Below are 57,671 nucleotides of genomic sequence, written 5' to 3' on the forward strand. Positions count from 1 at the left end.
CGGCTTCTGGACCGCGGTCGAGGACGCCGATCCCGCGGCGCTGGCCGCCATGCTCGAGCTGTCCGCCGACCAGAGTGCGGCCATGGACGCGGTGCTGCCCGCCATCGCCGGCTGGCGAAGGGCCCGCGAAACCTGGTCTGTCTCGGAAAGCCTCCGGTACGCGATCGGCTGGGTCCCACCCCAGCGCGAGGCCCTCGGTGTGCCCGCCGGTCGCTGGCTCGTCCTCACCCCCGCGGCCGGGGACGCTTCGCTGCTCGACCAGCTGCGGGCCAACGGCCTCGACGTGCTGCCCCGCGCGGTGGAAACCGGCCTGCCCGGTGCCGAACTCACCCGACGGCTCGGTGAAGTCCTTGCCGGCAACGAGGTAGCCGGGATCCTGTCCCTGCTCGCCCTCCCGGATCCGGCCGAGAGCGACCGGCCGGACCCGATGGCACTCACCACCTCCACCCTGACCCTGATCCAGGCGCTCGCCGCGGCCGGTGCCACGGCACCGCTGTGGTGCCTGACCCAGGGCGCGGTCAGCGTCGACGTCCGCGACGCGGGCGCCGGGGCCGCGCAGGTGGCCCAGGCGGCGGTTTGGGGCCTCGGCCGGGCGGTCGCACTCGAACGCCTGGACCGCTGGGGCGGCTTGATCGATCTTCCCGCCGAACCGGACGGCCGGGCGGTCCGGCATCTGCTCGGTGTGCTGACCGGGGCGTCCGGTGAGGACCAAGTGGCGATTCGACGGTCCGGCGTCCACGTCCGGCGCCTGCGGCGGGCCACCGGTCCGGCCGAGAACGGGAGTGAACGGCGCTTGCGGCCGCGGGGGACGATCCTGGTCACCGGCGGCGCGGAGGGCCTCGGACGGTACGTCTCGTTGTGGCTGGCGCAGGCAGGCGCCGCGCGGTTGGTGGTCACGACCAGCGCGAACGAACCCGGCGAAAGTGTCGGGTCACTTCGCGACGAGCTGGCGAAGCTGGACACCGGTACCGTCGTCGAGTCGTGCGCGGACACCGACCGGGACGCGCTCGCCGAGCTCGTCCACGCGCCGGGCCCGCCGTTGACCGCGGTCGTCCACGCCGCCGACATGTCCTTGACCAGCCCGATCGACGAGACCACCGACGCCGAGGTCGCCGAGGTGTTCCTGGCCAAGGTCGACACCGCGGTCCGGCTGAGCGAACTGACGGCGGAATTCCCGCTCGACGCGTTCGTCGTGTTCTCCTCGATCGCCGGCATCTGGGGCGGTGGCGGTCAAGCGGCCGCCGGCGCCGCGAACGCGGTCCTCGACGCGCTGGTGCGGCGTCTCCGGGCGGACGGCGTTCCGGCGCAGGCGATCGCCTGGGGTGCGCTGACCGCGGCAGGCGGAGGGATGGACGAGGAGACACTGGCCCAGCTCCGGCGGCGCGGCGTCATCCCGATGACACCCGACACGGCGATGGCCGCACTGGACCGGGCGATCCAGGCGGCGACGGAATCGGTGGTCGTCGCCGACATGGACTGGCGCGCCTTCATCGTGCCGTTCACGTCGGCCCGCACCAGCCCGCTCTTCGACGACCTGCCGGAGGCCGCGGCGGCGATCGAGGCGGCGCAGCCCTCCGACGACTCGACGGAAAGCGCGTCGTCGCTGGTGACTTCGCTGCGCGCGGCGGGGGAGGCCGAACAGGATCGGATCCTGCTCCAGTTGGTGCGGAGCCAGGCGTCCACGGTCCTCGGGCACAGTGGTGCCGACGGGGTCGGTCCGGCACAGGCGTTCCAGGAAGCGGGTTTCGACTCGCTGGCGGCCGTCAACTTCCGCAACAGCCTGATCGCCGCCACCGGGCTGAGGTTGCCCGCCACCCTGATCTTCGACTGCCCGACGCCACGGGCGGTGGTCGAATACCTGCGCTCGGAACTGCTCGGAGCCGAGGACGAAGTGGATTCCCGGGAGGAGGACGTACGGCGGATCCTTGCCTCCGTGCCGTTCGAGCGGTTCAAGGAGGCCGGCGTCCTCGATGCGTTGCTCGGCCTTGCCGACACAGCGACGAACGGGGCCGAGGACGTCGAATCGACGGAGGCGGCCGACGACGAGCTGATCGAGGCCATGGACGTCGACAGCTTGATCGAGCGGGCACTCGGCTCCGGCGGCTGATCGCCGAGCGTCGGGTTTCGGTACCGCCGCGAACCCGACTGCGGCGGGCTACTGGACTGACGGTGGGGTGAAGGCTCCCTTCGCCGCGTCTGATGCGACGAAGGGAGCCCTCGCCCCCGGCACCTTTGCCTTACCTCTCACTAACCCGAAGCCAAGTACATGAAGGCCCCCTTCCTTGCGCCTAGCGCAAGGAAGGGGGCCTTCATGTACTTCACGACCGGCCGCCGAGGTCACCGTCGTCCCACGGTCACCAGGGACCACATCCTGAAAGTAGCGAAAGCCTCCTTCCCTACCGTCAGAGTAGGGAAGGAGGCTTTCGCTACCAGGAGAACCGCCCGGAAGTGTCCTTTGTGGACACTCAAGGCGCGGCCTTCACGGGGTCTGCTCGATGGAGGCGAGGCACGCCTGCCGTGTGTCGGGGCCGGCGACCACGCGCCAGCCCTTGGGCACCTCGGCGAAGCCGGGCCAGAGCGAGGACTGGCCCTCGTCGTTACGGAGCACGAAATAGTCGCCGGACTCCACCTCGAACGGGTTGGCCATGAGGATCTCCTTCGCAGTCAAGTGGCGTGCCGGCTCCGGGGCGTCAGAACCGGCGGACCTCGATGGGCAGCCGGTTGACGCCGATCATCGCCCACGGGTTGCGCAGGTTGACCGGGACGTCGTCGCGTACGCGGATGTCCTTGTACCGCTCCATCAGGATGCGCATGGCGATCTTCACCTCGAGCCGTGCCAGCGGCGCGCCGAGGCAGAAGTGGATGCCCTTGCCGAACGTCAGGTGGGGATTGGGGTCCCGGTTGATGTCGAACCGGTCCGGGTCGGCGAAGACGCGGTCGTCGCGGTTCGCGGTGGTCAGCCACACCAGCACGAACGCGTCGGCCGGGATCTTCTGGCCGCCGATCTCGGTGTCCTTCGTGACCTGCCGCCCGAGCCGGGGGAACGGCGGCCGGTAGCGCATCGACTCCTCGATCGCGGCCGGGATCAGCGCCGGGTCGGCCCGCAACTGGTCCCACGCCTCGGGGTTCTCGTGCAGCGCGAGAATCGTGTTGCCGATGGTGGAGGTCGCGGTGACGTGGCCTGCCAGCAGCAGCAGGCCGAGGAAACCGACGGTCTCCTCGTCGTCCAGCCGCGAACCGTCGACTTCGACGGCCAGAAGCTTGCTGGTCAGGTCGTCGCCCGGGTTCTTGCGACGGTCTCGGACGAACTCCAGCAGGTGCAGGTTCAGCTCACGCAGCAGCGGCGCGACGTTGTTGACCGCGCTTTCCCCCAGTTCGTCCAGCGACGCCTCCGGGTCGACGTTGTGCACCTCGAAGAAGGTGTCGGACAGCCGCCGGACGAATGCCCGGTCGGTGACCGGGATGCCGAGCATCTCGGCGATGACGATGAACGGCAACGGGTAGCCCAGCTCTTCGATGAGGTCCCACTGGTCGCCACGGGCGTCCGCGTCGTCGAGCAACTGCGTGGTCACCTCGGCGATCCGCGGCTCCAGATCGGCGATCATCTTCGGGGTGAACGCCTGGCTGACCATGCCGCGCAGCCGCCGGTGCGCCGGATCGTCCGCCCGGACGAAATTGCCCTTCTTGAACAGGTCGAAGTCCTCCTGTTTGGGCGCCAGCGGAGCGACATCGGAGGAGAACGTCACCGGGTCGGTCAGCACCTGATAGGTGTCGTGATACCCGAGCACGTGCCATGCCTGGATCTTCTCGTCGAAATGCACGTCTCCACGCCCGCGCAGCTCGTCGAGATAGGCGAGAAAGTTGGCCAGTGTCCGTTCGGACTGTTTTACGCTCATGAACTCACTTCTCTCGTACGGCCCGATTCCGCGCTACCCGTCAGTCACGGTAGTTCCGAGCCGAACCGGACGGACATCCCTCACATTGCTAGTTGTCACCGCGCGGGAATGCGCGACCCAAGCGCGGGGAACGACGGCGAATTCCCGGAATCGCTGTCAGCTTGAGGGATAGTGGCGCCGTCGCCGGACTTCGTACGGTGAGGCCAATCGACAAAAGGAGCCAGGCGAATATGGGTGGCAGCCAGGTAGAGAGCTACGACACGCACTACACCGGGGTACCGCTCTGGGACATCGGCCGTCCGCAGCTGGCCATGCGCGAGCTCGCCGAGGCAGGTGCCTTCCGCGGCCGGGCACTCGACATCGGCTGCGGCACCGGCGAGGTCGCGCTCATGGCAGCGGCGCTCGGTCTCCCGGCGGTAGGCATCGACTCGGCGCCGACAGCGATCGAGACCGCGCGGCGCAAAGCACGCGAACGCGGCCTGGAAGTGCGTTTCCAGGTCGGGAACGCGCTCGAGATCGGCGACCTCGACGAGCAGTTCGACACCGTGCTCGACAGCGCGCTCTTCCACGCGTTCAGCGGTCCGGAGCGGATCCGGTACGCCGCCGGCCTGGCCACGGTCATGCCGCCGGGCGCACGTTTGTTCCTGCTCTGCCTCAGCGACCGCCACCAAGCCGGTAGCGGACCGCGACGGGAGGCGCAGGGCGGGATCCGCGCTCTGCGGGTGAATCAGGACGACATCCGAGCCACCTTCGCCGACGGCTGGCGGGTCGACTCGATCGAATCCACGACTTTGGAGAACACCAGGGACGCGGCCGGGGCGCCCGCCTGGCTGGCCACGATCACCCGCACCTGAACACTTTTCCGAGGCGAATACTCCCCGAAAGCCGTCCCCTTGACTTCGAGTTCCCGAAATGGGGCGACGGCGAATTCCAGGAATCGCTGTCAGCTTGAGGGATAGTGACAACGGAGGCGGAATTCGTATCGTGAGGCCAATCGACAAAAGGAGCAAGGCAGAAATGAGTCCGCAACCCGGGCCGACCTTTCCGGATTGGCCGCAATTCGATGACACCGAACGACGCGCTCTCGATCGTGCGCTGTCCCAGGGCCAGTGGTGGCGTATGGGTGGCAGCGAGGTGGAGAGCTTCGAGCGGGAGTTCGCCGGATACCACGGTGCCGGTCACGCCCTCGCCGTCACCAACGGCACGCACGCGCTGGAACTCGCCCTGCAGGTGATGGGGGCGGGGCCGGGTACCGAGGTGATCGTGCCCGCGTTCACGTTCATCTCCTCGTCACAGGCCGCTCAGCGGATCGGGGCGGTCGCCGTGCCGGTGGACGTCGACCCGGACACCTACAACATCGACGTGACCGCCGCCGCCGACGCGATCACGCCGCGGACCAAGGTGATCATGCCGGTGCACATGGCGGGTCTCATGGCCGACATGGACGCACTGGACAAGCTCGCCTCGGACGCCGGCGTCCGGATCCTGCAGGACGCGGCCCACGCGCACGGTGCCCGATGGCAGGGCAAGGGTGTCGGCGAGCTGGACTCGGTCGCGACCTTCAGCTTCCAGAACGGCAAGCTGATGACCGCGGGCGAAGGCGGCGCGGTGCTGTTCCCGGACACGGACGAGTACGAGAAGGCGTTCCTGCACCACTCCTGCGGCAGGCCACGCACCGACCGCGGCTATCACCACCAGGTGGCGGGCACGAACATGCGGATGAACGAGTTCTCGGCCGCCGTCCTGCGTGCCCAGCTGGGCAGGCTCGACGGTCAGATCGATCTGCGGGAACAGCGGTGGCGGTTCCTGTCGGCGCTCCTGGCCCGGATCCCCGGTGTCCGGCCGCAGGGTGGCGATTCGCGGGCCGACCGGAATCCGCACTACATGGCGATGTTCCGGCTTCCCGGCTGGTCGGAGGAGCGGCGCAATCTGCTGGTCGACCGTCTGGTCGACGCGGGGATCCCGGCCTTCGCTGGCTTCCGCGCCATCTACCGCACCGCGGCGTTCTGGGAGATCGGCGCCCCCGAGGAGTCCGTCGACGCCCTCGCCAAGCGGTGCCCCAACGCCGACGCGATCAGCCAGGACTGCGTTTGGCTGCACCACCGCACCCTCCTCGCGTCGGAGCAGGCGCTCGGCGACACCGCCGAAATCGTGGCAGGCCTGGTGGCCGCCGGATGAGGATCCGCACCGTACTGGTCGGGTTCGGGTGGTCCGGCCGGGAGATCTGGCTTCCTCGTCTGATGGCGAGCAGCGACTACGAAGTGGTGGCCGCGGTCGACCCCGATCCGGTCAAGCGGGAGGCGTTCACCGCGGCGACCGACCGTCCGTCCTTCGGCGGAGTCGACGCGCTGCGAGCCGAAGACGCCGACCTCGCGTTGGTCGCCTCGCCCAACCACCTGCACGCGGCCATCGCGCGACGGCTTCTCGACCGGGGTCTCGCCACCTTCGTGGAGAAGCCGGTCTGCCTCACGAGCGCGGAGGCGGACACACTGGCCGAAGCCGAGCGGGCGGGTGGCGGCCGGTTGCTGGCGGGAAGTGGCTGCCGGTACCGCGCCGACGTGCGGGAGCTGACCGCTCTGGCAGGCGAGCTCGGCCACCTGCGCCACATCGACCTGGTGTGGGAAAGGGCTCGTGGTGTGCCCCGGTCACAGGGCTGGTTCACCAGCCGGGCGGAAGCGGGCGGCGGCGTGTTGTTCGACCTCGGCTGGCACCTGCTCGACGTCTTGGAGACCATCGCCGGGCCGGTGGCGTTCGACCAGGTCGTCGCGTCCACTTCGCACGACCATGTCAACGACCCGCGCTGGACAGCGGCCTGGCGGCACGATCAGCCGGTGCCGGAACTCGACGCGGACGTCGAGGACACCGTGCGCGGGTTCCTGGTCACCGGATCCGGTCTGTCCGTGGGCCTTCGCGCCAGCTGGGCGGCGCACTCGGCGAGCCATGACGTCACCGAGATCCGGGTCGACGGGAGCGACGGCTCCGCGACCCTCCGGACCACCTTCGGCTTCAGCCCGAATCGGGAGCCCCGGCCGCGGCTCAGCGTCGTACGACGAGGCCGGACGAGCGAAGTCGCGATCCCGGCCGAGCCGATCGGCACCGAGTACACCCGTCAGCTCGACGACCTCAGGGACCGCCTCGCCGATCCATCGGCACGCGGATCCGCGATCGCGGGCGTACGGCGGATCGTCGGCACGATCGAGGCACTGTACGCGGCCTCGGCGACCCCGCTCCTGCCCGCCGGACCGGTCACGACCGCGGCGGCGACCTGATGGAGAACGTAACGATGCGCAGTGTGGTGATCTTCGACCTCGACGGCGTCCTGGTGGACAGTCACGAGGTGATGGGACGGGCCTTCGCCGCGGCATACGCGGAAGTGGTCGGTACCGGACCGGCGCCGTTCGCCGAATACCAGCGTTACCAGGGCCTGTATTTCCCGGAGATCATGCGACGTATGCGCCTGCCGCTGGAGATGGAGGAACCGTTCGTCCGGGAGAGCTACCGGCTCGCGGATCAGGTGCCGGTGGTGAACGGAGTGGCCGATCTGCTCCGGACGCTCCGGACGCGCGGGTTCCGGCTCGCCGTGGCCACCGGGAAGGCCGGGCCGAGGGCTCGCTCCCTGCTGACCACACTCGATCTGATCCAGCACTTCGACCACGTGGTCGGCTCGGACGAGGTCGTCAACGCCAAACCCGCCCCGGATATCGTGCTGCGCGCGCTCGGCCTCCTCGACGCGGAGCCGGACGCGGCCATCATGGTCGGCGATGCCCCGGCCGACATCCGCAGCGCCCAAGGCGCCGGGGTGACCTCCGTGGCGGCGACCTGGGCGACCGTCGACAAGGACGACCTGATTGCGGCCGGGCCGGATCTGGTCATCCACTCCCCCGGTGAACTGCTGCCGATGTGCCCACCCGTCTCGGTGCCGGGCCGGCGGTGACGACCTGGCTCGGCATCGACTTCGGCGGCACCAAGGTGGCGCTGCGAACGGAGACCGACGGCGGAGAAGTTCGCGAGCACGCCTTCCAGTGGCGCGGGCGCGGCCTGGAGTCCGACCTGACCCAGCTGGCGGCCGAGATCGCCCGGTTCCGGCTGCGGATTCCGGGTGACTACGCCGGGATCGGGGTCGCGCTACCGGCCACGGTGGGAACGGACGGGCTGGTCGCGGCCTGGCCGAACCGCCCAGAGTGGATCGGCCTGGATCTGCGGCGGACATTCCGCTCGGTCTTCGGGGACGCCCCCCTGCGCTGGGCCGACGACGGGGATCTGGGCGCGCTGGCCGAGGCGCGGGCGCTCGGTTGCCCCGACCTGCTCTACGTCGGAGTGGGCACGGGAATCGGCGGTGGCCTGGTCGCGGGCGACACGCTCGTGCCGGGGCCGGAGCGCGGCTCCTTCGAACTCGGTCATGTGGTGACCGACCCGGAGGGGCGGCTCTGCGGGTGCGGGCGCCGCGGGTGCCTGCAGGCCGGCGCGTCCGGGCCTGCCACGTTGGCTCGGGCGGCCCGGCTGCGTGGTACCCCGGTCGGGCACGCCGAACTCTCCGCTGGCCTACTGGCCGACGAGGGGTGGGCGGTACAGGCCGTGGACCGTACCTGCCACCGGCTCGCGGTGGCCATCACCGGGGTCCAGGAGCTCCTGCGCCCTGGCACAGTCATCCTGGGTGGCGGTTTCGCGGCCGGATTGCCCGGGTTCGCCGACCGGGTCGCGCGCCACGTGGCGGCCTTGGCCCGGCCGGGTGTGCCTGCCCCCGTGGTGCGGGCGTCACTGATGGGCCCACTGTCCACATTGCACGGCGCGGTCGCGCTGGCTCGCCTGCTCGGGTCGGCTCCGCTCTGGAGTACGGTCCGATAGGCGCGACTATGGGGCCGGACGCGCCGAGAACGGCGGGCCGCCCTTGGCCGCAGGGACGTCATACTACTTCGAGGGCGGGCATCGGGAAGACCAATTTGCCGCCCGCGGCAAGGAAATCCCGCTCGCGTTCGAGGAAACCGTCACGGTAGATCCACGGCAGTACCAGCAATTGATCCGGTCGGCGGGCCTTCGCGTCCTCCTCGGACACGATCGGGATCCCGGTGCCAGGGGTGAAACACCCGGCCTTCTCCGCGCTGACCTCGCCGATGAACGGGAGGTCGGCTGTGCCGAGTCCGCAGTACTGGAGGATGACGTTGCCTTTGGTGGAGGCGCCGTAGCCAAGAGTCATCCGTCCCTGTGCCCGTGACTTCGCCAGGAACTCGACGAGTTGTTCTCGCTGCCGCTCTGCCAGTCGCGCGAAGGATTCGTAGGGGGCACGGTCGGCCAACCCCGCCTCGGCCTCGCCCCTCCGGATTCGGTCCAGCGCCCCCTCGTCGACCGCGTGCCCGGCTCCGTCCCGGCAAAGTACCGCGCGAAGGCTCCCACCGTAGACGCTGGTGATTTCGGCGGTCAGCACGCGCAGACCGGTACGTGCGGCCATCCACTCGATCTGCTCGAGCGCGTAGTACTCGAGGTGCTCGTGGCACACGATGTCGTACGAACCGGTTCGCAGCATTGACGGCAGGTAGCTCTGCTCCATGAGCCAGACGCCGTCGTCGGAGAGGACGTCGTGGACGTCGCGCATGAACCGCATCGGCTGAGGCAAGTCGTAGAACATGGCAACCGAGGTGACGATTTTCGCCCGTCTGTCGCCATAACGGGCGAAAAACTCCTCCGCGGTGAAGAAGTCGCTCACCAGGTCCGCTTCCGCCGGGTAGAGATGCCCGAACTTCTCACCGACGAGGTCGAAGCCGACCAGTTTCGGCGCAGCCGGGAGATAACCGCGTAACAGAGTAGCGTCGTTGCTGCCGATGTCGACCACCAAGTCCGCCGGTCCGATCTCCACCATACGCCGGAGTTTCGCCACGATGTCGCGAAGGTGGTTCACCATGAAGGGACGAATGCCAGAACGGTAGCCGTAGCCGTCGTTGTACATCAGCTGGAAATCCGCACTGTCCCGCAATTGCACCAATCCGCATCCTGGAGGCGTGCACTTCACCAGTTCCAGAGGAAAGGCTGGGACGACTTCATCCCGAGTACGGGGAAAGACGCCAGTGAGACACTGATCGCCCAAATGGAGTACCGATTCGAGCTCGCGATTTCCACAAATACGACAAGCGTCAATGCGCATTTACCAGGTATCCGTTCCGATAGATCTGTCCAGTCGGTCCCTCGGTGATCATCCCAGCCAAGCCTCCGGCGCGGGTCCTCCTGACCACGAAACGGGGAAGATCGACTCCAGTTCGTCCATTTCGTCGTCGGCAAGCTTTCGGTGTGTCGCGCGAACCGCGGAGTCAAGCTGGTCAGGGGTACGAGGGCCGATGACGGCGCCGGTGACGCCGGGCCGGGACAACACCCAGGCCAGCCCCACTTCGGCGGGGTCCGCGCCAACGCTCTGGCAGAACTTCTCGTAGGATTCGACGGCCGACCGAAGCGCGGGAAGCGCTGCTTGCGCCCTGCCCTGCGCGGACTTGACCGCCGTGCCCTCCCTCAACTTTCGCAGTACGCCACCGAGCAGCCCGCCGTGCAACGGCGACCACGCGAACACACCGACCCCGTACGCTTCAGCCGCCGGCATCACTTCCAATTCGGCATGACGCACGGTCAGGTTGTAGAGGCACTGGTGAGCGATGATGCCGAGCCGGTGCCCGCGGGCGGCATTCTCTTGGGCGGCGGCGATGTGCCAGCCGGCGAAATTGGACGATCCGACGTAGCGCACCTTTCCGCTCGTCACCAGGACGTCCATCGCCTCCCAGACCTCGTCCCATGTCGTCGTCCGGTCAACCTGATGCGGCTGGAATATGTCGATATGGTCGACGCCGAGACGGCGTAGAGACCCTTCGCAAGCTGCGATGACATGCCGGGACGAGAGGCCGCCGTCGCCCGGCCGGTCGGTCATCTGGCCGCCGACCTTGGTGGCCAGCACGATGTCCTCCCGCCTGCCACCGCCGCGTGCGAACCAGCGCCCCAGCAGCTCCTCCGTATGTCCTTTGTGGACTCTCCATCCGTAGATGTCCGCGGTGTCAATGCAATCGATCCCGCGTTCGCGTGCATGGTCCAATAGCCGCAGCGCGTCTTCGTCCGGCACGCGGCCACTGAAGTTCACAGTACCGAGCCACAGCCTCTTGGTACGGAGCGCCGACCGGCCGATCGGCACGCGTTCTGCGAGACTCGGGCCTGTTGTCATCGTGGGCACCCCCATCGGTTCCCGAAAGTCGAGCGGGACCAAAGATATTCTGCCGCCCTGGTGTCGCTCAAACAACGTTAAGGTAGGTAGTCGGGTCCGCGGTTTTGGAGCTTGCGAAGCGGTGAAGCGGGCGGGCGGCGACGCTGCCGGTCACGGTCCGCCGCTACCGGTGTGCCGGGTGTGGCCATGGCGGCGGAACCGCGGGAGAAGCTGTCGCGGCGGATAGAACACTGGTATCATTCGAAACGAAGAAAGGCCGGCATCGGAATGCGCGGCCTCGTCATAATCGAAACCCTCCACACCCAATGGTTTCCCGGCTTGGATGATGCGCGGTGTCATCGCGTGTACGCGCGGAAGGTGGGCTGCCCCAGTGCGTGTCCGCGAGTTGAAGGTGGCCGGCGCTTTCGAGTTCACGCCGGATCCCGCGCCGGATCGACGTGGACTGTTCGTCGCACCGCTACAGGACGACGCGTTTGTCGGCGCGGTCGGGCACAGGTTTCCGGTAGCTCAGGTGAACACGGTGGTCTCGAAGCGCGATGTGTTGCGCGGACTGCATTTCACCCGCACGCCCGGACAGCGCAAGTACGTCCATTGCGCCGCCGGGCGCGCGCTGGATGTGATCGTCGACCTCAGGGTCGGCTCACCGACCTACCTGGTGTCGGACGTCGTGGAGATGGACGCCGAGTCCTTCCGAGCCGTCTACTTTCCCATCGGAACGGCGCACGCGTTCCTGGCGCTGGCGGATGACACGGTGATGTCGTACCTCGTGAGCACACCTTATCGGGCAGAGCTGGAACTGGCGATCGATCCGTTCGATCCGGCGCTGAACCTGCCGTGGCCGCCAGACCGTGATGTCGTCCGCTCGTACCGGGATACCGCGGCGCCACTCCTGGCGGATATGCGACGGGACGGCCTGCTGCCCGATTATGCGGACTGCCTCCGTATATCCCGGAAAACAGGCTACGCCGACGAGGGAAATGCGCTTTGACGTCGAGTTGCCCATGCCACTCTTGAGCGGCAGCGGCCCCGGGGCACGACTGTCCACACCGGACGCCAGTCCGGTGTGGATGCCCGATTCGGGTGCTTTGCGCAGCTGCGAGAGGGGGTCGTGAGTGGTAATGAGGGTTAGAACGCTCATTACCACTCACGACCCCCACGCGAGACCGCGCATGCAGGCATCAACCGGACATTTGGCCGGCTCCCGTGGTCAGTCCAGAGCTACGCCACTTTGCCTTACCCCTCAATAGAACGACCTTTGCCACTCACAACCCCCACACGAGACCGCACATGCGGGCATCAACCGGACATCCAGTCGTCGAAAAGTGTCCACAGTGGACACTAGGGGCGGGCCGGCGTCCGTCGCCGCTGGGCCCGCCACAGCGCGCGAAGCCTTATCAAGCCGAGGGATGCCGGCTCGGCGCGGCCGCCGATAGCCTGCTGAATGTCGGACCGCGCCTCGTCATGACCGGCCCGCTCTCGATCGAGACGGAAAGGGCCCACGAAGGCTCATGAGAATCCTGTTCGCCGCCGTTCCCGCGCCGGGCCACGTCCTGCCACTGCTGCCGCTCGCGGACGCGGCGATCGACGCCGGTCACGAAGCCGCCTTCCTGGCCGCCGACTCCGCGGCGCCGTTTCTCGACGGTCGGCGCCTGCTCCCGGCGGGCCCGTCCGTCAAGCAGTTGATCGTGGTGAACCTGGAGCGGGCAGGCCCCGCGCGCACCCTCGGTCCGGGTCTGGTCGAGCTCTTGGCAGGGACCAGAATCGACCTGACCTGGGACGACGCACTCCGTCAGGGACTGCGCTACGAACCCGACCTGATCGTGGGCGATTCGCTCGATTTCGTCGCACCGCTGCTGGCGGCCCGGCTCGACGTGCCTTGGGCCTCTTACGCGATCTCCGGTCCGCTGCCTGCCGAGTTCGCCGACGGGCTCCGGGAGCGAACCAGGGAGCAACACGCTTCTCGTCTCGTGACACCACGAGACCCGTTGGCGCTGCTCGATCCCTTCCCCGAATCCCTTCGCCTGCCAGCCGATCCCGCCCCGGAGTCCGGCCGGATCACGGTCCGTTTCAGCGGAGTGGCCGTCGAGTTCGCCGGGCAGCCGAGCCGTCCTGTCCCGCCGCGCCGGCCGGACGTGCCCAGGGCGCTGGTCACCATGGGCACCAGCGTCGGCGAGGGCAATCCGGCGCTGGTCGCCGGCCTCGCCCAGTCCGTCGCCGGGGCGGGATTCGACGTCCTGGTCACCGCGAGCCCGGAGGATGCGCACCTTGCTCCGCGGGTGCACGCGGTCGGGTTCGCTCCGCTGCCCGAACTGCTGTCCGGCGTCGACGTGGTGATCGGCTCGGCCAGTATCGGAACCCTGCTGGCCACGCTCGCGGCCGGCGTACCCAGCGTGCTGTTGCCGGTGTTCGCCGATCAGCCGACGAACGCGGAGCGCGCGGCGCGCCGCGGGGCGGCCCGGATGATCGACGACCCGAACGATGTAGGCCTCGCCGCACGCGATGTACTCGACGATCCGAGCTTCCAGCAGGCGGCACGAGAGGTGGCAAAGGAGACCGCGGCGATGAACTCGCCACGGCAGGCGCTGACCGAATTGCTGACGTTGTATCCCTGACCGCACGACGGCGGACCACGTCAAAGGAACTCGGGAAACCGGGACACGATCTCAGCGGGACCCGGCATGGTGGCGATCTCCTCGGCGAGGGCCTTGGCCGCTTGCCCGGCTCCGGGATCGGTCAGCAGCTCACCGGCCGCCGCGGCGATCGCCGCGGCGGGGACGACGACGTTGTCTCCGCGACCGTCCTCCATCCGTTCGACCCCCTCGGGCAGCAACCGTCTCCCTGCCCCGACAGCGGACAGCGCGTCAGCGTTGCGGAACCCGTCGAATCCGGAAGGCATCACCAGTTGCGGCACGCCGGCGCCTGCCAGGCCGAGCGTGGTTCCGGCGCCGCCGTGGTGCACGGCGAGATCGACAAGGTGCAGCAGCTCACCTTGCGGCACCCAGCCTTCGAAACAAACGTTCTCCGGCAACGGACCGAGATCGGCCACCGAGATCCCTGGCGCGGCCACCAGCACGTCGACGTCCAAAGCCGAGAGCCCGTCGACGGCGGCGCGCAGCCTGCCGATGTCGCCGATCTTGGTGGTGCCCAGCGTCAGGTAGACCACTCTTCGTCCCCGCCCGGCAGAGATGATCTCCGGTAGCTTGCCGGGTTCGCAGAAGGGCACCGGACGCAGCGGCATCCGTTCGGGGTTGTCCAGGAACGAAGGATCCTGCATCGACGGCGGATAAATGTCCAGATACGGGTCCCCCAGGAGGTGCTGCCCGTCGAGCAGCTCCACTCCGATCTCGGCGGCGACCGCACGGAGAAGTCCCATGCCCTTCCGCCACTGGTCGTCCTGGTCGACCGACCCGACCCCGCCGCAGGAGTGGCATATCGCGGGAACACCCATGCGGCGCGCCGCCAGCCCGGCTCCGGGGTTGCCCGCCTCATAGACCACCAAGTCGGCTTGCTCCGCCCGCAGCACGGACAGCAGATCGGCGGCCATCCGGCGGGGCAACACATCGTGGAACGCCCGGATCCCGCGCTGCAGCCATTCCTGGATGGGAAGTTCTCCGGTCTTCCCCGCGTTTCCCGCAGCCGCGGCTTCGAAGGCCTCCGGAATTGTCATTCCGGCCGGTGCGGGACGAAATCCGAGTCTTCGCAACAGCGGATGGAATCTCTCTCCGGTCGCATAGACGACTTCGTGGCCGACCGCACGTGCCGCAAGGGCCAACGGCAGCAACGGGAAAGTGTGACCGTGTCCGGAAAGGCTGGAAAAAACGATCTTCATGACAGTGAACGATCTCGTGGACGAAGCGACGGCCGGGCGAACGTCGTGAACAGGAATCGCACGTGCGGGTCTCCCATCATTCGGAGGGTGCGAGACATTCGAGGAGATACCGGGTCAGCTCCGCCGGGGTCGGGTTGTTGAACACGGCGGCCGGGGTGAGCGCGACGCCGGCGTGGCTGCTCAGCCGCCGGGTCAGTTCGAGTGCCATCACGGAGTCCAGGCCGACCTCGAAGAAGCCACGATCCGGCTCGACCGGTTCGTCCGGGTTCAGCCCGAGGACGCGAATCAGCTGCGCCCGCACCAGGTCCAGCATGGTCTTCTCCCGGTCCGCACCGGTCCGCGCACTCAGGAGCTCCGTCCACCGGCCGGCCGTCTCCGCGACGGCCGCCGCCCGGTAGGCGGATCGCCGCCGTGGCCGGACCAGCCCGCGCAGCAGGGGCGGGACCGGCTTGCCGGGCGCGGGCGCACCCCAAAGATCGGGCCTCCCGGGAACCGGGAACTGTTCGGCGGTGTCGATCGCCGCCGACAGTGCCGTCACCGCCTGGCCGTCCGCGGACGCCAGCATCGGGACGCGGGCGCCGCGGCGGATGGCGGCCGCCCGGGCGAGCCCGTCGGCGGCCCCCATGGCCGCCTGGTCGGCCGGACCGGTGAGCTCGGCCGTCGTGGTGACCACGGCGAACAGGGCGAGGTGCTGATCCGCGACGAGTTCGGTCAACTGCCGCAGTGACTCTTCCCTGGCTTCGAGGACGGCGCCGAGCCGTTCCGGGTCCAGCTCCGCGAGCGGGGTGCGGTCGGCCATCCCGGCGGCGTGCACCACTCCGGTCAGCGGGTGTTCCGCCGGAATCCCGGACAGCAGCCGTCGTATCGCATCCCGGTCGGTCACGTCGCAGGCCACGACGGTCGCGGACGCGCCGAGCTCGGCGAACTCGGCGACCAGGTCCGCCGCCCCTGGGGCGTCCGGACCACGACGGCCCGCGAGGACGAGGTGCCGGACGCCGTGCTCGGCGATCAGCTGCCGGGCCACCCGGGAGCCTGCCCGGCCCGTGCCGCCCACGATCAGGACCGTGCCCGCCGGGTCGAGCGGGCGGACAGCGGGCCCGGCTTCGGCGACGGGGACCAGCCGCGGGAGGTGGACGCGTCCGGCACGGACCGCCGCCTGCGCGACCCCGCCGGCCAGCACCGGGCCCAGACCGGCGTCCGGATCCTCGTCCGGATCGACGTCGACCAGTACGAACCGATCGGGGTACTCGGCCTGGACGGCGGCGATCATGCCCCGGACCGCCGCGGCGGCCGGATCGAGCATCGCTCCGGGCTCGATCGGGACCGCGTTCCTGGTTCGGACGACCAGCCGGAGACCTGCCAGCGCGGGCTCGTCCAGCCAGGCCTGTGCGACGGCGAGCGCCCGACGGCAAGCCACCACGGGCGGCTCGCCGAGCGGCACGTCGAGGACCGCGACGGCGGCGGTCACGGCGGACGGATCGTCGCCGAGGTCGAGTACTGCCTGGTCGCTGTTCACCGGAACGGTTCGCGGTGGGGCGGCGGCGGTCTCCCGGTCGAGCTCGGTCCACTCGATCCGCAGCGCGCCGCCCGGCGTGGCGAGCCGGGGCCGGGGCGCCGTCCGGGTCGCGATCCGGCCGGCGGTGAGCACCGGCCTGCCGGCCTCGTCGGCCGCGGTCAGCGCGGTTCCCTTCCCGGCCGGGCTCAGCCGGACGCGCAACGACGTGGCGCCGGTCGCGTGCAATTCGACGTCGCGCCACAGTGTCGCGCTCCCAGGCGCCCGGTCCCCGTCCACCGCGCGGCTCGCGGCGTCCAGAAGCAGCGGATGGATGCCGAAGGCCGCGGCGTCCTCGCGGAACTCGTCGGGCAGGACCAGCTCCAGGAAGGTTTCCTCCCCTCGCCGCCAGACGCCACGGACGTCGTCTCGCGGGTCGGCCGGGGTCACCGGTTCGGCACCGGCCGGAGGCCAGACCGTGAGACCGGGCTCCGCCGCATCACCGCCGTCCGAGCTCGAGACGAGGAGACCGGTCGCGTTCAGGGTCCAGCCAGCCCGATCGCCACCCGCCGAGGCGGGCGCGGACCGCACGGTCACCGGCCGCCGGCCGGTGGGATCCGGCCCACCGACGGAGACCTGCACCGACAGGGAAACACCCCGGTCCAGCCACGCGGGCTCGATCACGTCGAGCTCCGCCACCGTGCCGCAATCCAGCTCGTCACCGGCCCGGATGGCCAGCTCGACCCAGGCCGAAGCGGGTACTTCGACCGGGCCCGCGGCGCGGGCGAGCCACGGCTGCCGGTGCGCGGACAACCGCCCGACGGCGAGCACGCCATCGGAATCCGGCAGGCCCGTCACCGTGGTCAGCAGCGGGTGCCCCGGCTCCTCCGCCGACGGAACGGCGCCGGAGCCGCCACGCAGCCAGTACCGGCGACGCTCGAACGGATGGGTCGGCAGCTCACCGCACAACTCACGCCAAGCCGTGCCGTCGACGGGGACGGCCGCCGACCAGTCGACCGGCAACCCGAGCACGAACGCCTCGGCCATCGAGGTCAGCAGCTGGCGTGGGCCACCCTGGTCACGGCGCAGCGTGCCGATCACCCCGGCCGTCCGTCCGGCGTCGGCGACGATATCGAGGATCGACGACACCAGCCCCGGATGCGGGGACACCTCGACGACGGCCCGCATGTCGGTGGTCACCGCACGGACGGCCGCTTCCAGCTCGACCGGCCGGCGCAGGTTCCGGAACCAGTAGCCCGCGTCGAGAACCTCGTCCTGGCCGATCCATCGGCTTTCGACCGTGGAGTAGAACCGGCACGAGCCGGCGAGCCCGCGTGCCGGGCGCTCGCCGACCCCGTCGAGCTGGGCCAGCATCGGGCGCTCCACCTCGTCCACGAGGAAGGAGTGGGACGCGTAGTCCGCCCTCAGTCTGCGGCACCAGAGCCCCTGCTCGGCGGCGAAGGCCTCGAGCCGTTCGATGGCACCGACTTCACCGGAGACGCCGACCATCGCCGGTCCGTTGACCGCGGCCAGCTCGAGCCTGCCCTCGTAGGCGGGCAGCAACTCCTCCGCCCGCGCGCGGCTCACGCCCAGCACGAGCATTCCGCCGGTGGGCGGCAGCGCCGCGGCCAGCCGTGAGCGCACCACGCAGATCCTCAGCGCGTCGTCCACCGAGAGCAGCCCGGCCACGCACGCCGCGGCGAGCTCGCCCTGTGACGACCCGATCACCACCTCTGGCGTGACACCGGCACTGGCCCAGAGCCGCGCCAGCCCGGTCATCAGCACGAACGCGGCGGGCTGGACCACATCGGTCCGGGAAAGGTCGTTGTCACCGCCGAGCGCTTCTTCCAGCGTCCAGTCACAGTCGTACTCGTCCAGCAGCTCCTGGCACCGGCGCACCCACTCCCGGAATTCCGCCGACCCGGCCAGCAGTTCACGACCCATACCGGCCCAGCCGCCACCCTGGCCTGGGAAGACGAACACCGCGCCGGTGCCCGGCCCGGAACGCCCGGTGACCACGCCCGGCTCTGTCTCGCCGTCGGCGAGAGCGCGCAGCTTCGCCACCAGTTCGACGTGGCCGGCCGCGAGCACGGTCGCCCGCTGCCGGTGCTTCGTCCGGACGAACGCGAGCGCGGCGGCCAGCTCGGGCAGCGGCGGCCGCTTGCCCTCGACGGCGTCCGCCAGCCGGGTCGCGACCGCGGCGAGACGTCCGGGATCGCCGGCCGACAGGACGAACGGCAGGAGTCCTCCCGTGCCGTGCGGTGCCGGTTCGGTCGCGGGGATCGGCGCCCGCCGGGGCGGCTCCTCGAGAATGAAGTGCGCGTTGGTGCCGCTGGCCCCGAAAGCGGACACCGCGGCGCGGCGTGGCCGGTCCTGGCGCGACGGCCACGGCCGGGCCTCGGTCAGCAGCCGGATGGTGTCACCGGACCAGTCGACCTCGGGGGTCGGCGTGTCCGCGTGCAAGGTCGCGGGCAACATCTGGTGGCGGAACGCCAGCACCATCTTGATCACGCCGGCCACCCCGGCCGCCGCCTGGGTGTGGCCGACGTTGCTCTTCACCGATCCCAGCCACAGCGGCTCCGCCGTCCCGCGCTTCCCGTAGGTCGCTTGCAGGGCCTGTGCCTCGATCGGGTCGCCCAGCCGGGTGCCGGTGCCGTGCGCCTCGACGACGTCCACATCGGAGGGCGCGAGCCCGGCGGTCGCGAGGGCCCGCTGGATGACCCGTTGCTGCGCGAGCCCGCTCGGGGCGGTCAGACCGTTCGAGGCGCCGTCCTGGTTGACCGCCGAGCCTCGGATCAAGGCGCCCACCGTGCTGCCCTGTGCCTCGGCGTCCGCCAGCCGCTGCAACAGCACCACGCCGGCACCCTCCGACCAGCTGGTCCCGTCCGCCGACGCGGCGAAGGGCTTGCATCGCCCGTCGGCCGCCAGCCCGCCGGCCTTGGCGAACTCGACGAACGCGTTGGGCGTGGCCATGACCGTCACGCCGCCGACCACGGCGAGCGAGCATTCGCCGTCGCGCAGGGCCTGCATGGCCAGATGCATCGCGACCAAGGACGAGGAGCACGCGGTGTCGACGGAGATCGCCGGCCCGGTGAAGCCGTAGGCATAGGACACGCGGCCGGACGCCACCGAGAGCGCACCGCCGGTGACCCGGAGGCCGTCGGTCTGCGGGTCACCGCCGTCCATCCCGTAACCCTCGCCCATCACACCGACGAAGACACCGACCTCGGAACCCCGATACGCGGCGGGGTCGAGCCCCGCGTCCTCGAAGGCCTCCCAAACGACCTCGAGCAGCAGCCGCTGCTGGGGGTCCATCGCCGTCGCCTCGCGCGGGGAGATGCCGAAGAATCCGGCGTCGAACTCGGCCGCGTCGGTCAAGAAGCCGCCCGCCTCCACCGGGATGGTGGACAGGTCCCAGCCACGGTCGGCAGGCACCGCGGAGAGTCCTTCCCCGCCCGCGGCCAGCAGGTCCCAGAACCCGCCAGGCCCACGGACACCGCCCGGCAGCCGGCAACCGAGCCCGACCACCGCGATCGGATCGGTCCGGCTCGCCGCGACCCCGGCCTCGGCCGCCACCGGCGCGTCCCGGCCGGTGAGCCGCTCCCGGAGGAACCGGGCCAGCTCCACCGGCGTCGGGTAGTCGAAGACCAGCGTCGCGGGCATGGCGAAGCCGGCCGCCGTGCTGAGCCGGTTACGCAGTTCGACCGCGCCGAGCGAGTCCATCCCGGCGGACTGGAACGGCGCGTCCGGCGCGATCTCGTCGGCCGAGGCGTACCCCAATATCAGCGCGACCCTGGCCCGGACCAGGGACAGCAGAGTGCGCTCCTGCTCCGCGACCGGCCGGCCTGCCAGCGAGCCCGCGAGGTCACCGCCGGTCGACGGCCTGCCGGCCTGGCGGCGGACGCGCACCAGGTCACGCAGCAACGGCTGGACCGGTCCGCCGCCGGCGGCGTCGGCCCGCGCGGCGGCGAGGTCGAGCTTGATCGGCACGAGATGGGCCTCACCGCTGTCCACGGCCGCGTCGAAGAGCGCGAGTCCTTCGTCGTGGCGCAGCGGCGACACACCGCCGCGGCGCATCCGGGCCCGGTCCGCGTCACCGAGGTCGCCGGTGATGCCGCCGTCCTGAGCCCACAGGCCCCAGGACAGCGACACGCCGTTCCGGCCGTTCGCGCGCCGGATCGCCATCAGGCCGTCCAGGTAGGCGTTGGCGGCGGCGTAGTTGGCCTGCCCGGCCGAGCCGAGCAGCCCGGCGGCGGAAGAAAACGTCACGAACGCGGCGAGGTCGTGGTCGCGGGTCAGCTCCTCCAGATGGCGGGCGGCGTCCGCTTTCGGTCGCAGCACGGCGCCGAGCCGATCCGGCGTCATCGCGTCGACCAGCCCGTCGTCCAGCACGCCGGCGGTGTGCACGACCGCGGTCAGCGGATGCTCCGGCGGGATCGCGGCGAGCACCGCCGCCACCGCGCCCCGGTCCGCGACGTCACAGCTGACCACGGAGGTCTCGGCACCGAGTTCGGACAGCTCGGCCACCAGCGCCTCGGCGCCGTCGGCCGCCATTCCGCGCCTGCTGACCAGCAGCAGCCGCCGGACCCCGCGGGTCCGCACCAGATGGCGCGCGACGAGAGCGCCGAGGGACCCGGTGCCACCGGTGATCAGCACCGTCCCGTCCGGGTTCCACGAAGCGGGCTCGGCGGCCAGTGCCCCGGCCGCCGCGAGGCGGGGCGCCCGGAAACCGCCGTCCCTGGCCGCGAGCTGTGGTTCGCCGACGGCCAGCGCCGTACCGAGGACCGGTCCGGCGTCGAGGCCCGGCTCCACGTCGAGCAGCAGCACACCGGGCATCTCGGCCTGTGCCGCCCGGACAAGGCCCCATACGGCGGCACCGGTCGCGTCGGTGACGCCGCCGGACCCGCCGTCGACGGCACCCTCGGTCCGCACCACGAGCCGGAGGTCCTCGGGGGCAAGGCGTTGCCAGGCCTGGAGCACGGCGAGAACGTCGGCGAGGACGACCGCTGGATCCGACGTGCCCGCCGGCACGTCGTACACGGCGGCCGTCAACCGAGCGGGCTCGGCCACCACCGCGGCCAAACCATCAGCGCCGGTGATCTCGGCGGTCGCGGGAAGATCGGAAGGGACCTCGGGGGTGGCGACGGGCTGCCAGCCCACCCGGTACATGGCGTCCGTCGCGGACCGGGCGCCCACGTCGTCCTGGCTGACCGGCGTCGAGCCGACCGACCGAGCGGACACGACCTGCCCACCGGTCTCGTCGGTCGCCTCGAGACTCCAGTGATGGTGGTCCAGCCGGACGAGACACGCCCGCAGCCTGCGTGTCCCGGTGGCGTGCAGCACCACCGACTCCCATCGCGTCGCCAGCGAACCGGGGTCGAGCACCGCACCGGTCACCGCGTCGAGCAGGGCCGGGTCGAGGCCGAACGGGGCGGACTCCTCCTCGTCGGCGAGTGCGACCTCCACGAAGGTGTCCTCGCCGCGACGCCACAGCCCGAGCAGCTCCGCGCGTCCGACGGTCTCCTGACCGGCCACGACCGGCTCGGCGCCGGACGGCGGCCATTGCCGCACCGGCTCGTTTTCGATGACGGCGCCGGATTCCAGCGTGCCGACGGCGTACCGGACCCAAGTCTCCTCGGCGTCCTGCGCGCCGAAGACGCTGAACGGGCGGCTGCCACCGTCCTCGGCTCCGACCACGATCTCCAGCCGGACGGTCGTCTCCGGCCGGATCGCGAGCGGTGCCTCCAGCACCAGGTTTCCCAGTACGCCGCAACCGAGTTCGTCACCCACCCGCACGGCGAGATCGACGAACGCGGCGGCGGGCAGGATCGCCACCTCGTGCAGCCGGTGCCCGGCGAGCCAGGGATGGGTCGTGAGCGACAGCATGGCCGTGCCGATCAGGCCACCGGTGTCCGGAACGGGCACGATCGCCGACAACAGCGGGTGCTCGACCTCGACCTGCCCCAGATCGGCCGCGTTCACCGCGCCGGGCGCCGAGATCAGCCAGTAGTGCCGCCGGTCGAACGCGTACGTCGGCAAAGGCACGCTGGGAGTGCCTGGGACGTCTTCGGGGACGAGCGGCTGCCAGTCCATCGGCACCCCCCGCACGAACAGCGCGGCCAGCGAACCGATCACGGTGTCCGGCTCGGCCTGTCCGTCCCGGAGCGCGGGCACGCACAGCGGTTCGTACCCGGACCGCGCCGCCGTCTCCAGGATCGGCGAGGACAGGGCGGCCCCCGGCCCGAGTTCGACGAACAGCCGTCCACCCCGGTCCAGCGCGGCGCGGACGCCGTCGGCGAAGCGCACGGTGCGCCGGACGTCGTCGACCCAGTGGCCGGGGTCCGTCAGGTCGGCTCCGTCGTGGGCGACCACCGGGATCCGGGCAGGCCGCCAGACCACGTCCGCGATCGCGGACCGGAACTCGTCGAGCATCGGGTCCATCCGCGCCGAGTGGAACGCGTGGGACACCGAGAGCCGGTGCACCTTGCGGCCCTGGTCCCGCAGCTCCCGCACGGCGGCGTCCACCGCGTCCTCGTCACCGGACAGCACGGCCGACGCGGGATCGTTCACCGCGGCGAGGGAAACCCTCCCGTTGAGGAACGGCCGGAGCTCCTCCTCCGTCGCGGCCACCGCGGCCATCGCCCCACCGGCGGGAAGCGCCTGCATGAGACGGCCACGGGCGGCCACCACGGTCGCCGCGTCGTCGAGCGACAGCATGCCGGCGGCGTGCGCCGCGGTGATCTCGCCGATCGAGTGCCCGAGCAGCAGAGCGGGCCGTACGCCCCAGGACTCGGCGAGCCGGAACAGCGCGGTCTCGACCGCGAACAGCGCCGCCTGCGTGTAGACGGTCTGGTTCAACGCGGCCGCCTCGGTACTGCCGGTCGGCGCGAAGACGACGTCCCGGACGGGCCGGTCCACGGCGCCGGCCAGCCGTTCGTCCAGCTTCGCGCACGCGTCGTCGAAGGCGGTGGCGTAGACCGGGAACCTCTCGTAGAGGGCACGGCCCATCTCCGCCCGCTGCGCCCCCTGTCCAGGGAACACGAACACCACCGACGCCCCGGCACCGGCGGAGACGGCACCCAGTGCGGTGCCCGGACCGGTCTCGCCGACGGCGACCGTGTCCAGACCGGCGAGCAGCGTGTCGCGGTCGGCCGCGGCGACGACCGCCCGATGCGGGAGCAGCGCGCGGCCGGCGATGAGCGTCCTGGCCGCACCCGGAAGCGGCACTCCCCGCTCCACGGCGGTCCGCAGGCGTCCCACCTGGCCTTCGAGGGCCGCCGCGCTCTGCGCGGACAGGACGAACGGCAGCACGACCGGCTCGGCGTCCCCGTCCTCTTCCGGCGCCGCCGGTTCGGGGACCTGTTCCAGGATCAGGTGGGCGTTGGTACCGCTGATCCCGAACGACGAGATCCCGGCGCGCCGCGGCCGGTCGACGTCGGGCCAGTCCCGGCCCTCGGTCAGCAGTGTCACGGCGCCTTCGGACCAGTCGACGTGAGGGGTGGGTTCGTCGACGAAGAGCGTGGGCGGCAACTGCCCGTGCCGGATCGCCTCCACCATCTTGATCACCGCCGCGACCCCGGCCGCCGCCTGGGTGTGGCCGAGGTTGGACTTCACCGAGCCGAGCCACAGCGGCCGCTCGGCCGGACGGCCGTGACCGTAGGTCGCGATGATGGCCTGCGCCTCGCTCGGATCACCGAGCGTGGTGCCGGTGCCGTGTGCCTCCACGGCGTCGACCTCGTCCGGGCCGATACCGGACGCGGCGAGAGCGGCCCGGATGACCCGTTGCTGGGCCAGGCTGTTGGGGGCGGTGAGGCCGTTCGACGCGCCGTCCTGGTTGATCGCGGAACCGCGGACGACGGCGAGCGGCCGATGTCCCTTGCGTCGCGCGGTGGACAGGCGTTCCAGCACGACCACGCCGACCCCTTCGGACAACACGGTGCCGTCGGCCGCCGCCGCGAACGCCTTGAGGCGGCCGTCGGCGGCCAATCCCCGTGCCCGCGAGAACCCGGTCAGGCCGACCGGGGAACCCATGACGGCGACCCCGCCGGCGAGCGCGGTCTCGCATTCGTCCTGGCGTAGTGCCTGTGCCGCCAGGTGGATCGCCACCAAAGAGGACGAGCACGCGGTGTCGACCGTCATGGCCGGACCCTCGAGACCGAACACGTACGACACCCGGCCGGAGGCGACGCTGCCCGCCGTCGCCGTGGTGGTGAAACCCTCGAACTCGGCCGGTACGCGCGCCAGGTCGCCGAGGTAGTCGTGGATGGACATGCCGGTGTAGACGCCGACGGACTCGCCGCGCAGCGACGACGGATCGATACCGGCGGCCTCCAGCGCCTCCCACGTGGTTTCGAGCAGCAGCCGTTGCTGCGGGTCCATCGCGGTCGCCTCGCGCGGCGAGATGCCGAAGAGCGCCGCGTCGAAGTAACCGGCGTCGTGCAGGAAGCCGCCCTGCCGGACGTAGGTGGTACCGGCCTGATCGGGGTCGGTACCGAGGAGGCGGTCCACCTCCCAGCCGCGATCGGACGGCAGCGGGGACATCCCGTCCCTGCCTTCGGCCACGAGGTCCCAGAACTCGGCGGGCGTGGTGATCCCGCCCGGCAGACGGCAAGCCATACCGACGATCACCACGGGATCGTCGGTGGCAGGCAGCGGACGTTCCGCGGCCCGTGGCGCGGGCACCGCGTCGTCGTCGACCGGCCCCCGCACCTTCTCGATCAGGTGGGCGGCCAGCTGCCGAGGGGTCGGGTAGTCGAAGATCAGCGTGGCCGGGAGCTTGACCGCGGCCGACGCGGTCAGCCGGTTGCGCAGCTCGACCGCGGTCAGCGAGTCGAAGCCGATCTCGCCGAAGCGGCTGTCGTCGGAGGAATCGTCGAGGTCGGCGATGCCGAGCACGGTCGCGACCTCGGTGCGTACGAGCGCGAGAACCAGTTCGTCCCGCTCCTCGGCGGTGAGCCCGGTGAGCCGCCTGCCCAGCGCGCCCCCTTGCTCGCCGTCAGCCGCCCGCGCGGTCCGCCGCGGCGGCCGGACCAGCGACCGGAACAGTGCCGGAACGGTGCCGTCGGCACCCGCCTCGGCCGGGACCGCGCCGAGGTCGAGACCGATCGGCACCAGCAGCGGGGCGCCGGCGCGGATGCCGGCGTCGAAAGCGGCGAGTGCCTCGGCGGCGGGCATCGGCCGGACGCCGCCCCGGCTCATCCGGGTCCGGTCGACGTCGGCCAGCTTGCCGGTCATCCCGGTCGCCGGGCTCCACAGTCCCCAGGCCAGCGCCACCGCGGGCAGGCCGCTGGCGGCGCGCGCGGACACGACCGCTTCGGCGTACGCGTTCGCGGCCGCGTAGTTGCCCTGGCCCGCGGAGCCGAAGACGCTCGCGGCCGAGGAGAACACGGTGAAGACCTCGGGCGGATCGTCGCGGGTCAGTTCGTCCAGCAGCCGCAGTGCCGTCGCCTTCGGTGCGAACACCCGCGCCAGGCGGTGCGGGTCGAGGCCGGTGATGACGGCGTCGTCCAGCACCCCTGCCGCGTGGATGACGCCGGTCAACCGGTGCTCGGCCGGGATCGCGGCGAGCAGCGCGGCGAGCGCGTCCCGGTCGGTCACGTCGCACGCGGCCACCTCGGCCGACGCGCCGAGGCCGCCCAGTTCGGCCACCAGTTCGGCCATCCCGTCGGCGGCCATGCCGCGCCGGCCCGCCAGAACCAGCCGTCGCACGCCGTGCTCGCTCACCAGATGCCGGGCAAGCAGCGCGCCGAGCACGCCGGTCCCGCCGGTGATCAGCACGGTGCCGCCGTCGGTGAATCCGTTCCCGAGCTCGCCGGTGAGGACGGCGCGACCCAGCCGCGGGGCCAGTACGACGTCTCCGCGCACCGCGACCTGGGCCTCGCCGGCGGCGAGGCCCGCGGCGATCGAGCCGTCGCGGTCCCCGCCCGGCTCCACGTCGACCAGGAGGAGGCGGCCAGGGTGCTCGGCCTGTGCCGAGCGCACCAGTCCCCAGACCGCGGCACCCGCCGGATCCACGACCGGAGCCGACGCCGGAACCGCGCCGTGGGTCACCACCACCAGCGGCACCGAGGCGAGCACCGGCTCCTCCAGCCAAGCCTGCACCACTTCGAGCACCCGGCCCAGCTCCGGCAGCGGCTCGGCCCCGGGTTCGACGTCCAGGACGGCGACGTCCGGGAAGGGATCACCGAGCTCCTCGGCCATCGCCAGCCGCACCACATCGCCGGAGTCGCCGACGACGACACGGTGCCCCGGCGCCGTGGCGGGCCGGGTCAAGGGCAGCGGCGTCCAGTCGACCTGCCAGAGCGAATCCGGCGTCCGGCCACCCTGCCGCCCGTTCAGGTCCGTGATCGGGAGCGAGACCAGTGATTCCATGGACAGCACCGGCGCACCGGTCCCGTCCGCGGCGTCGAACGACAACGCGTCCGGCCCGCACGGCGCGACCCGCACGCGCAGCGCGACGGCACCACCGGCGTGCAGCCGGACACCGTTCCAGGCGAACGGCAGGACGTTGCGGTCGTCCGCCCGCCGGTGGAAGGCGTTCGCGTGCAAGGCGGCGTCGAAGAGCGCCGGGTGGATGCCGAACCGGTCCACGTCGTCGCGATGGTCGGCGGGCAGCGCCGCCTCGGCGAAGATCTCCTCACCACGCCGCCACACGGCGGTCAGCCCGGCGAAAGCAGACCCGTACTGGTACCCGCGGTCGGCGAGACGCTCGTAGAAGTCGTCGACCGGCTCCGGAACGGCACCCGCGGGTGGCCACTGAGCGAAGTCGAAGCCGCCGCCCGGCGTCTGGTCATCCGCGTCGGACAGCAGACCGGCGGCGTGCCGGGTCCACTCACCGTCGGCGTGGGAGCTGTGCACCTCCACCCGCCGTCGACCGGAGGCGTCCGGCGCCCCGACGGCGACCTGCAGGCTGACGGCCGCGTCCGCCGCGAGCACCAGCGGCGCCTCGATCACCAGCTCGTCGAGCACGCCGTAGCCGAGCTCGTCACCGACCTGGATCGCCAGGTCGACGTAGGCGGTGCCGGGTACCAGCACGTTGTCCTGGATACGGTGCCCGGCCAGCCACGGATGGGTCGCCAGTGACAACCGGGAGGTACAGACCACGCCGTTGGTCTGCGGAAGTTCCACCACCGCACCCAGCAACGGGTGGCCGCTGGTCACCTGACCGAGCGATTCGGCGCCCGCCGCGGTGGTCGGCATGGTGATCCAGTACCGCTGGTGGTCGAAGGGGTAGGTGGGCAGGCCGACCCGTGCCGCTCCGGCGTTCCCGGGCAGCAGGGCCTGCCAGTTCACCGGCACGCCACGGACGAAGACCTCGGCCGCCGAGGTGGCCAGCCGGGCGGGTCCGTCCTCGTCCCGCCGGAGCGACCCGACCGCGAGCACGTCCGCGTCCAGCTCCGCCGCGGTCCCGGTGATCGACGGCAGCAGTACCGGATGGGCGCCGAGCTCGATGAAGACCCGGTGGTCCTCGGCGATCAGCTCGCGGACGGCCGGTTCGAACAGCACCGGTTGACGCAGGTTGCGATACCAGTAGCCGGCGTCGAACGGGCCGTCGTCCCGGCGGCCGGGCTCGACCGTCGAATAGAACGGGACACGCGTCGTCGTGGAGGTGACCGCGGCGAGATCGGCCAGCAGGGCGGATCGCACACTTTCCACATAGTGGCTGTGCGAGGCGTAGTCGACCGGCACCCGGCGGAACCGGACGTCGCTGTCCGCCAGCCGCGCGGCGAGCTCGTCCAGCGCGGCGCCCTCGCCGGCGATCACCACGGACGACGGCCCGTTGAGCGCCGCCACCTGCAGGCGTTCCCCCCACGGCTCGATCAGGGCGCGGACCGCGTCCTCGGCCAGTCCGATCGATGCCATCCCGCCCCCGGCGGGCAGCAGCTCGGCGATCAGCTGGCTGCGCAACGCCACCACCCTGGCGGCGTCGGCCAGCGAGAGCGCGCCCGAGACGCACGCCGCCGCGATCTCACCCTGCGAGTGTCCGACGACCGCGTCCGGGACCACGCCGAGCGATTCCCAGACCGCCGCCATGCCGACCATCATCGCGAAGCACACCGGCTGCACGACGTCGACGCGTTCGAGGTCCTCGGGGGCCTCTCCGCGCAGGACGTCGGCCACGGACCAGTCGACCCAGGGTTCGAGCGCCTTCTGGCACTCGGCGATCCGGGCGGCGAAGACCGGCGAGGTGTCCAGAAGCCGGCGACCCATGCCGAGCCACTGGGTGCCCTGGCCGGGGAAGACGAAGACGACCTTGCCCGGCCCGCTCGTCCCTGCCGACCCGGTGATCACGCTGTGCCCGGTCCGGCCATCGGCCAGCGAAGTGAGCCCCGCGCGCAGCTCCTCCCGGGTCTGGGCGACCACCACCGCCCGGTGGCTTTGGACCGCGCGTCCGGTCGCCAGCGCATGGGCGAGGTCGCCGAGCGCGATGCCCTCGTCGCGCTGGTCCAAGGTGTCCGTGAGCCGTCGGCCGAGGTTGGCCAGCGCGGTCGGGGTCTTGGCCGTGACGACGAACGGAAGTGCCGTCTCCGGCGCGACGCCGCCGGCCTGCTCGCCCGGCTCGGGCTCGGGCGGAACCTCCTCCAGGATCATGTGGACGTTGGTCCCGCTGGCACCGAACGAGGAGATGCCGGAGCGGGCGGGCCGTCCGGTGTCGGGCCACTCGCGACCCTCGGTCAGCAGCTCGACGGTGCCGGGCGACCAGTCGACCTGCGGGGTCGGCGCGTCGACGTGCAGCGTGGCGGGCAGGTACCGGTTACGCAGCGCCAGCACGGTCTTGATCACCGCCGCGACGCCGGAAGCACCCTGAGTGTGGCCGAGGACCGACTTGACCGAGCCGAGCAGCAGGGGCTGCTCCGGGCTACGTCCCCGGCCGTAGGTCGACAGCAGCGCCTGCGCCTCGATCGGGTCGCCGAGCGTGGTCCCCGTTCCGTGCGCCTCGACCGCGTCGACCTCGTCCGCGGACAGCCCGGCGGCGTCCAGCGCGGCGCGGATGACCCGCTGCTGCGCGGGCCCGTTCGGGGCCGTGAGGCCGTTGGAGGCGCCGTCCTGGTTGACCGCGGAGCCGCGGATCACGGCGAGTACCTGATGTCCGTTCCGCCTGGCGTCGGAGAGGCGTTCGAGCAGCACCACCCCGACCCCCTCGGCCCAGCTGCTGCCATCCGCCGCGGCGGCGAAGGACTTGCACCGGCCGTCGCGGGCGAGGCCCCGCTGCCTGGCGAACCCGACGAAGCCGCCAGGCGTCGCCATCACGGTCGAACCCCCGGCGAGCGCCATCGTGCACTCGCCCCGGCGCAGCGCCTGGCTCGCCAGATGGATCGCGACCAGGGACGACGAGCACATCGTGTCGACCGTGACCGCGGCCCCCTCGAGCCCGAGGCAGTACGCGACCCGGCCGGACGCGATGCCACCGGCACTACCCAGCGCGCGCTCGAGGCTGAGGAAACCCTCCGCACCCGCGACGTCGGGCGCGTAGTCCTGATGCACGATCCCCGCGTAGACGCCGGTGGGGGTGCCGCGAAGGCTGTCCGGATCGATCCCCGCCCGCTCGATCGTCTCCCAGCAGACCTCGAGCAGCTGCCGCTGCTGCGGGTCCATCGCGGTCGCCTCTTGCGGTGAGATCCCGAAGAAGCGGGCGTCGAACTCGGCGGCGTCGTGCAGGAACGCGCCCTGGTCGACGTAGGTCGTGCCCGGGGTGTCCGGGTCCGGGTCGTACAGGTTGGCCAGGTCCCAGCCCCGGTCGCCGGGGAACGGCGTGTAGACGTCGACGCCTTCGGACACCACCCGCCAGAAATCCTCCGGCCCGGCGATGCCCCCGGCGAAGCGGCATCCCATCGAGACCACCGCGATCGGCTCGGAGGCCGCGGCGAGCAGCTGGCTGTTCCGCTGCTTCAGCCGGGCCGTTTCCTTGACCGACTCGCGCAGCGCCCGGATGAGATCTTGCTCGGAGGTACTCACATCGGTCCACGCTAGGGGCGAGGCATGGCGGCCGGGATCCCTCAGCCTGACGGGCGATGTGGCCGCAGCCGGTCGAGCAGACCGGTCACCAGCGCGCCGGTCGCGCCCGCGGCGGCGGTGCCGTAGACGTGGTAGTCCGGCCTGATCAGCACGGACGCCGCGCCCCGGTCACGCAGGTAGTCCAGGTACCCGCCGTCCTCCCGGTCGCCGGGTCCGAGATGGACGACGGTGGCGCCGAGCGCCGACAATGCGGCGCGCTGAGTCGCGCTGACGGCGTCCGGCTCCTCGGTGGTGAGCAGCAGGAAACCCGACGCGATCAGGTCGTCGAACCGGCCGGTGACGAGCACGTCGCCGCCGCCCGGCTGGAGGAATCCGGTGGCCAGCGGTGTCGCTTCGGGTGGTGACGTCCGGCGGCCACCGCCATTGGCCCGGATCGCCGCGTCGCGGTCGGCGGCGGCGGCCGGGTCGGTCACGCAGATGACCCTGCCGAGTTTGACCGAGGCGAGGACGGCCGCCTTGGTGTGGCCCCGCCGCTCAAGCGTGTAGGTGTCGAGCAGCCGCTCGTCGGCCCGGCCGCCGAGCACCAGGTCCAGTTTCCACGCCAGGTTGCTGACGTCACGGATGCCGGAGCACATGCCCTGACCGGCGAACGGCGGCATCAGATGGGCAGCGTCCCCGGCGAGAAGAACCCGGCCCTGCCGCCACTGCTGGGCCCATCGGGCATGAGATCGGTACACCCCGCTTCGCAGCAGCTCCGCCGTCCGCGGTGTGACGCCGTGCGGCGCCAGCAGCCGCCACGCCGTCTCGGCGTTGTCCATTTCCGCCGCGGACTCCCCCGGCAGGCACATGAACTCCCAGCGCCTCCGGTCACGTCCGCTGCCCACCAGCGTGGTGGGCCGGGCCGGGTCGCACAGCTGCAGGTTGGTCGGGACGAATTCGCGGGGCTCGTGCAGTCTGACGTCGCACAGCAGCCACTCGAAGGAGAACCCCAGATCGGTCATCGGCACGGCGGCCAGTTCGCGGACGACGCTGTTCGCCCCGTCGCAGCCGACCAGCCAGCCTGCTCGGAAGGTGTGGGTGGCACCGCTTTCGTCCTCGGCGGTCGCGGTGACGCCGTCGTCCGTCTGGCTGATGCCGACGACGGACAGGCCTCGCCGGACTTCGACCCCGGGTTCGGCCGCCAGCGCGGCGCCGAGCAGCCGCTCCAGCGCGGGCTGATGCATCGTGTTCGCGTCCGGCCACCCGTACCGGCCGGCGTCGCTGAAGGAAATGTCCAGCAGAACCTGCCCATCGGCGCCGCGCCACTGGTAGCCGGTCGCGGGCACCGCTATTCCGGGCAGACCGGCGCCGACCCCGGCCGCCGCCAGCAGCCGGGCGGTCTCCCCGTCGAAGCTGGTGGCCCGGGGCAGCCCGAAGACCTCGCGATGCCGCTCGAGCACGATCACCCGGTGGCCCCGGCGGGCCAGCAGGCTCGCCAGCACGGCACCACTCGGACCGCAGCCGACCACCAGGACGTCGGCGCGAGAGGTCAAGAAAGCCATGTCTCGCGACCATACGCAGCCGGGCAGGCGCCACCATCGCTCGCACTGACAGTGCGGGCGGGGAACCGCATCCGGCACCGGCGACCACTGTCAACGCGAGGGATCCGCGGCGGCGGGCCCCGCACCTAGCGTTGCCCTGCACACCGTCACGACGGCCTGGTTTGTGCCGGCGCCCATGATCGCGGCCGCTCCGTCGGCCTCGTTCGTCGAGCTGCATTGGAGATCACCGTTGCGGGGGCATGACCACTACGTCCGCCAGATCCTCGGCAGGCTCGACGCCGACCCTGCCGCCATTCCCGTCTGGCTCGGAGACGAACCCTTCTCGGCCGAGCGGCTCGCCAGAGCGGTCCGCACGACCGCGGCGTCGCTGCGTTCGGCCGGTGTCGGCCCCGGCACCTCGGTCGCCGTCCTGACCAGCCCCAACACGCCGTCCACCCTGGTCTACCGGTACGCGGTGAACCTACTCGGCGCGACGGCGGTCCACATTCGCGGAATCAACGCCGCCGATCCCAGGGACGAGCTGGGTCCTCGCGTCCAGGCCGAGATTCTCGCCGGCCTCCGGCCGAGCGTGCTGGCGGTCGACCAGGACAACCTCGACCGGGCGCGCGGGTTGCGCGCCGCGGCCGGATCGGCGTGCGCCCTCGCCGCCCCTGGTCCGTCCGGACCGGACGTGCTGGACATGACCCGGTCCCCGGAGACACCGTTCGACGACTCGACGGCCGAAGAGGCGGAGACCGCCGTGGTGACCTTCACCAGCGGCTCGTCGGGGCGGCCGAAGGGCATCAGCTGGCCGTTCGCCGTCAAGAACGAAATGGCCGCCGCCGGCTCCCGGCCCGCGGTCTGCCTGATCACCGGGTCGCTGACCCACTCCAGCGGTTTCTCCGCCGATGACGCGATCATCGCCGGGGGCGGCGTCGTGCTGCACCACGGGTTCGACGCCGAGACGGTGCTCCGTGCCGTCGAACGGCACCGCGTCACCCGGCTCGTCCTCGCTTCTCCGCAGGTCTACGCCCTCACCGAGCACCGCGCGTTCGACGACTACGACCTCTCCAGCCTGCGTGAGGTGTTCTACACCGGGAGCCCGGCCGCGCCGGAACGGCTGGCGGCCGCCGCCAAATCACTGGGCCCGGTGCTGTTCCAGGTCTACGGGACGAGCGAGACCGGCATGATCAGCCTGCTCACCCCACAGGATCACCTCGACCCCGACCTGCGCCGCACGGTCGGCAGGCCACCGGCGAACGTCCGGGTCACCGTCCGTGATCCGCAGAACCACGACCGGGTCCTCCCGCCGGGTGTCGCCGGCGAGATCTGCTCGTCCGGGCGCTGGGCGATGAGCCACTACTGGAACGACCCGGCGCAGACCGCGCGGACGGTGCGCGACGGTTGGGTGCGCACCGGCGATATCGGACGGCTCGACGAGTCGGGATACCTGACTCTCGAGGGGCGGCTCGACGGCGTCCTGAAGGGTGAAGGCGTCCGCGTCTACCCGGAGGCGGTCGAGCGCGTGCTCCTCGAACACGCCACCGTGGCACAGGCCGCGGTGTTCGGGATCGAGGACGAGGACCGGCTGGCGCTGGTCCACGCGGTGGTCACCCCGGCCTCCGGCTGCACGCCGCGACCGGCCGATCTGCGGGCGGAGGTGGCGGCCGCGCTCGGTGACCGCCACGCTCCGGTGGATATCGAGGTCAGACCCGAATTGCCCCTGCTGGGTTCGGCGAAGCCGGATCGGAACCTGCTCCGGGAGCAGGCGCTGGGGGCGCGGTTCTGGCAGTCGTCGCTGGCCGGTGTCGACGGTGATTCCCTGCTCCGGGACAGGCTCGGCCGTCGTGGCGACGACACGGCCGGGGGACCGGCGCCCGTCCGGCGGATCCCGGAGTTCCCGGCCGCGGAGAACACGCTGCTCGGAGCCTGGGCGGTACTGCTGCACCTGCTGGGTGCCGGCTCTCCGGTGCTCTTCGGAACCGGGCCCCGGCCGCTGCTGGTGGCCGTCTCGCCGGGCGACGAGATCGGCACCGTCCTGGACCGGGCCGGGGACGCCGTGACCGCTTCGGGCGGGCACGCCGAGCTCGGACCGCGGGGGCACGCCCTGCTCGACGCCGCGGCGGACACGTCGTTCGACACCGCTGTCACCTTCTCCCCTGCCGAGCCGCCCCGGCCCCGCACCGCCGAACTCAGGGTCGGCCGCGACGCGGGCGAACTCGTCCTGACCCTGGTCACCGACCCGCGGCTCATCGGCGCGGAAGCCGCGGAGCGTCTGCTCGACATGGTCGTACGCCTGCTCCGTGAGTTCCGCGAGGCGCCCGGCCGACCGGTCGGCAGGCTGGACCTTCTCGACCCGGACACCCGCCACCAGGTGCTCCGGAAGTGGAACGCGGTCCGGAACCCGCCGCCCGCCGCGACGCTGGGCAGGCTGTGGCAGCGCGCCGTCGACGAGCACGCCGGGCGACCGGCGGTGGACTCCGGCGGCACCGTGACCTCGTACGCCGAACTCGACCGCCGTGCCGGACGGCTCGCGGCCGCCCTCGCCGAGGCGGGGGCGGCACCCGGCCGGATGGTGGCCCTCGTGCTGCCACGATCGCTGGACCTGATCACCGCACTCTTGGCGACGGTCCGGATCGGCGCGGCGTTCGTCCCCGTCGATCCCGGCTATCCGCGGGAGCGGATCGCGGCCATGCTGGAAGACTGCGACCCGCTCGTCGTCTGCACCTCGGCGTCGGCCGACCTCCCGCTGACCCGTCCCTGGCCGCGCGTCCTCGTCGAGGATCCGGGGATCGGCGAACGGACGGACGGATTTCCGCGAGTCACCCCGAGACTGACCGATCCGGCGTACGTCATCTACACCTCCGGCACGACAGGTCGTCCGAAGGGCGTCACGGTCACCCACACCGGGCTGGCGAACCTCGCCGCGACCAAGCGTGAAGGGCTGGGACTGGACAGCTCCTCACGGTTGCTGCAATTCGCCTCGCCGAGCTTCGACGCGTTCGTCGCCGAACTGATGGGCGCGTTCACCGCGGGGGCGACGATCGTGGTGCCGCCGCCGGGGCCGCTCGCCGGGGAACCGCTGGCCGCGGCCCTGCTCGAGCGACGGATCACCCACGCCATTCTCCCGCCGGTGGCACTGTCCAGCATCGACCCCGTTGCCGTGCCCGCGCTCCGCGGCTTGATCAGCGCCGGCGAGGAATGCCCCGCCGAACTGGCCGCGCGGTGGTCCGGGAACCGCCGGATGGTGAACGCCTACGGGCCGACGGAGGTCACCGTCTGCGCCACTCAGAGCGAACCGCTCACGGGTGGCGGCCGCCCCCCGATCGGGCGCCCCGTCGCCGGTGCCCGCGTCTACGTCCTCGGTCCCGGGCTGCGGCCGGTGCCACCCGGATTCCGCGGCGAGCTCTACGTCGCGGGGCACGGTGTCGCCCACGGTTACCTCAACCGGCCCGCGTTGACGGCCGAACGCTTCGTGGCCGACCCGTTCGGCCCGCCCGGCAGCCGGATGTACCGCACCGGCGACATCGCCTCCTGGCACGGCGACGGCGACCTGGACTTCCACGGCCGCGCCGACGACCAGGTCAAACTCCGTGGCTTCCGGATCGAACCCCGCGAGGTCGCGGCGGTACTCGAAGAACTGCCCACGGTCGCCCGCGCGGTGGCGGGCCTGCGCGAGGACGGCGACGGCCGCGTCCGGCTGGTCGCCTGGATCGTGGCCGCGGAGGGGGAAGCGCCCGGCCGCGAGCAACTCCGCGAGCACGCCGCACACCGATTGCCGGACCATATGGTGCCGACCGGGTACGTCGTCGTCGAGGCCCTTCCCGTGACGCCGAACGGCAAGCTCGACCTTGCCGCGCTGCCCGCGGTCGCCGAGCAGGAGAGTTCCGCGACGGCACAGCCCGCCCTGCGGACCCCGGCGGAACACGCGCTGGCCGCCATCTTCGAGGAGCTGCTCGGCGTCACCGACGCCGGTGCCGACTCCGACTTCTTCGCACTCGGTGGCGACAGCATGCTGGCGATCTCGCTGATCCGGCGCGCTCGCGAAGCGGGGCTGGCCGTCTCCCCCAAGGAGATCATCGGGAACCCCACGATCGGTGCCCTCGCCGCGATGGCCACCTCGCTGTCGTCCTCGACCGCCAAGACTCCTCACGTGGAAGGCCGCCGATGATCCGCCCCGTAGTCAACCCCGAGCTCCTCGATTCGCTCGACCTCGCCGACCCGGTGCTGCACGCCGAGAACGAACTCTCCGAGGTTTGGCGCCGTCTCCGCGAAGACCGGCCCCACTACTGGCATCCGGCGAAGGACGACCGCCCCGGCTTCTGGGTCTTCAGCCGCTACTCCGACACGATGGCGATCTACCGCGACAAGGAGCACTTCACCACCGAGGGCGGCAACATGCTGTCGACCCTGCTCACCGGCGGGGACTCCGCGTCCGGCTCGATGCTCGCGATGACCGACGGCGACAAGCACACCCAGCTGCGCAACGTGCTGAACGCGGCCTTCGCCCCCCGCAGGCTCAAGTCGATCCGCGAGGCGATCCGGCGGACGATCGACGACCTCATCAAGGCGGCGATCGACAAGGGCGAATGCGATTTCGTCCACGACATCTCCGCGAACATCCCGCTGGGTGCCATCTGCGGGCTGATGGACGTGCCGGAGGCCGACCGCCGTTATCTGCTCGGACTCACCTCGCAGGCGTTCAGCTCCGACTACGCGGACGCCCCGCCGGAGGAGAGCTGGCAGGCGAAGAGCGAGATTCTGCTCTACTTCGCCGACCTGGCACAGACCCGGCGCGGCAGCGACTCCGACGACGTGGTCAGCCTGCTGGCCAACTGCCACGTCGGCGGTCAGCCGCTGAGCGACGCCGACCTGATGTCCAACTGCTACGGGCTGATCATCGGCGGCGACGAGACCGGCCGCCATGCCATCTCCGGCGGCATCCAGGCGCTGATCGAGCAGCCGGACCAGTGGCGCGCCCTCAAAGAGGGCACCGTCGGCCTAGACACCGCCGCCAACGAGGTCCTGCGCTGGACCGTTCCCGCGTTGCACAGCGGGCGCAAGGTCACCGGCGACACCACGGTCAACGGGCAGCCGGTCAAAAAGGGCGACATCGTCACCGTCTGGATCTCCTCGGCCAACCGCGATCCCGAGGTCTTCGCCGACCCGGACCGCCTCCTGCTCGATCGCAAGCCGAACAAGCACCTCACCTTCGCCTTCGGCTCGCATATCTGCCTGGGGCACACGCTGGCGCGCATCGAGGTGGAGGAGGTGCTCGACGCGCTGCGCACGCTCGTGTCGTCCGCCGAACAGACCGGGCCGGAGCGGTGGATCTACTCCAACGTCCTGAACGGCATGAGCTACCTGCCGGTCAAGCTGACACCCGAGACGACGTGAACCGCGTCGCCATCGTCACCGGATCGGCAAGGGGCATCGGTGCCGCGGTGGCCGGACGGCTGCTCGAGGAGGGCATCGATGTCGCCGTCCTCGACATCGACCCGCCTGCCGCGGAACGCGCGGTCGCCACCCTCGACCGGGCGGGCGGCCGCGCGACGGCCGTCGCGGTCGACGTGAGCGACCCCGACTCGGTCCGCAAGGCGGTCGACGAGGTCGCCGACCGGCTCGGGCCGCCCGGCATCCTGGTCAACAACGCCGGTGTCACCAGGGACAGCCTGGTTTTCTCGCTCTCGCCCGCCGACTGGGACCTGGTCATCAACGTGAACCTGCGCGGCACGTTCCTGATGACGCAAGCGGTCACCGAACATATGGCCAAACTCGGCTGGGGCCGCGTGGTGAACCTGTCGAGCATCGCCGCGGTCGGCAACGCCGGGCAGGCCAACTACTCGGCGGCGAAGGCCGGGATCGAGGGCCTGACCAAGACGCTGGCCATGGAACTCGGTCCGCTGAACGTCACCGTCAACGCCGTGGCGCCCGGCTACGTGGCCACCGAGATGACCGCGGCACTGGCCGCGAAGACCGGCCATACGGCCGAGGAGCACCAGGCGCGGGTCGCCGCGACGATTCCGCTGCGCCGGGTCGGTCATCCGAACGACATCGCCCACCTGGTCGCCTTCCTGGTGAGCGACCACGCGTCGTTCGTGTCCGGCCAGATCATCCACGTCGCCGGTGGGCCGGTCTGCTGACCAGCGTGCCCGCCTCGCATCCGGAAGGAACTCCTCCTGTGAAAACCGTGCTCCTGCTCAACGGGCCCAATCTCGGGATACTCGGAGACCGCGAACCGGAGATCTACGGCTACGACACCCTCGACGACATCGCGAAATTCGTCGCCGACGAAGTGGCCGAGGCCGGCTGGCAGGTCGTCCCGGTTCAGGACGACCACGAAGGCGGCCTGGTCCAGGCGGTGCACGCGCACCGCAAGTCGACCATCGGCGCGATCGTCAACCCCGGCGCGCTCATGATGGCCGGGTGGAGCCTGCGCGACGCGCTCGCCGCCTATCCCGCACCGTGGATCGAGGTGCATCTGAGCAACGTCTGGGCTCGTGAGAGCTTCCGCCACGAATCGATACTGGCCCCACTGGCCAGCGGAGTCGTCGTGGGTCTCGGCGCGTTCGGCTACCGCCTGGCCGCCAGGGCGCTGCTGCAGCTGTGCGGCCCCGAATGAACCACCAGGTCGTCACCAGCGGTCCGGAGCACTCACGACAGGACACCAGGGAGACACCCACGATGCCGGAGACATCGGCGCGATTCCAGACGTGGCTGCGCCGCTTCAGCCCGCCAGGCGAAGCGACGTCCACCCTGGTCTGCCTTCCCCACGCGGGCGGATCGGCCAGTTTCTTCTTCGCGCTCGCTCGAGCGCTGGCCCCGGAGATCGACGTACTGGCGGTTCAGTACCCGGGGCGGCAGGACCGCCGTCACGAGCCGAATATCGACAACCTCCCGGAACTGGCCGACCGGATCGTCGACGCGGTGCGACTCGTGGACGATCGGCCGTTGGCCCTCTTCGGGCACAGTATGGGCACGCTGCTGGCGTACGAGGTCGCCCTGCGGCTCGCCGCCGCCGGGTCGCCGACGCCGACCCACCTGTTCGCCTCGGGGCGCCGGGCGCCGTCCCGGCATCGGAACGACCGGTTGCACCTGTCCTCGGACGACGACCTGCTCGCCCACATCCGGCGACTCGGCGGTCCCGGTTCGGCGATGCTCGACGACCCGGAGATCCGGGCCATGGTCCTTCCCCTCCTCCGCAACGACTACCACGCGGTGGAGACCTACCGGCACGATCCGTCCGCCGTCCTCGACTGCCCGATCACCGTGCTCACCGGCGATCGCGACGCGCTGGTGACCATGGACGAGGCACACGCGTGGGCCCGGCACACGACCGGCCCCACCGAGGTCGTGACGCTGCCCGGCGGTCACTTTTACCTGGCCGACCGGACCGAGGAGGTCGTAGCGCTCCTTCGACGGCGACTCTCGGCCATCACCGTGGACAAGACGCCGTAGCGGTCGAGTCCCGTCCGCTACGTCCTGGCCGCCGCGACCAGCTCCGCGACCGAATAGGCGAGCCCCATCGCCTGCCTGGCGTTCAGGCGTGGATCACAAGCGGTCTCGTACCGGTTCGGCAGATCCTCTTCCGTGACGGCCGGGACACGACTGAGACACTCCGTGACGTCATCGCCCGTCACCTCCACGTGGATGCCGCCGGGATGGGTGCCCAGCTGCCGGTGCACCTCGAAGAACCCGGTGATCTCGTCGACCATCCGATGAAGCCGGCGCGTCTTGTAGCCGTTCGCCGACAGGTAGGTGTTGCCGTGCATGGGGTCGCACTGCCAGATCACCTGGGACCCGGAGGCGGTGACTTTCTCCACGATCGGGGGCAGGACGTCACGGACCCTGCTGTGCCCCATCCGGCTGACCAGGGTGACTCGCCCCGGCTCACCGTGCGGGTCGAGCCGTCGCACGTATTCGACCGCCTGCTCGGGGGTCGTCGACGGACCGATCTTGACGCCGATGGGGTTGGACAACAGTTCCGCGAACGCGAGATGGGCGCCGTCGAGCCCGCGGGTGCGCTCGCCGATCCACAGGAAGTGCCCTAGTCCGCTCGACACCCGAGGCTCCGGCCCGCTGATGTCGGCCCACAGCTGCGACCGTTCGTAGTCCAGCAGGAGTGCCTCATGGCTGACGTAGGTTTCGCCGCCGTCCGTGCCGCCTCGACGGAATTCACGGACAAGACCCATGGTTTCGACGGCGCAGGCGTGGGCTCGCAGCATCCGCTCGGGAGCGGGTGTCCTGGCCACGAGCGTGGATTCGGCCGAGTTGATCATGTCGCCGCGGTAGACGGGCAGCCCCAGGGCGTCGACGGTTTGGGAGCGAGGCTTGGCATACTGCCCGGCCATTCGAGCGATCTTGACGACGGGCAATCCGGCACGGCCGGCGAGCACCGCGGCCATCCGGTCCAGGGTCCGGAGATTGCCGCGCTGATGCGCTTCGGTGTTTCCGGCGAAAGTCTCCGCACAGTCGCCTCCCTGCAGCAAGAACGCCTCGCCCCTGGCAACCGCGGCGAGCCGTCCCGCCAGCCGCGCGGTCTCGTCCGGCAGGACGATCGGCCCCGCCCGGCTCAGCGCGGCCACCGCGTCTCGTGCCCGGCGCGGATCGGGCCACACCGGTTGCTGCGCCGCGGGCTTCCGCAACGCCGCCTCCAGCCGTCCGGCGAGAAAGCCTTCCAGCGGGGGAAAGTGCGTCATCGGCGAGCCCCACCGGACGAACCGACGAGGTCGGCCACGGGAGTTCGCGGCATCCGGGCCAGCTCGCTCGCGACCAGATCCGGGGGGACGTCACTCACCAGCGCCGCACCCTCTGGCCCGTCCAGGACGAAGGTGAATCCCCGGACCGCCTTCTTGTCGTATCGCATCAACCGCATCAGGGTGGCGGTATCGGCCTCGGCCGGCAGCGCGTCGGGGAGTCCGTAATGCCGGACGACGTCGCGATGCTCCGCCACCCGGGTCTGCCCGATCCGGCCGAGAGCACCGGCGAGGCGTCCCGCGAAGACCGTTCCGATGGCCACCGCCTCACCGTGGCGCACGGCGTAGTCCGTGGCTCTCTCCACCGCATGGCCCAGCGTGTGGCCGTAGTTGAGCAGGTGCCGCGGTCCGGTGTCCCGCTCATCCGCCTCCACGATGCGGGCCTTGAGTGTCACGCTGGCGGTGATCTGTTCGACCAGGGTGAGCCCCCGCAGATCCGGTGCGCCGATAAAATGGCAGCGGGCGATTTCGCCGAGGCCGCTCAGCATCTCCCGCCGCGGCAGCGTCGCCAGGTAGTCGGTGTCGCAGAGCACCGCGCTCGGCTGCCAATACGTACCGGCCAGGTTCTTGCCGTCGGGCAGGTTCACCGCCGTCTTCCCGCCGACGCTGGCGTCCACCTGTGCCAGCAGGGACGTCGGCAGATGGATCACCGGTACGCCCCGGTGGTACAGCGCGGCCGCCAGCCCGACCACGTCGGTGGTGGTGCCGCCGCCGCACGAGACGACCACGTCGGACCTGGTCAGGCCGAACCGTGCGAACTCACCGCACAAGGCCTCCACCGTGCCGAGGGTCTTGTCATGCTCACCGTCGCGCGCGGGCAGCACCAGACTGGGTACCCCGGTGTCGGGCAACGACTTCCGTGGTCGAGCGGACACGACGACGGCCCGCTCGGCGCCCAGCCGCCTGATGACCTCGGCGAGCGCCGTCCGCACGCCGGGGCCGATGATCACGTCATACGAATGGTCCCTCAGACGCAGAGAAACCGTGGTCATGTCATCCCCTTAGGCCGCCGCGTAACGGGTTCCGCCCACCGCCTGATCAGTTTTGCCGCAGCCGCTCCGCGCAACCATCACCAACGTGAATAGTTCGGCCGGGCGGTGTCACACAAGCCGGCGGCTACCTCGAAAATGAACCCTCGGAGCACTGATCAGAACCAGAGCGGCCCGGCTGTCCGAAGAAGCTCGACTTCCCCATGGCGGCAACAAAACCTGGGTACTGCCGAACGCGATGCCGGGGGCGGTCGAAGACCGTCGACTGTCCTGCTTTCGCAGGTCGGAAGCATGCTGGTGGTGGGCCGCCTGGGGCTCGAACCCAGAACCTACGGATTAAAAGTCCGCAGCTCTACCAATTGAGCTAACGGCCCGTGCGGCTGAGTCTAGTAGACCGCCGCCGACCACCAGGATGGCGGGGCCGCCGCCGGAGCGCCACGGAATTGTCGGGGGTCTCTGCCAAGGTCGGGGGCATGGACACGATCCCTGACGAGAACTACTCGGCCACGTGGGAGGGCGAGCGTTCGGAGCCTCCGCGGGTGGCGAGTGAGCGCGAGATCTTGACGTCCACGCTCGACTGGCATCGTCGTACGTTCGAGCTGAAGTGCCAGGGTCTGACGCCGGAGCAGCTGGCTCTGCGGGCGATAGAGCCGTCGGGGTTGTCGCTGCACGGGCTGCTCAGGCACCTCACGGGCACCGAGCGCTGGTGGTTCCGCCTGCAGTTCGCGGGTGAGGACGTCCCGATGCTCTATTACTCCGACGAGTGGCCGGAGCAGGACTTCGAGGACACGGGTGGCGACGTCGAGGCCGCGTGGGCGGCTTGGCGTGAGGAGTGTGCGCGGTCGCGGGAGATCGTGGCGGCCGCTTCGCTCGAGGACACGGGCAAGAGCCGCCGTGACGGGGAGCCGTTCTCGCTGCGGTGGCTGCTGACGCATCACATCGCCGAGTACGCGCGCCACGCCGGGCACGCGGACCTGCTGCGCGAGCGCATCGACGGGAGGACGGGCCACTGAGACCTTGAAATGCGATGCTGGGGCGATGAACGCCGATCCCGACTCCGGCCTCTTGTCCCCGGTCCGCGCCGGCACGCCCGCCGAGGCGGCGACGGGTGATCTCGCCTGGGTGCGGGCCCTTCTGGACACGGAGGCGGCGCTCGCCAGGGCGCAGGCCAGCACGGGGCTGATTCCGCAGGCCGCCGCGGAGGCGATCACCAAGGCTGCCGCGTCGGTCGAGATCGACGTGGTCGCGTTGGCGAGGGCGGCTCGTGAGACGGCGAACCCGGTCGTGGGGCTGATCAAGGAGCTGACCGAGGCGGCCGGGACGGAGTACGTGCATCGCGGCTCCACCAGCCAGGACATCTTCGACACCGCGATGATGCTGGTCGCCGCGCGGACCCGGGCGCTCATCACCGCGGATCTCGAGACGACGGCGAACGCGCTGGCGGATCTCGCCCGCGCGCATCGCGACACGATCATGGCCGGGCGCACTCTCACCGCCCACGCGGTCCCGACCACGTTCGGGCTCAAGGCGGCGGGCTGGCGTCAGCTGACCCTCGACGCGCTCGACAGGCTGAACCGCGTCGTCCTGCCGGTCTCGCTCGGGGGCGCGGCGGGCACGAGAGCCGCGTACGCCGAGTACGCGCGGCTCGTCGAGCTGCCCGACGGCTATCCGCAGCGGCTTCAGACGGCGTTCGCCGAGGAGACCGGCCTCGCCGAGACCACGCTTCCCTGGCACACCCTCCGCACCCCGACCGCCGACCTCGCGGCCGCTCTCTCGTTCACCGCCGCCGCGCTCGGGAAGATCGCGATCGACGTCCAGTTCCTGACGCGCACCGAGGTCGGGGAGGTCACCGAACCCGCGGGCGAGGGCCGTGGCGGTTCGTCGGCGATGCCGCACAAACGCAATCCGGTGCTCGCGACGCTGATCCGTTCGGCCGCGTTGCAGGTCCCGGTGCTGGCCACCGGCGTCACCCAGGCCCTGCTCTCCGAGGACGAACGGTCCGCGGGCGCGTGGCACGCCGAGTGGCAGTTGCTGCGCGAGTGCCTGCGCCTGACCGGCGGCGCCGCGCATACGGCGGCCGAGCTCGCCCGCGGGCTGGTCGTCAACGACGAACGCATGCGCGAGAACCTCGGCTTCACGCACGGCCAGATCGTTTCCGAGCGGCTTTCGACCGTGCTCGCCCCGCTGCTCGGCAAGGCGCGGGCCAAGGAGGTCCTCGGTCAAGCGTCCAAGCTCGCGTTGGAGCAGGACCGGGCTCTCGGCGACGTACTTTCCGACCTGCCGGAGATAACCGGAGTGCTCTCCGCGGAATCCCTCGCCGACCTGCTGGATCCCGCGAACTACACCGGTTCGGCCGGGGTGCTCACGGACGCCGCGCTGGAGGCCCGCGAAGAAAATCCGCGAACTCCTTGAACCGGTCCCGCGAGGGCTCCGTGTAGGGGGTACAAGCTCACCGCGCCAAGCCGCGGAACCCCTACGAACAAGGAGAAATCCCATGCTTCGCAAGCGTTTCGTCGTCGCAGCGGCGTCCGCGGCCGTGGGCCTGGTGGCGCTGTCGGCCTGCTCCGACGGCACCGAGACGGCGGCGCCCGCGGTCGCTCCCGCCGCCGCGGTGGCCGGGGCAGGCGGGAACGCCCCGGCGGCCAAGGGCGAGACCAAGGTGGCCGTGGCCGAAGCCGGGAACCTCGGCCAGGTGCTCGTCGACAAGGACGGGTTCACGTTGTACCGCTTCGACAAGGACAGTGCGAAGCCGCCGAAGTCCACTTGCGACGGTGACTGCGCGAAGGCATGGCCACCGGTGCTCGCCGAGGGCGAGGTCCAGATCGAAGGCGTGGATCAGGCTTTGGTCGGCGAGCTGACCCGCGCCGACGGCCGCAAGCAGGTGACCGTCGGTGGCTGGGCGCTTTACCGCTACGCCAAGGACGCCAAGGCGGGCGAGGCCAAGGGGCAGGGCGTCGGAAGCACCTGGTACGCCGCGAACGTCAAGGGCGGCAAGGCGGGCCAGGCGGCGAAGGAGGCCGAGGCGGCTCCGGCCGAGAAGAAGGCGGAGCAGAACGCGGACGGCGCCACGAAGCTGGTCGCGAGCAACGTCGACGGCATCGGACCGGCCATTGTGGACCAGGAGGGTTTCACCCTCTACATGTTCACCAAGGACAAGAAGAACAAGCAGCCGACCTGCAACGGTGACTGCGCGAAGGCCTGGCCGCCGGTGCTCGCCGAGGGCGACGTCCAGCTCGAAGGCATCGACCAGAAGCTGCTCGGCACGGTGAAGCGCGCGGACGGCACCACGCAGGTCACCGTCGGCGGATGGGCCGTCTACCGCTACGCCAAGGACGCGAACGCCGGCGAGGCGAACGGTCACGGCGTCGGCGGCACCTGGTTCGTCATCGAGCCCGCGGGCTGCAAGAGCACCGCGCCGGTGAAGAACAAGGCGGCACAGAGCGGGAACGCCTCCGAGAAGAAGGAAGACGCTCCCGCCCAGTCCGGTTACTGAGACCTAGTGGGCGAGGCCCGGTGGCCGCTCTTCACGAGCGGCGGCCGGGCCTTTCTCATGCTTCGGCCGTCGCGGATCGTCGTGGACGGGCTGGACGACGGTGGCGCTGTCCGCCCGGTCCGTCACCACTGTTTCGTCCTCGTCCTCCGGCAGCAGCACCTTGTGCCGCGCGGGCAGGAACGCGATCACCAGCCCGAGTGCGGCGAGGCCGAGGTGCAGCCAGTTGTCCGGCCCGTTGAGGTTGAACGGGTTCCCCGCCTGTGACACCGGGTTCGTGGAAACGGTCCCGGCGATCATGAGGCCCCAGACGAACAGCGCCCCGAAGGCGACGAACGTCAGGAAACCGAAGGCCCGGGACCGGCCCGAGCCGAAGGTCAGCAGCAGACCGATCGCGCCCAGCAGGACGAACCCGAGGTTGTAGAGCGGGTTCACCGAGAATCCGAGAACGGTCGCGTCGTGACGACCGGCGAAATCGGCGAACCCGGTCCTGGTGAAGCCCACGATCCCGAACACCAGGAATGCCAGGCTCGCCAGGCCGGCGAGGACCTGGGCGGGTTGGAGTCCCGCCGTTCGGATCCGAGCGCGTTGTGCACGTGCCATTGCTCCGCCTCCCAGCGTTGGCGAACTGAATGGAGCCCGGATACCCCGAGGCCCTCCCGGGCAAACCGAGGCGGCCGAATGGCCTAGCCGTGAACACGAATGGGTGATGCGGGCAAGAACTTGTGTGGGCAAAGCAAGCGGGGTCTTCCTCTTGGTGGGGCTGTGCCTGGGTGCGATCGTCGCGATGACGCTGGTTCCGCCGTCGCGTTCCGGCCCGGCGGCGATCGCGGCGTCGAGGGCCGCGGTGCTGACGATCGAGGCCGAACCGGTGCCGGTCGAATCCCCGCCCCCGTCCTCCTCGGCGGCGCCGGGGCCACCGCCGAAGACCGTCGACATTCAGGCCCTGGCGGACCTCGTCCCCGGCGGGCAGGTGAGCGTGGTCGTCTACGACCGCACGGCGAAGAAAACAGCGGTTTCCCTGAAATCCGAGCGTTCCTACACCTCGGCGTCGCTCGTGAAGCTCCTCATCGCGCTGGAAGCGCTTCAAGCGGGCACACCGGCGAGCACCGTGCAGCGGATGCTCTCGGCCAGCGACGACGACATCGCCAGCAGGCTGTGGTCGGCCCACGGCGGGCCGGTCATCGTCACCCGGTGGGCGGCCAAGATCGGCCTCGGCGGCACGCGTCCGCCCGAGGATCCCGGCCGCTGGGGTGACACCAGGATCACCGCCGCGGATGTCGTGAAGATCTACCGCTACCTGCTGGACCAGGCGGGCGCTGGCACGCGGACGACGATCATGCGCGCGTTGAGCGGCGCGACCGAGAGCGGTTCCGACGGGATCCGGCAGTACTTCGGCATCCCCGACGCCGTCGGCACCCTTCCCTGGTCGATCAAACAGGGCTGGGCGTGCTGCCGCGGTTCCCGGATCCTGCACAGCTCCGGCGTCGTCGGCGAAGAAGACCGCTACCTCGTCGCTGTACTGACTTCCCAACCGACGTCCACCACCTATTCCGGCGCCGGAAAGCGGGTGACCGACGTGGTGAAGGCGCTTCTCCCCGCTATTGACGACCTGTAAACAAGGTGGGACAGTGGTCGTACGCCACTCTTCCGGGAGGTCGTCATGAGCACCGAAACCCGTCTGCCCGCCGTGACCCCGCTCGGCCCGGATTCCGTTGCCTGGCAAGTGACCGGCGACCGGAGGCTACTGCTCGGCGCGGGGACGGCGTTGCTGCTGCAGGTCGCGCATCCGGTGGTCGGCGCGGGCGTCCACGACCATTCGAACTACACCGAAGATCCGTGGGGCCGTCTCGACCGGACCATCGATTCCTTGCTGTGCCAGGTTTTCGGCGGCCGGGAGGCGATCGCGGAGGCCGAGCGGCTCCGCGAGATGCACAAGGCGATCAAGGGCGTCGACCACCACGGCGAGCGCTATCACGCGCTGAACCCCGAGGCCTACTGGTGGGTGCACGGATCGACGTTCTGGACGACCGTCCGCATGCACGAGGTCTTCGTCCATCCCTTGTCCCGCACGGAAAAACACCGTTTCTACGCGGAATGGCGACGGCTGGGCCTGATGCTCGGCCTCCGTGAGCACCACATGCCGGAGGACTTCGAAGGATTCGAGGCCTACTTCGACGACGTCGTCGCGAACCGGCTCGAGGACAACCACACGGTCCGAGAGCTGCTCCGCTCGATCACCATGCGAGACACCCCATCGCCGCCTTGGTGGTTCTTGCCGGAGGCCTTGTGGCGGCCCGTCCGGCCGGCGGGCGGGAACGTGCTGACGCTGTGCGCGATCGGCTTGCTACCTCAGGCTCTTCGCGATCGCTTGAGTCTCAAGTGGACAGACCGCGACGAACGCGGGCTCCAGCGGCTGGGCGCGGTCACGAGAGCGGCCGGTAACCGGGTTCCCGACCGGCTTCGCTTGTACCCCAAGGCTTATCGCGCCAAGCGCGGCTAGCTACTCGACGACGTCGACCAGTGCGCCCTTGGCGCCGGTGTTGGGCAGCGGCCACGGGGTGACCCCGCCGTTGGTGATGATCTTCTTGTCCTGCGGCGCGCACGGCGGCACGGTCCGCGCGCCGATCCACGCCAGCACGTCGGGCACCTGCGCCTTGAAGGTGTTCATGTTGTGCCCGGCGTCCGGGATCCGCCAAGACGACAGCGTCGCGGGCGCGCGGACGGCCGCCTGGATCTGGTCGATCGAGAAGCTCTCGAAGCTTTCCTTGTCCCCCGCGATCGCGAGGATGTCGACGGGCGACGGATGCTTCTGCAGGTTCACCGTGACCGTGTTCGCGTCGGCGATGTCTTGCCTGCCCTTGAACAGGTTCTCCGTCTCCGCGTCCACCGAAGCCTTGTAGTAGCCGCTGACGCTCGCCGCCTGGCCGTACCACTGCGGATGCCGGGTCACGAGGTTCATCGCGCAGTACCCGCCCGAGGACCAGCCCGCCATCGTCCACGCCTTCCGCTGCGGGTTGGCGCCGAGTTTCTCGATCGCCCAGTCGCGGATGTCGGCGGTCAGGTAGGTGTCGTTGGCGGTGCCGTTGACCTCGTCGATGCATTCGGTGTCGTGGCCGACCTTCGGTTTCCCGGTCGGGTCCGGGATGATCACCAGTGTCGGCGGGAGCACGTGCTTCGCGATGGCCGCGTCCAGTTTGGCGGGCAGTTCGTAGGGGCCGGTGACCACTTCCGGGCCGGACGGGTAGTTCGGGATCCATTCGATGACCGGGAATTTGAGCGCCCGGTACGCGGGATCGTAGTACTGGGGCGGAAAGTACACCGAAACGTCGCGCGTGAGGCCGGTGCGTTTGCCGGTCACCGTCATGTGCACGACGGATCCCTTGCCCTCCTTGGCCCGCATCGCCCCGGCGTCCCGCAGTTTGTCGAGGTCCGAACCGTTCTGGCCGGCGACGGCGTCGACGCTCTCCCCCGAATACACGCCGGTGCCGATCAGGGCGCCGACCGTCGGGAAGAACCCGCCGATCATGTTCCCGCCCATCGCGGTGCTGACCACGACGAGCACCACCGCGGCGAGGATCGTGGTGCTGCGGCCGAGGACCTTGCGGCGCCAGCGTTCCCAGAGGAACGGCACGGCGATGATCGCGAGCAGCGCCAGCACCACGACGATGACGAGGTTCAGTGTGGAATCGAGCCGGATGGCACTCAGTCCCAGTCCCATGGCGATCGTGTCCCTCTCCGGCGGCGGCACGCCCCCGCACCGCGCTTCCCACATCTGGATCAAGAGACGTGCGGCCACCGGAAAGTGTTGTCCAGGGTGACGCGTGTCACCCTGGACGAACCGATCAGTCTTCGAGTGCCGTGCGCAGCACCCCGATCGCCTGCGTGATCGCGGCTTCCGCGGCGTGTGTTCCCCGCAGCGTGTTGAGCATGACGAAGTCGTGGACGATGCCCTGGTACCGCACGGCCGTCACCGGAACTCCGGCCTGACGCAGCTTCGCGGCGTACGCCTCGCCTTCGTCGCGCAGGACGTCGGCCTCGCCGGTGATCACCAGCGCGGGCGGCAGGCCCGCCAGCTCGTCGAGGCTCGCGCGCAGCGGCGACGCGGTGATTTCCGCGCGCTGCGCCGGGTCGGTCGTGTACTGGTCCCAGAACCACTTCATGCCTTCGAGGGCAAGGAAGTAACCCTCGGCGAACTGCTTGTACGACTCGGTGTCGAAGTTCGCGTCGGTGACCGGATAGAAGAGCACCTGCTGGCGGAAGGTGACGTCGCCGCGCTGCTTCGCCATGAGGGTGAGCGCGGCGGTCATGTTGCCGCCGACGGAGTCACCGGCGATCGCGATCCGCGTGTTGTCGAGGCCGTTCTCGGCGCCGTGCTCGGCGACCCACTTGGCCACGGCGTAGTTCTGCTCGATGGCGACCGGGTAACGCGCCTCCGGCGAGCGGTCGTACTCGGGGAAGACGACGGCCGCGCCCGCGCCGACGGCGAGCTCGCGGACCAGGCGCTCGTGGGTGTGGAAGTTGCCGAAGACCCAGCCTGCGCCGTGGATGTAGACGATCACGGGCAGCGGACCGGTGACGCCCTCGGGGCGGACGATGCGGACCTCGACGCCGTCGACGTGCGTGGTTTCGACGTCCGCGGCGGGCAGCTCGACGTCACCGCCCTGCACCTCGTCGACGGCCTTGCGGCCCTCTTCCGGCGGCAACTGGAAGAGGAAGGGCGGGTTGGCGGTGGCCTCGACGAAGGCCTGCGCGGCGGGTTCGAGGGCCAGGTTGTGCGGGTTGGCGGTCATTTCTGCCTCCTGGGAGCGAAGTCGATGAGTTGAAGGTAGCCCTCAATTCAGTTGTGCACAACTTAAATGTGCCCAAGGAGATTTAGGCCACTCAAGTGGCGGGCTGAGGCATGATCGACGCACCATGGGACGAGGAGGACCGATGCCAACGGACAACACAGGCTCGCTGTGCCTGGACGATCAGCTGTGCTTCGGGCTCTACGCGGCATCGCGCGCCGTGACCGCGCTTTATCGCGTGGTGCTCGAAGACCTTGGCCTGACCTACCCGCAATACCTGGTGATGCTCGCGCTCTGGGAGGAGGACGAGCGGCTGGTCAAGGAACTCGGCATCGTGCTGAACCTGGACTCCGGCACGCTGTCGCCCCTGCTCAAACGGCTGGAGAAGACCGGACTGGTCCGGCGTGACCGGCAGGCCGACGACGAACGGTCCGTTCGCGTCAGCCTGACCGAGGACGGCACCCGGCTCCGGGAGCGCGCGACCGGCATCCCGAAGATCATCGGCGACGCGATGGGCCTCGACGCGGCCGGTCTCGCCCGCACCCGCGCGGAACTCGATCGCTTGACAGAATCCGTGAACGCCTACCGCGAGGCCTACGTCCCGGCCGGTTAGCATGGGATTTCCGGCGCGGACAAAGGGATGACGATGATCGATCACGACGCGGCGCTCAAGGCCGTCGAGAACAGCTTGGACCGGCCGTCCGCGGCCCGCGTCTACGACTACTTCATCGGCGGCGACACGCACTACGCCATCGACCGCAATTTCGCCGAGAAGGTGCGCGAGCGCCTGCCGCTCATGGGCGACTACTGCAAGACCAGCAGGCAGTTCCTCGGCCGGGCCGTGCGGCACTGCGCCGGACTGGGCATCCGTCAGTTCGTCGACATCGGCTCCGGCCTGCCGACGGCCGGCAATGTGCACGAGGTCGCCGACGAGGCGCGGCCGCAGGAGGACACGCACGTCCTCTACATCGACAACGAGCCGATCGCCCTCGCGCATTCGACGCTGCTGCTCGCCGACACCGCCGACCCGGACCGGCACCACGCGATCGCCGCGGACCTGTTCGACCCCGAGGGCCTGTGGGAACGGGTGATGGACTCCGGCATCATCGACGTCCGGGAGCCCGTCGCGCTGGTGATCAACGCGGTCATGCACTTCATCAAGGACGAACAGGATCCGGACGCGCTGCTGGACTTCTACCGCGACCGGCTCGCGCCGGGTTCGCTGCTGGTGCTCTCGCAGATGACCAACGAGAACCCGGCCAACGACGAGGAACGACAGGCGCTGCTCGACATCCTCGAGTACTACGAGACCACCACGAACCCCGGTTTCCTGCGCACCATGGACGAGTTCCGGCGGTTCTTCGGCGGCTGGCCGCTGCTGGAACCGGGACTGGTCTACGCGCCGGCGTGGCACCCGGACGAGAAGACGATCTTCGCCGCGACGCCTTCGGAGTCGCGCGTCATCGGCGGTATCGCCCGCAAGCCGTAGCTTTTTCCGCGTGAAGGCCCCCTTCCCTTTGCTCAGCCGAGGGATGGGGGCCTTCACGCGCTTGTGACCCACGTCGCCTTGCAGTGCAACTAGGTGCATATGAAACTAGGTGCATGGCATTGGAGCACGCGATCCTCGTTTCGCTGTCCGAGCGGTCCGGCTCGGGCTACGAGCTGACGCGTCGCTTCGAGAAGTCCATCGGACTGTGGTGGAACGCCACCCACCAGCAGATCTACCGCGTCCTCAAGCGAATGGAGGAGGCGGGCTGGGTCGCCGTCGACCAGGTCGCGCAGTCCGGGAAACCCGACAAGAAGGTCTACACCGTCGGCGACGCGGGGCGGGCCGAACTGGCCCGCTGGCTCGCCGAACCCGATCCGTCGGCCACCGCCAGGGAACTCGCCGTGAAGATCCGCGGCGCGACACTCGGCGACCCGGTCGCCGTCGCCGCCGAGGTCACCCGGCATCGCGACGCGCACGCGGCACGGCTCGACGCGTACCTGCTGATCGAGAAGCACGACTTCCCCGACCCCAGCGTCCTCAGTGGACAGTCGTTGCACCAGTTCCTCGTGCTGCGCGGAGGAATCCGAACCGAACAGGGCCATGTCGAATGGCTCGAAGAAGTCCTCCGGGCATTCCACCACGATGCGTAAGGACCAGCGATGAGCCAGTACCCGAACCTGCTGTCCCCCCTCGATCTCGGCTTCACCACCCTGCGCAACAGGGTGATCATGGGTTCGATGCACACCGGTCTCGAGGACAAGGAAGCGCATTTCCCGCAACTGGCCGAGTACTACGCCGAACGCGCCCGCGGTGGCGTCGGGCTGATCGTCACCGGCGGGTTCGCGCCGAACCGGACCGGCTGGCTCCTGCCGCTGGCGTCGAAGCTCTCGACGCGCGCGGAAGCCAAGGCGCACAGGCGACTCACCGATCCCGTGCACGAGGCGGGCGGCAAGATCGCGCTGCAGATCCTGCACGCGGGCCGGTATTCCTACCATCCGCTGAGCGTCTCCGCGTCGGGCATCAAGGCGCCGATCAACCCCTTCAAACCGCGGGCCCTTTCCGGCTACGGCGTGCTGCGCCAGATCCGCGCGTTCGCCGATTGTGCCTTCCTGGCCAAGGAAGCGGGCTACGACGGCGTCGAGATCATGGGGTCCGAGGGCTACTTCATCAACCAGTTCCTCGCCGAACGGACCAACAAGCGCACCGACGAATGGGGCGGCAGCGCGGAAAACCGCCGCCGGATCGCCGTCGAGATCGTGCGCCGCACGCGTGAGGCGGTCGGCGAGGACTTCATCATCATCTACCGGCTGTCCATGCTGGACCTCGTCGAAGGCGGCCAAAGCTGGGAAGACGTCGTCGCGCTGGCCAAAGAGGTCGAAGAGGCGGGCGCGACGATCATCAACACCGGCATCGGCTGGCACGAGGCGAGGGTGCCGACGATCGTGACCTCCGTGCCGCGCGCGGCGTTCACCTGGGTGACCGGGAAGCTCAAACCGCATGTCGGGATCCCGGTGGTCACGTCGAACCGGATCAACATGCCCGAGGTCGCCGAGGAGGCGCTGGCGAGCGGTGACGCGGACCTGGTGTCGATGGCGCGGCCGTTCCTCGCCGACCCGGAATGGATCCGCAAGGCGGAGACCGGACGCGAGGACGAGATCAACACCTGCATCGCCTGCAACCAGGCCTGCCTCGACCACGCGTTCAAGCGGAAACTCGTGTCGTGCATGGTGAATCCGCGTGCGGGCCACGAGACCACGCTGACGCTTTCGCCCACGCGGAAGACCAAACGCGTCGCCGTCGTCGGCGCCGGTCCCGCCGGGCTCGCGGCCGCGACCGGCCTCGCCGAGCGCGGGCACGCCGTCGAACTGTTCGAGGCGGACGACGAGATCGGCGGCCAGTTCGGGATCGCGCGGAAGATCCCCGGCAAGGAGGAGTTCGCGGAGACCATCAGGTACTACACGCGACGGCTGGAGGTCACCGGCGTCAAGGTCCACCTCGGCACCCGTGCGACCGTCGCGGACCTCGTCGGGTTCGACGAGGTCGTGCTGGCCACCGGCGTGACCCCGCGGGTGCCGTCGCTCCCGGGTATCGACCATCCCAAGGTCCTGTCCTATGTGGACGTCGTCCGGCACGGGAAACCGGTGGGCGGCAAGGTCGCCGTGATCGGCGCGGGCGGGATCGGCGTGGACGTCAGCGAGTTCCTGACGCACACCACCTCCCCCGCGCTCGATCTGGACGCGTGGATGGCCGAATGGGGTGTCACCGACCCCGAGCACGCCGCGGGCGGGCTGACCGAGCGGAAGGCCGAGCCGTCACCGCGGCAGGTCTTCCTGCTGCAGCGCAAGAAGTCCGGTATCGGCGCGGGGCTGGGCAAGACCACCGGCTGGGTGCACCGGGCCGCGCTGAAGGCCAAGCGCGTCGAGCAGCTCACCGGGGTCACCTACGACCGGATCGACGACGACGGCCTGCACATCACCGTCGGTGACAAACCGCGTCTGCTCGACGTGGACACCGTCGTCGTCTGCGCGGGCCAGGAGCCGGTGCGCGACCTCGCCGACGACCTGCGGGCGGCCGGCTTGCCGGTGCATCTGATCGGCGGCGCCGACGTCGCGGCCGAACTGGACGCCAAACGGGCCATCGATCAGGGAACCCGCCTCGCCGCCGTTCTCTGACGAGTGGCCTCGTAGATGGCAGGATGAACCCTTGTGCGGGACGTATGCGTGATCGGGCTCGGGTTGATCGGTGGTTCGCTGCTGCGCGCGGCGCATTCGATCGGCCGTACCACGTTCGGGGCGACGACCTCCGAAGCTGACGCGGACGCCGCCAGCAGAGCGGGTTTCGACGTGACGACGCAGGTCGAAGCGGCGCTGAGCAAGGCGGCGGAGCGGGACGCGATGATCGTGCTCGCGGTGCCGCTGCCCGCCGTCGAAGAGGTGCTCCGGACCGTTTCGCGGGTCGCCGGGCACTGCGTGCTCACCGACGTGACCAGCGTGAAGGGCCCGGTGCTCGACTCGGTCCGCCGCCGCGCGCCGTACGCGAAGTTCGTCGGCGGGCATCCGATGGCCGGGACGGCGAACTCCGGCTGGAAGGCGAGCGATCCGGCGCTGTTCGATGGTGCCGCGTGGGTGCTGGGCGTCGAGCACGACACCGACCTGACGGCGTGGGCGGAGGTCGCCCGGCTGGTGCTGGACCTCGGCGCGCACGTCGTGCCGCTGCCCGCGGACTCGCACGACGAGACGGTCGCGCGGATCTCGCATCTGCCGCATATCTTCGCGGCCATCCTGGCCACGATCGGCGCGCAGGGCGGTCCGCTGGCGATGGCGCTGGCCGCCGGGTCCTACACGGACGGCACACGCGTGGCCGGTTCGAGTCCGGCGCTGGTGCGGGCGATGACCGAGGGCAACCGGGACGCGCTGCTGCCGATCGTCGACGAGGCGCTCGGACGGCTCGGTGCGGCGCGGGGTTCGCTGGCTTCGACCGGCGGCCTCGCGGTGACGGTCAACGCGGGCAACGAAGGGGCGCAAGCGTTCGCGGCCGCCAAGGACGCGGAGCGCGCGGGGGTGCGCGTCAGCCTGACCGCCCCGGACGCGCGCGACGGCCTGATCGCGCTCGGCGAGCGCGGCGGCCGGATCACCGCGATCGACGGCGACACCGCGATCGGCGACGTCTCCTGACGCGTTTCGTCCTCTGAATGCGGTAGTTGCGCGTGCAAGAACCGCATTCAGAGGACGAAATGCCGGGGGTTACTGGCCCTGCGGCGGCTGCGGCCGGCCCTGCTGGGGCGGGTTGTCCGGGGTGTCGTCGAACTTGTTGATGAAGCCCTTCGCCTTGTCCACACCGGAGTCGATCTGCGAGTCGTGGCCGGAGAACTTCGACTTGGCGAAGTCCGCCGCCTTGTCCAGGCCGCCCTCGATCTTGTCGTTGTGCTCACGGAGAGCGTCGGTGGCCTTGTTCTTCAATTCATCGAAGTTGATGCCCATGGCCTCATCGTCACACAGGTACCGGCGAACCCGCCCCGGCGATCACCCGTCACGGGGACGCTCAGAACGGCCGGTCGCCCACGATGGCGACGCGTTCGACCACCCGCGAGTGCGGGTGGTAGTCGTTGAGGGCGTAATGCTGTGTGGCGCGGTTGTCCCAGAAGGCCACCGAACCGGGCCGCCAGGCGAAGCGCACCTGGAACTCCGGGGTGTGCGCGCGGCTGAACAGGTACCGCAGGAGCCGGTCGCTCTCGTCGCGGTCGATACCGACGATGTGGGTCGTGAAGGCCTGGTTGACGAAGAGGGTGCGCCGCCCGGTCTCCGGATGGGTGCGGACGACCGGATGCTCGACCGGCGGGAAGGCGTCTTGGTGACGTAGCAACACTTCCGGGTCGGAAAAGCGGTCGAAGCCGGGGATGTAGTCGTGCACCGCGGTCAACCCGTCGATGCGTTCACGGATCTCTTCCGGCAGGTTGTCGTAGGCGGCGGCCATGTCGGCCCACATCGTGTCGCCGCCGACCGGCGGGACCTCGATCAGCCGCAGGACCGAACCGAGCGCCGGCGCGGGCCGGAACGTGACGTCCACGTGCCAGATGTTCTCGAACGCGGGCATGCTCGCCGACCGGGCGAACCGGGTGGTGTCCTCGGTCTCGCCCTTCGGGATGAACGGGTTCGTCTCCAGTTCACCCCAGTTGGCGGCGAACGCGCGCTGATGCGCCGAAGTGATGTCCTGATCGCGGAAGAACAGCACCTTCCACTCCAGCAGCGCGCGGTTCAGCTCCGCGTGGAGAGCGGGCGTCAGTGGCCGGGCGAGGTCGACGCCGCCGATCTCGGCACCGATCAGCCGTCCCAGCGGTCGCAGTGCGAAAAGTTCGTACGGGCGTTCTTCGACGCCCTCCGGCAGGCGCCGCAGCAGGCGCGGCCCTTCGAGGATCCCGCCGTCGGGGACGGTCGCGGGGCGGAGACGGACACGGTCGGGCAGTGCGATGGACATACTTGCTCCCTGGATTCACCGTCGGATGACTTGGCGAGTTGAGGAGCTAGGCGGGCGGAGAACCCAACCGTCCACGACGCAGGAGCAATGCGGCAACGCCTTCGCCGGCCGAACGTGTCGGCGCGGACTCCCAGGGGACGGACACGGGGCCATCGTGGGCGCTTTTTGGCGTGCGGTCAACACCGTCCACGAAACGGGAAGATCATCGCCTCCGCTCGGAGGGGTAACTACCCGACCAAGTGTTCCGTTCCTCGCGCGGCCGCAGCGCCTCGGCCAGCACCCATTGCGAATGCGTCGTACCGCCCCGGCCGACCGGACCCAGCTGGAAGGTGACCCAGCCGACCCAGTGCGCCGTCGTCGTCGCCCGCCACATCCCCAGCAGCCCGGGGACCGTGGCGGTCAGGTCCAGGCCGTCGGGCAGGCGGGTCTTCGCCGCGCCGACCGGGTACACCAGCTTGAGATCGACCCAAACGGGCTGGTTGGGCCGGACCATGTGCAGGTGACGCGGCCCCGGCGGCAGCGTGTCACCAGTGTCGAGCATGCGTCGATTATGCGTGAAAACTCGAACATTAGTTCGAGACGATGCTCACCCTCCCCCATCCGGGTGGTTGCGTCGCTAGGGTCGGCGCCATGCTCGTCTGGATCAACGGCCCGTTCGGCGGCGGCAAGACGCAGACCGCGCACGAACTGCACCGGCGCTTGCCCGGCAGTGTCCTGTCCGATCCCGAGATCGCGGGTTTCGGCCTGCATCGGATGATGCCGCCGCGGCTGCGTACCGACTTCCAGGACCTGTCCGCGTGGCGTCAGGGCGTTTTCGAGGTACTCGACCTGGTACTCCGCGAGCAGGAAGGACCGGTGGTCGTGCCGATGACGCTGGTGGAGCCGCGGTACTTCGAGGAGATCATCGGCGGGTTGCGGGAGCGCGGGCACGACGTCCGGCACTTCGCGCTGCTGGCCCGGCGCGAGACCGTGCTGCGACGGCTGAGCGAACGCGGCATCGTGCACTCCGTGCGGCGGAAGGGCGTCCCGCCGAAACGCGAGAGCTTCGCGGTGTCGAAGCTCGACCTCTGCTTGGACCGGCTGAGCGGCGTCGAGTTCGGCGAACACATCCCTACGGACACGCTCACCGTCGCGCAGGTCGCCGATCGGGTCGCCGCGTCGGCCGGGCTGACGCTCGCGCCGAACACGGACACCGCGCTGCGGGGCTTCGTCCGTCGCAAGTGGACGAGTGTCAAGCACATCCGGTTCGGCTGACGCTCAGGCGCGGCGGTGGTACGGCAGGAATCGCCGGACCAGTC

General features: G+C 70.4%; 40 protein-coding genes and 1 tRNA gene (2 of these 41 cut by a window edge). 24 read left to right on the forward strand and 17 right to left on the reverse strand.

The features are described from left to right. On the forward strand, positions 1-2,107 hold the final stretch of the coding sequence (locus DMH03_RS02470; RefSeq protein WP_233611245.1) for a type I polyketide synthase. The gene continues 13,772 nt to the left of window position 1, outside the view; 2,107 of the gene's 15,879 nt are visible here — the last part of the coding sequence; its start codon lies off the left edge, out of view; its stop codon occupies positions 2,105-2,107. Positions 2,108-2,479: 372 nt separating this feature from the next. On the opposite strand, the gene DMH03_RS02475 is transcribed toward DMH03_RS02470, so the two are convergent. Both DMH03_RS02475 and DMH03_RS02480 read right to left on the reverse strand, forming a co-directional pair. Further along, positions 2,480-2,647, reverse strand: coding sequence for an MbtH family protein (locus tag DMH03_RS02475; RefSeq protein ID WP_125790376.1), 168 nt, complete (start codon positions 2,645-2,647; stop codon positions 2,480-2,482). Positions 2,648-2,690: 43 nt separating this feature from the next. After that, positions 2,691-3,896, reverse strand: a complete 1,206-nt coding sequence (locus DMH03_RS02480; RefSeq protein ID WP_125790377.1) for a cytochrome P450 — start codon at positions 3,894-3,896, stop codon at positions 2,691-2,693. A gap of 230 nt (positions 3,897-4,126) precedes the next feature. On the opposite strand from DMH03_RS02480, the gene DMH03_RS02485 reads away from it, so the two are divergent. From DMH03_RS02485 to DMH03_RS02505, 5 genes are all read left to right on the forward strand, one after another. Next, positions 4,127-4,750 (forward strand): class I SAM-dependent methyltransferase, encoded by a 624-nt coding sequence (locus DMH03_RS02485; RefSeq protein ID WP_125790378.1) that lies wholly within the window; start codon positions 4,127-4,129, stop codon positions 4,748-4,750. A 163-nt stretch (positions 4,751-4,913) separates the two neighbouring features. Then, entirely contained in the window at positions 4,914-6,074 is a 1,161-nt protein-coding gene (locus DMH03_RS02490) for a DegT/DnrJ/EryC1/StrS family aminotransferase (protein WP_125790379.1), read from the forward strand. Next, on the forward strand, positions 6,071-7,165 hold the full coding sequence (locus DMH03_RS02495; RefSeq protein ID WP_125790380.1) for a Gfo/Idh/MocA family protein: 1,095 nt from the start codon (positions 6,071-6,073) through the stop codon (positions 7,163-7,165). Before DMH03_RS02490 ends, DMH03_RS02495 begins: the two co-directional genes overlap by 4 nt. Beyond that, entirely contained in the window at positions 7,165-7,830 is a 666-nt protein-coding gene (locus DMH03_RS02500) for an HAD-IA family hydrolase (RefSeq protein WP_125790381.1), read from the forward strand. The genes DMH03_RS02495 and DMH03_RS02500 overlap by 1 nt, the downstream gene beginning before the upstream one ends. Continuing rightward, positions 7,797-8,741: an ROK family protein gene (locus DMH03_RS02505; protein ID WP_233611247.1), complete on the forward strand. Its 945-nt coding sequence runs from the start codon at positions 7,797-7,799 to the stop codon at positions 8,739-8,741. Before DMH03_RS02500 ends, DMH03_RS02505 begins: the two co-directional genes overlap by 34 nt. A gap of 58 nt (positions 8,742-8,799) precedes the next feature. Here DMH03_RS02505 and DMH03_RS02510 read toward each other — a convergent pair whose 3' ends face one another. After that, positions 8,800-10,032 carry a class I SAM-dependent methyltransferase gene (locus tag DMH03_RS02510; protein WP_125790382.1) on the reverse strand — a complete coding sequence of 411 codons (1,233 nt, stop codon included), beginning with the start codon at positions 10,030-10,032 and terminating at the stop codon, positions 8,800-8,802. 48 nt (positions 10,033-10,080) lie between these two features. Continuing rightward, on the reverse strand, positions 10,081-11,103 hold the full coding sequence (locus DMH03_RS02515) for an aldo/keto reductase (protein ID WP_370310626.1): 1,023 nt from the start codon (positions 11,101-11,103) through the stop codon (positions 10,081-10,083). 355 nt (positions 11,104-11,458) lie between these two features. Here DMH03_RS02515 and DMH03_RS02520 point away from each other — a divergent pair, with 355 nt between their 5' ends. Both DMH03_RS02520 and DMH03_RS02525 read left to right on the forward strand, forming a co-directional pair. Next, on the forward strand, positions 11,459-12,076 hold the full coding sequence (locus tag DMH03_RS02520; protein ID WP_125790384.1) for a dTDP-4-dehydrorhamnose 3,5-epimerase family protein: 618 nt from the start codon (positions 11,459-11,461) through the stop codon (positions 12,074-12,076). Positions 12,077-12,596: 520 nt separating this feature from the next. After that, positions 12,597-13,700: a glycosyltransferase gene (locus DMH03_RS02525; RefSeq protein ID WP_125790385.1), complete on the forward strand. Its 1,104-nt coding sequence runs from the start codon at positions 12,597-12,599 to the stop codon at positions 13,698-13,700. Between the two features lie 20 nt (positions 13,701-13,720). Here DMH03_RS02525 and DMH03_RS02530 read toward each other — a convergent pair whose 3' ends face one another. The 3 genes from DMH03_RS02530 to DMH03_RS02540 all read right to left on the reverse strand — a co-directional run bounded on the left by DMH03_RS02530 (position 13,721) and on the right by DMH03_RS02540 (position 31,906). Then, positions 13,721-14,755: a glycosyltransferase gene (locus DMH03_RS02530; protein ID WP_233611250.1), complete on the reverse strand. Its 1,035-nt coding sequence runs from the start codon at positions 14,753-14,755 to the stop codon at positions 13,721-13,723. A 238-nt stretch (positions 14,756-14,993) separates the two neighbouring features. Further along, complete coding sequence (locus DMH03_RS02535) at positions 14,994-30,365, reverse strand: type I polyketide synthase (RefSeq protein ID WP_125790387.1); 15,372 nt, start codon at positions 30,363-30,365, stop codon at positions 14,994-14,996. Positions 30,366-30,406: 41 nt separating this feature from the next. Beyond that, positions 30,407-31,906: a bifunctional 3-(3-hydroxy-phenyl)propionate/3-hydroxycinnamic acid hydroxylase gene (locus DMH03_RS02540; protein WP_125790388.1), complete on the reverse strand. Its 1,500-nt coding sequence runs from the start codon at positions 31,904-31,906 to the stop codon at positions 30,407-30,409. A gap of 175 nt (positions 31,907-32,081) precedes the next feature. Between DMH03_RS02540 and DMH03_RS02545 the strand changes: the two genes are divergently transcribed. The 5 genes from DMH03_RS02545 to DMH03_RS02565 all read left to right on the forward strand — a co-directional run bounded on the left by DMH03_RS02545 (position 32,082) and on the right by DMH03_RS02565 (position 39,343). Next, positions 32,082-36,056 carry an amino acid adenylation domain-containing protein gene (locus DMH03_RS02545; RefSeq protein ID WP_125790389.1) on the forward strand — a complete coding sequence of 1,325 codons (3,975 nt, stop codon included), beginning with the start codon at positions 32,082-32,084 and terminating at the stop codon, positions 36,054-36,056. Next, positions 36,053-37,282 carry a cytochrome P450 gene (locus tag DMH03_RS02550; protein ID WP_125790390.1) on the forward strand — a complete coding sequence of 410 codons (1,230 nt, stop codon included), beginning with the start codon at positions 36,053-36,055 and terminating at the stop codon, positions 37,280-37,282. The genes DMH03_RS02545 and DMH03_RS02550 overlap by 4 nt, the downstream gene beginning before the upstream one ends. Beyond that, positions 37,279-38,028: a 3-oxoacyl-ACP reductase FabG gene (gene fabG, locus DMH03_RS02555; RefSeq protein ID WP_125790391.1), complete on the forward strand. Its 750-nt coding sequence runs from the start codon at positions 37,279-37,281 to the stop codon at positions 38,026-38,028. The genes DMH03_RS02550 and fabG overlap by 4 nt, the downstream gene beginning before the upstream one ends. A 38-nt stretch (positions 38,029-38,066) precedes the next feature. After that, a complete protein-coding gene (locus tag DMH03_RS02560) occupies positions 38,067-38,507 on the forward strand; it encodes a type II 3-dehydroquinate dehydratase (protein WP_125790392.1) in 441 nt (146 codons plus the stop codon). 62 nt (positions 38,508-38,569) lie between these two features. Next, the gene (locus DMH03_RS02565; protein ID WP_125790393.1) at positions 38,570-39,343 is read left to right on the forward strand and encodes a thioesterase II family protein; all 774 of its coding nucleotides are present in this window, start codon (positions 38,570-38,572) and stop codon (positions 39,341-39,343) included. Between the two features lie 17 nt (positions 39,344-39,360). On the opposite strand, the gene DMH03_RS02570 is transcribed toward DMH03_RS02565, so the two are convergent. The 3 genes from DMH03_RS02570 to DMH03_RS02580 form a co-directional block, all read right to left on the reverse strand. After that, complete coding sequence (locus tag DMH03_RS02570) at positions 39,361-40,584, reverse strand: 3-deoxy-7-phosphoheptulonate synthase (RefSeq protein WP_125790394.1); 1,224 nt, start codon at positions 40,582-40,584, stop codon at positions 39,361-39,363. Further along, complete coding sequence (locus DMH03_RS02575) at positions 40,581-41,633, reverse strand: 3-dehydroquinate synthase (protein WP_125790395.1); 1,053 nt, start codon at positions 41,631-41,633, stop codon at positions 40,581-40,583. Before DMH03_RS02575 ends, DMH03_RS02570 begins: the two co-directional genes overlap by 4 nt. 295 nt (positions 41,634-41,928) lie before the next feature. Further along, a tRNA-Lys gene (locus tag DMH03_RS02580) sits at positions 41,929-42,004 on the reverse strand. 99 nt (positions 42,005-42,103) lie between these two features. Between DMH03_RS02580 and DMH03_RS02585 the strand changes: the two genes are divergently transcribed. The 3 genes from DMH03_RS02585 (at position 42,104) to DMH03_RS02595 (ending at position 45,123) form a co-directional block, all read left to right on the forward strand. Continuing rightward, the gene (locus DMH03_RS02585; RefSeq protein WP_125790396.1) at positions 42,104-42,643 is read left to right on the forward strand and encodes a DinB family protein; all 540 of its coding nucleotides are present in this window, start codon (positions 42,104-42,106) and stop codon (positions 42,641-42,643) included. A gap of 25 nt (positions 42,644-42,668) precedes the next feature. After that, the gene (gene pcaB / locus DMH03_RS02590; protein ID WP_125790397.1) at positions 42,669-44,042 is read left to right on the forward strand and encodes a 3-carboxy-cis,cis-muconate cycloisomerase; all 1,374 of its coding nucleotides are present in this window, start codon (positions 42,669-42,671) and stop codon (positions 44,040-44,042) included. Between the two features lie 82 nt (positions 44,043-44,124). Next, positions 44,125-45,123 (forward strand): hypothetical protein, encoded by a 999-nt coding sequence (locus tag DMH03_RS02595; protein ID WP_125790398.1) that lies wholly within the window; start codon positions 44,125-44,127, stop codon positions 45,121-45,123. Positions 45,124-45,126: 3 nt separating this feature from the next. Here DMH03_RS02595 and DMH03_RS02600 read toward each other — a convergent pair whose 3' ends face one another. Next, positions 45,127-45,723, reverse strand: a complete 597-nt coding sequence (locus DMH03_RS02600) for a DUF4383 domain-containing protein (RefSeq protein WP_125790399.1) — start codon at positions 45,721-45,723, stop codon at positions 45,127-45,129. 124 nt (positions 45,724-45,847) lie between these two features. Between DMH03_RS02600 and DMH03_RS02605 the strand changes: the two genes are divergently transcribed. Beyond that, complete coding sequence (locus tag DMH03_RS02605; RefSeq protein ID WP_125790400.1) at positions 45,848-46,738, forward strand: hypothetical protein; 891 nt, start codon at positions 45,848-45,850, stop codon at positions 46,736-46,738. A 45-nt stretch (positions 46,739-46,783) separates the two neighbouring features. Further along, positions 46,784-47,623: an oxygenase MpaB family protein gene (locus tag DMH03_RS02610; RefSeq protein WP_125790401.1), complete on the forward strand. Its 840-nt coding sequence runs from the start codon at positions 46,784-46,786 to the stop codon at positions 47,621-47,623. On the opposite strand, the gene DMH03_RS02615 is transcribed toward DMH03_RS02610, so the two are convergent. Both DMH03_RS02615 and DMH03_RS02620 read right to left on the reverse strand, forming a co-directional pair. Continuing rightward, positions 47,624-48,841, reverse strand: a complete 1,218-nt coding sequence (locus DMH03_RS02615) for an esterase family protein (RefSeq protein ID WP_125791503.1) — start codon at positions 48,839-48,841, stop codon at positions 47,624-47,626. 124 nt (positions 48,842-48,965) lie between these two features. Next, positions 48,966-49,913 carry an alpha/beta hydrolase gene (locus DMH03_RS02620; RefSeq protein WP_125790402.1) on the reverse strand — a complete coding sequence of 316 codons (948 nt, stop codon included), beginning with the start codon at positions 49,911-49,913 and terminating at the stop codon, positions 48,966-48,968. 142 nt (positions 49,914-50,055) lie between these two features. Between DMH03_RS02620 and DMH03_RS02625 the strand changes: the two genes are divergently transcribed. The 5 genes from DMH03_RS02625 (at position 50,056) to DMH03_RS02645 (ending at position 55,073) form a co-directional block, all read left to right on the forward strand. Further along, positions 50,056-50,523, forward strand: coding sequence for a MarR family winged helix-turn-helix transcriptional regulator (locus DMH03_RS02625; RefSeq protein ID WP_125790403.1), 468 nt, complete (start codon positions 50,056-50,058; stop codon positions 50,521-50,523). Between the two features lie 27 nt (positions 50,524-50,550). Continuing rightward, the gene (locus DMH03_RS02630) at positions 50,551-51,399 is read left to right on the forward strand and encodes an SAM-dependent methyltransferase (RefSeq protein ID WP_199748654.1); all 849 of its coding nucleotides are present in this window, start codon (positions 50,551-50,553) and stop codon (positions 51,397-51,399) included. A gap of 113 nt (positions 51,400-51,512) precedes the next feature. Further along, a complete protein-coding gene (locus tag DMH03_RS02635; protein WP_125790405.1) occupies positions 51,513-52,049 on the forward strand; it encodes a PadR family transcriptional regulator in 537 nt (178 codons plus the stop codon). Positions 52,050-52,058: 9 nt separating this feature from the next. Next, positions 52,059-54,071 (forward strand): NADPH-dependent 2,4-dienoyl-CoA reductase, encoded by a 2,013-nt coding sequence (locus tag DMH03_RS02640; RefSeq protein ID WP_125790406.1) that lies wholly within the window; start codon positions 52,059-52,061, stop codon positions 54,069-54,071. A gap of 48 nt (positions 54,072-54,119) precedes the next feature. Further along, on the forward strand, positions 54,120-55,073 hold the full coding sequence (locus DMH03_RS02645) for a prephenate dehydrogenase (RefSeq protein WP_125791504.1): 954 nt from the start codon (positions 54,120-54,122) through the stop codon (positions 55,071-55,073). A 69-nt stretch (positions 55,074-55,142) separates the two neighbouring features. On the opposite strand, the gene DMH03_RS02650 is transcribed toward DMH03_RS02645, so the two are convergent. The 3 genes from DMH03_RS02650 to DMH03_RS02660 form a co-directional block, all read right to left on the reverse strand. Beyond that, positions 55,143-55,379 (reverse strand): antitoxin, encoded by a 237-nt coding sequence (locus tag DMH03_RS02650; RefSeq protein WP_125790407.1) that lies wholly within the window; start codon positions 55,377-55,379, stop codon positions 55,143-55,145. Between the two features lie 61 nt (positions 55,380-55,440). Further along, positions 55,441-56,373, reverse strand: coding sequence for a TauD/TfdA family dioxygenase (locus tag DMH03_RS02655; protein ID WP_125790408.1), 933 nt, complete (start codon positions 56,371-56,373; stop codon positions 55,441-55,443). A gap of 202 nt (positions 56,374-56,575) precedes the next feature. Further along, positions 56,576-56,914: a hypothetical protein gene (locus DMH03_RS02660; protein WP_125790409.1), complete on the reverse strand. Its 339-nt coding sequence runs from the start codon at positions 56,912-56,914 to the stop codon at positions 56,576-56,578. 89 nt (positions 56,915-57,003) lie between these two features. Between DMH03_RS02660 and DMH03_RS02665 the strand changes: the two genes are divergently transcribed. Then, complete coding sequence (locus DMH03_RS02665) at positions 57,004-57,627, forward strand: AAA family ATPase (RefSeq protein WP_125790410.1); 624 nt, start codon at positions 57,004-57,006, stop codon at positions 57,625-57,627. 3 nt (positions 57,628-57,630) lie between these two features. Here DMH03_RS02665 and DMH03_RS02670 read toward each other — a convergent pair whose 3' ends face one another. After that, positions 57,631-57,671, reverse strand: partial view of an FUSC family protein gene (locus DMH03_RS02670; RefSeq protein WP_125790411.1) — the end only. It continues 1,924 nt past the right edge of the window; the window shows 41 of its 1,965 coding nt (coding positions 1,925-1,965); its start codon lies beyond the right edge, outside the window; it ends in the stop codon at positions 57,631-57,633.

The sequence above is a fragment of the Amycolatopsis sp. WAC 01376 genome, from assembly GCF_003947415.1.
Lineage (GTDB): Bacteria > Actinomycetota > Actinomycetes > Mycobacteriales > Pseudonocardiaceae > Amycolatopsis.

Coding starts and splice junctions, on each gene's coding strand:
- DMH03_RS02475 (WP_125790376.1), bottom strand. CDS start 2,647: ATGGCCAACCCGTTCGAGGTGGAGTCCGGCGACTATTTCGTGCTCCGT.
- DMH03_RS02480 (WP_125790377.1), bottom strand. CDS start 3,896: ATGAGCGTAAAACAGTCCGAACGGACACTGGCCAACTTTCTCGCCTAT.
- DMH03_RS02485 (WP_125790378.1), top strand. CDS start 4,127: ATGGGTGGCAGCCAGGTAGAGAGCTACGACACGCACTACACCGGGGTA.
- DMH03_RS02490 (WP_125790379.1), top strand. CDS start 4,914: ATGAGTCCGCAACCCGGGCCGACCTTTCCGGATTGGCCGCAATTCGAT.
- DMH03_RS02495 (WP_125790380.1), top strand. CDS start 6,071: ATGAGGATCCGCACCGTACTGGTCGGGTTCGGGTGGTCCGGCCGGGAG.
- DMH03_RS02500 (WP_125790381.1), top strand. CDS start 7,165: ATGGAGAACGTAACGATGCGCAGTGTGGTGATCTTCGACCTCGACGGC.
- DMH03_RS02510 (WP_125790382.1), bottom strand. CDS start 10,032: ATGCGCATTGACGCTTGTCGTATTTGTGGAAATCGCGAGCTCGAATCG.
- DMH03_RS02515 (WP_370310626.1), bottom strand. CDS start 11,103: ATGGGGGTGCCCACGATGACAACAGGCCCGAGTCTCGCAGAACGCGTG.
- DMH03_RS02525 (WP_125790385.1), top strand. CDS start 12,597: ATGAGAATCCTGTTCGCCGCCGTTCCCGCGCCGGGCCACGTCCTGCCA.
- DMH03_RS02530 (WP_233611250.1), bottom strand. CDS start 14,755: ATGACAATTCCGGAGGCCTTCGAAGCCGCGGCTGCGGGAAACGCGGGG.
- DMH03_RS02540 (WP_125790388.1), bottom strand. CDS start 31,906: ATGGCTTTCTTGACCTCTCGCGCCGACGTCCTGGTGGTCGGCTGCGGT.
- DMH03_RS02545 (WP_125790389.1), top strand. CDS start 32,082: ATGATCGCGGCCGCTCCGTCGGCCTCGTTCGTCGAGCTGCATTGGAGA.
- DMH03_RS02550 (WP_125790390.1), top strand. CDS start 36,053: ATGATCCGCCCCGTAGTCAACCCCGAGCTCCTCGATTCGCTCGACCTC.
- DMH03_RS02565 (WP_125790393.1), top strand. CDS start 38,570: ATGCCGGAGACATCGGCGCGATTCCAGACGTGGCTGCGCCGCTTCAGC.
- DMH03_RS02570 (WP_125790394.1), bottom strand. CDS start 40,584: ATGACGCACTTTCCCCCGCTGGAAGGCTTTCTCGCCGGACGGCTGGAG.
- DMH03_RS02575 (WP_125790395.1), bottom strand. CDS start 41,633: ATGACCACGGTTTCTCTGCGTCTGAGGGACCATTCGTATGACGTGATC.
- DMH03_RS02585 (WP_125790396.1), top strand. CDS start 42,104: ATGGACACGATCCCTGACGAGAACTACTCGGCCACGTGGGAGGGCGAG.
- pcaB (WP_125790397.1), top strand. CDS start 42,669: ATGAACGCCGATCCCGACTCCGGCCTCTTGTCCCCGGTCCGCGCCGGC.
- DMH03_RS02595 (WP_125790398.1), top strand. CDS start 44,125: ATGCTTCGCAAGCGTTTCGTCGTCGCAGCGGCGTCCGCGGCCGTGGGC.
- DMH03_RS02600 (WP_125790399.1), bottom strand. CDS start 45,723: ATGGCACGTGCACAACGCGCTCGGATCCGAACGGCGGGACTCCAACCC.
- DMH03_RS02610 (WP_125790401.1), top strand. CDS start 46,784: ATGAGCACCGAAACCCGTCTGCCCGCCGTGACCCCGCTCGGCCCGGAT.
- DMH03_RS02615 (WP_125791503.1), bottom strand. CDS start 48,841: ATGGGACTGGGACTGAGTGCCATCCGGCTCGATTCCACACTGAACCTC.
- DMH03_RS02620 (WP_125790402.1), bottom strand. CDS start 49,913: ATGACCGCCAACCCGCACAACCTGGCCCTCGAACCCGCCGCGCAGGCC.
- DMH03_RS02625 (WP_125790403.1), top strand. CDS start 50,056: ATGCCAACGGACAACACAGGCTCGCTGTGCCTGGACGATCAGCTGTGC.
- DMH03_RS02630 (WP_199748654.1), top strand. CDS start 50,551: ATGACGATGATCGATCACGACGCGGCGCTCAAGGCCGTCGAGAACAGC.
- DMH03_RS02635 (WP_125790405.1), top strand. CDS start 51,513: ATGGCATTGGAGCACGCGATCCTCGTTTCGCTGTCCGAGCGGTCCGGC.
- DMH03_RS02640 (WP_125790406.1), top strand. CDS start 52,059: ATGAGCCAGTACCCGAACCTGCTGTCCCCCCTCGATCTCGGCTTCACC.
- DMH03_RS02650 (WP_125790407.1), bottom strand. CDS start 55,379: ATGGGCATCAACTTCGATGAATTGAAGAACAAGGCCACCGACGCTCTC.
- DMH03_RS02655 (WP_125790408.1), bottom strand. CDS start 56,373: ATGTCCATCGCACTGCCCGACCGTGTCCGTCTCCGCCCCGCGACCGTC.
- DMH03_RS02660 (WP_125790409.1), bottom strand. CDS start 56,914: ATGCTCGACACTGGTGACACGCTGCCGCCGGGGCCGCGTCACCTGCAC.
- DMH03_RS02665 (WP_125790410.1), top strand. CDS start 57,004: ATGCTCGTCTGGATCAACGGCCCGTTCGGCGGCGGCAAGACGCAGACC.